General features: G+C 33.5%; 37 protein-coding genes, 1 tRNA gene and 1 pseudogene (2 of these 39 only partly in view). 13 read left to right on the plus strand and 26 right to left on the minus strand.

What is annotated here, in order from left to right:
* From AABD74_RS18475 to AABD74_RS18485, 3 genes are all read left to right on the plus strand, one after another.
* Positions 1–59 carry the end of an ABC transporter ATP-binding protein gene (locus AABD74_RS18475; RefSeq protein ID WP_406843867.1) on the plus strand. It extends 721 nt beyond the left edge of the window, so 59 of the gene's 780 nt are visible here — the last part of the coding sequence; the start codon falls outside the window, past its left edge; its stop codon occupies positions 57–59.
* A 23-nt stretch (positions 60–82) separates the two neighbouring features.
* Positions 83–823 (plus strand): MlaD family protein, encoded by a 741-nt coding sequence (locus AABD74_RS18480; protein WP_406843868.1) that lies wholly within the window; start codon positions 83–85, stop codon positions 821–823.
* Positions 824–913: 90 nt separating this feature from the next.
* Positions 914–2,113 carry an FAD-binding oxidoreductase gene (locus tag AABD74_RS18485; RefSeq protein ID WP_232680412.1) on the plus strand — a complete coding sequence of 400 codons (1,200 nt, stop codon included), beginning with the start codon at positions 914–916 and terminating at the stop codon, positions 2,111–2,113.
* A gap of 83 nt (positions 2,114–2,196) precedes the next feature.
* Here the strand turns inward: AABD74_RS18485 and AABD74_RS18490 are convergent, their stop codons facing one another.
* The 3 genes from AABD74_RS18490 to AABD74_RS18500 all read right to left on the minus strand — a co-directional run bounded on the left by AABD74_RS18490 (position 2,197) and on the right by AABD74_RS18500 (position 4,923).
* Entirely contained in the window at positions 2,197–2,520 is a 324-nt protein-coding gene (locus tag AABD74_RS18490) for a cupin domain-containing protein (protein WP_232680410.1), read from the minus strand.
* On the minus strand, positions 2,521–3,474 hold the full coding sequence (locus tag AABD74_RS18495) for a GNAT family N-acetyltransferase (protein WP_406843869.1): 954 nt from the start codon (positions 3,472–3,474) through the stop codon (positions 2,521–2,523). It abuts the gene before it with no gap.
* A 432-nt stretch (positions 3,475–3,906) separates the two neighbouring features.
* The gene (locus AABD74_RS18500) at positions 3,907–4,923 is read right to left on the minus strand and encodes an AraC family transcriptional regulator (RefSeq protein ID WP_232680407.1); all 1,017 of its coding nucleotides are present in this window, start codon (positions 4,921–4,923) and stop codon (positions 3,907–3,909) included.
* A gap of 184 nt (positions 4,924–5,107) precedes the next feature.
* Here AABD74_RS18500 and AABD74_RS18505 point away from each other — a divergent pair, with 184 nt between their 5' ends.
* The 3 genes from AABD74_RS18505 (at position 5,108) to AABD74_RS18515 (ending at position 8,165) form a co-directional block, all read left to right on the plus strand.
* A complete protein-coding gene (locus tag AABD74_RS18505) occupies positions 5,108–5,590 on the plus strand; it encodes a DNA-deoxyinosine glycosylase (RefSeq protein ID WP_406843870.1) in 483 nt (160 codons plus the stop codon).
* Positions 5,591–5,894: 304 nt separating this feature from the next.
* Entirely contained in the window at positions 5,895–6,329 is a 435-nt protein-coding gene (locus AABD74_RS18510; protein WP_232680402.1) for a DUF6526 family protein, read from the plus strand.
* Positions 6,330–7,250: 921 nt separating this feature from the next.
* Positions 7,251–8,165 carry a hypothetical protein gene (locus AABD74_RS18515; protein ID WP_406843871.1) on the plus strand — a complete coding sequence of 305 codons (915 nt, stop codon included), beginning with the start codon at positions 7,251–7,253 and terminating at the stop codon, positions 8,163–8,165.
* A gap of 363 nt (positions 8,166–8,528) precedes the next feature.
* Here the strand turns inward: AABD74_RS18515 and AABD74_RS18520 are convergent, their stop codons facing one another.
* The 6 genes from AABD74_RS18520 to AABD74_RS18545 all read right to left on the minus strand — a co-directional run bounded on the left by AABD74_RS18520 (position 8,529) and on the right by AABD74_RS18545 (position 18,727).
* Entirely contained in the window at positions 8,529–10,553 is a 2,025-nt protein-coding gene (locus tag AABD74_RS18520; RefSeq protein ID WP_406843872.1) for a glycoside hydrolase family 97 protein, read from the minus strand.
* A 25-nt stretch (positions 10,554–10,578) separates the two neighbouring features.
* Entirely contained in the window at positions 10,579–11,823 is a 1,245-nt protein-coding gene (locus tag AABD74_RS18525; protein ID WP_406843873.1) for a glycoside hydrolase family 71/99-like protein, read from the minus strand.
* A 633-nt stretch (positions 11,824–12,456) separates the two neighbouring features.
* Entirely contained in the window at positions 12,457–13,971 is a 1,515-nt protein-coding gene (locus AABD74_RS18530) for a RagB/SusD family nutrient uptake outer membrane protein (protein ID WP_406843874.1), read from the minus strand.
* A 24-nt stretch (positions 13,972–13,995) separates the two neighbouring features.
* Positions 13,996–16,995 carry a SusC/RagA family TonB-linked outer membrane protein gene (locus AABD74_RS18535; RefSeq protein ID WP_406843875.1) on the minus strand — a complete coding sequence of 1,000 codons (3,000 nt, stop codon included), beginning with the start codon at positions 16,993–16,995 and terminating at the stop codon, positions 13,996–13,998.
* A 120-nt stretch (positions 16,996–17,115) separates the two neighbouring features.
* Complete coding sequence (locus AABD74_RS18540) at positions 17,116–18,198, minus strand: hypothetical protein (RefSeq protein WP_406843876.1); 1,083 nt, start codon at positions 18,196–18,198, stop codon at positions 17,116–17,118.
* A gap of 7 nt (positions 18,199–18,205) precedes the next feature.
* Positions 18,206–18,727 (minus strand): DUF5004 domain-containing protein, encoded by a 522-nt coding sequence (locus AABD74_RS18545; RefSeq protein ID WP_406843877.1) that lies wholly within the window; start codon positions 18,725–18,727, stop codon positions 18,206–18,208.
* 475 nt (positions 18,728–19,202) lie between these two features.
* Between AABD74_RS18545 and AABD74_RS18550 the strand changes: the two genes are divergently transcribed.
* Positions 19,203–20,801, plus strand: coding sequence for a DUF6377 domain-containing protein (locus AABD74_RS18550; RefSeq protein WP_406843878.1), 1,599 nt, complete (start codon positions 19,203–19,205; stop codon positions 20,799–20,801).
* Between the two features lie 175 nt (positions 20,802–20,976).
* Here AABD74_RS18550 and AABD74_RS18555 read toward each other — a convergent pair whose 3' ends face one another.
* The 9 genes from AABD74_RS18555 to AABD74_RS18595 all read right to left on the minus strand — a co-directional run bounded on the left by AABD74_RS18555 (position 20,977) and on the right by AABD74_RS18595 (position 29,568).
* Positions 20,977–22,200, minus strand: coding sequence for a sterol desaturase family protein (locus AABD74_RS18555; protein WP_406843879.1), 1,224 nt, complete (start codon positions 22,198–22,200; stop codon positions 20,977–20,979).
* A gap of 143 nt (positions 22,201–22,343) precedes the next feature.
* Positions 22,344–23,630: a Glu/Leu/Phe/Val family dehydrogenase gene (locus AABD74_RS18560; RefSeq protein WP_406843880.1), complete on the minus strand. Its 1,287-nt coding sequence runs from the start codon at positions 23,628–23,630 to the stop codon at positions 22,344–22,346.
* A gap of 439 nt (positions 23,631–24,069) precedes the next feature.
* Positions 24,070–24,921 (minus strand): EamA family transporter, encoded by an 852-nt coding sequence (locus AABD74_RS18565; protein WP_406843881.1) that lies wholly within the window; start codon positions 24,919–24,921, stop codon positions 24,070–24,072.
* A 402-nt stretch (positions 24,922–25,323) separates the two neighbouring features.
* On the minus strand, positions 25,324–26,787 hold the full coding sequence (locus AABD74_RS18570; RefSeq protein WP_406843882.1) for an AAA family ATPase: 1,464 nt from the start codon (positions 26,785–26,787) through the stop codon (positions 25,324–25,326).
* A gap of 163 nt (positions 26,788–26,950) precedes the next feature.
* The gene (locus AABD74_RS18575) at positions 26,951–28,069 is read right to left on the minus strand and encodes a VWA domain-containing protein (protein ID WP_232680373.1); all 1,119 of its coding nucleotides are present in this window, start codon (positions 28,067–28,069) and stop codon (positions 26,951–26,953) included.
* 106 nt (positions 28,070–28,175) lie between these two features.
* Positions 28,176–28,556 carry a YchJ family protein gene (locus tag AABD74_RS18580; RefSeq protein ID WP_232680371.1) on the minus strand — a complete coding sequence of 127 codons (381 nt, stop codon included), beginning with the start codon at positions 28,554–28,556 and terminating at the stop codon, positions 28,176–28,178.
* Positions 28,543–28,779, minus strand: coding sequence for a hypothetical protein (locus AABD74_RS18585; protein WP_232680368.1), 237 nt, complete (start codon positions 28,777–28,779; stop codon positions 28,543–28,545). Before AABD74_RS18585 ends, AABD74_RS18580 begins: the two co-directional genes overlap by 14 nt.
* A 106-nt stretch (positions 28,780–28,885) precedes the next feature.
* Positions 28,886–29,026, minus strand: coding sequence for a hypothetical protein (locus tag AABD74_RS18590; RefSeq protein ID WP_232680366.1), 141 nt, complete (start codon positions 29,024–29,026; stop codon positions 28,886–28,888).
* Entirely contained in the window at positions 29,026–29,568 is a 543-nt protein-coding gene (locus tag AABD74_RS18595) for a hypothetical protein (protein ID WP_232680364.1), read from the minus strand. The genes AABD74_RS18590 and AABD74_RS18595 overlap by 1 nt, the downstream gene beginning before the upstream one ends.
* Before the next feature lie 85 nt (positions 29,569–29,653).
* Between AABD74_RS18595 and AABD74_RS18600 the strand changes: the two genes are divergently transcribed.
* The 5 genes and pseudogenes from AABD74_RS18600 (at position 29,654) to AABD74_RS18620 (ending at position 32,367) form a co-directional block, all read left to right on the plus strand.
* A complete protein-coding gene (locus AABD74_RS18600; protein WP_232680362.1) occupies positions 29,654–29,899 on the plus strand; it encodes a hypothetical protein in 246 nt (81 codons plus the stop codon).
* Positions 29,900–30,233: 334 nt separating this feature from the next.
* Positions 30,234–30,674 carry a KTSC domain-containing protein gene (locus tag AABD74_RS18605; RefSeq protein ID WP_232680361.1) on the plus strand — a complete coding sequence of 147 codons (441 nt, stop codon included), beginning with the start codon at positions 30,234–30,236 and terminating at the stop codon, positions 30,672–30,674.
* A gap of 259 nt (positions 30,675–30,933) precedes the next feature.
* Positions 30,934–31,695: a DUF4369 domain-containing protein gene (locus AABD74_RS18610; protein ID WP_232680359.1), complete on the plus strand. Its 762-nt coding sequence runs from the start codon at positions 30,934–30,936 to the stop codon at positions 31,693–31,695.
* Between the two features lie 18 nt (positions 31,696–31,713).
* Positions 31,714–32,100 (plus strand): annotated as a pseudogene (locus AABD74_RS18615) (peroxiredoxin family protein); the annotation flags it as partial.
* 186 nt (positions 32,101–32,286) lie between these two features.
* A tRNA-Tyr gene (locus tag AABD74_RS18620) sits at positions 32,287–32,367 on the plus strand.
* Between the two features lie 376 nt (positions 32,368–32,743).
* On the opposite strand, the gene AABD74_RS18625 is transcribed toward AABD74_RS18620, so the two are convergent.
* From AABD74_RS18625 to AABD74_RS18660, 8 genes are all read right to left on the minus strand, one after another.
* The gene (locus tag AABD74_RS18625; RefSeq protein ID WP_406843883.1) at positions 32,744–37,411 is read right to left on the minus strand and encodes a hypothetical protein; all 4,668 of its coding nucleotides are present in this window, start codon (positions 37,409–37,411) and stop codon (positions 32,744–32,746) included.
* 125 nt (positions 37,412–37,536) lie between these two features.
* The gene (locus tag AABD74_RS18630) at positions 37,537–39,996 is read right to left on the minus strand and encodes a hypothetical protein (protein WP_406843884.1); all 2,460 of its coding nucleotides are present in this window, start codon (positions 39,994–39,996) and stop codon (positions 37,537–37,539) included.
* A gap of 9 nt (positions 39,997–40,005) precedes the next feature.
* Entirely contained in the window at positions 40,006–41,349 is a 1,344-nt protein-coding gene (locus tag AABD74_RS18635; RefSeq protein ID WP_406843885.1) for a PKD domain-containing protein, read from the minus strand.
* A gap of 34 nt (positions 41,350–41,383) precedes the next feature.
* The gene (locus AABD74_RS18640; protein WP_406843886.1) at positions 41,384–42,226 is read right to left on the minus strand and encodes a hypothetical protein; all 843 of its coding nucleotides are present in this window, start codon (positions 42,224–42,226) and stop codon (positions 41,384–41,386) included.
* 101 nt (positions 42,227–42,327) lie between these two features.
* Positions 42,328–43,044, minus strand: coding sequence for a hypothetical protein (locus AABD74_RS18645; RefSeq protein ID WP_406843887.1), 717 nt, complete (start codon positions 43,042–43,044; stop codon positions 42,328–42,330).
* Positions 43,041–49,166, minus strand: coding sequence for a hypothetical protein (locus tag AABD74_RS18650; protein ID WP_406843888.1), 6,126 nt, complete (start codon positions 49,164–49,166; stop codon positions 43,041–43,043). The genes AABD74_RS18645 and AABD74_RS18650 overlap by 4 nt, the downstream gene beginning before the upstream one ends.
* A gap of 2 nt (positions 49,167–49,168) precedes the next feature.
* Entirely contained in the window at positions 49,169–54,271 is a 5,103-nt protein-coding gene (locus tag AABD74_RS18655) for a T9SS type A sorting domain-containing protein (protein ID WP_406843889.1), read from the minus strand.
* Between the two features lie 6 nt (positions 54,272–54,277).
* On the minus strand, positions 54,278–56,341 hold the full coding sequence (locus tag AABD74_RS18660) for a fibronectin type III (protein WP_406843890.1): 2,064 nt from the start codon (positions 56,339–56,341) through the stop codon (positions 54,278–54,280).
* A 509-nt stretch (positions 56,342–56,850) separates the two neighbouring features.
* Between AABD74_RS18660 and AABD74_RS18665 the strand changes: the two genes are divergently transcribed.
* Positions 56,851–57,671: the 5' portion of a hypothetical protein gene (locus AABD74_RS18665; RefSeq protein ID WP_406843891.1), read on the plus strand. The gene runs 109 nt beyond the window's last position; the window shows 821 of its 930 coding nt (coding positions 1–821); the start codon lies at positions 56,851–56,853; its stop codon lies off the right edge, out of view.

A 57,671-nucleotide genomic window follows, 5' to 3' on the forward strand; every position in this document is an offset into this window, starting at 1 on the left:
GAACTTACGAAGAATTAGAAAAAGATGAAGACGAATGGGTACGCTCATTTTTTGATTAAAGTAAAATGAAATATTAGAAATCATGGAAAAGCAATCTGAATATACTTGGAAACTAGGAATGTTTGTAACAGTTGGGCTGCTGCTTTTTATAATGGCCATTTATTTTATTGGAAAACAAAAAAATCTGTTTGGCTCAACATTCTATATCTCGTCAAGATTTAAAACAGTAAGTGGTTTAGAAGTTGGAAACAACGTCCGCTTTTCGGGTATCAACATCGGTACAGTCGAAGAAATCAGATTAATAAATGATTCTTCGGTAGTAGTATCGATGGTTATTAAAGATAAAGTACGTGAATTTATAAAAACAGATGCCCGCGCCAGCATTGGTTCTGATGGGTTAATGGGAGATAAAGTGCTTATGATTTCTCCAGGAATGAAATCTCAAAAATCTATTGAAAACAATGGTGCAATTGCTTCTGTCGACGGAATAGAAATAAACGATATAATGAAAAGCGTAAAGAAAAGTGTTGATAATATTGGTATTATTTCTAATGAGCTGGCCATTTTCAGCCATAGCATGAATAACGGAAATGGAGCTTTGGCAAGATTAGTCCGTGATGATAAAATGGCAAACAGCGTTTCGAATACGCTTTCAAATCTAGAAGCCGGGACAAAAGGTTTCAGCGAAAATATGGAAGCGGCAAAAAGTAATTTCTTGTTTAGAGGCTACTTCAAGAAAAAAGAAAAAGAAAAAGAAAAAGAAAAAAAAGAAGAACTGCAGGAAAAAGCCAAAGAAGAAAAAACAGAAAAGACGAAAGCATAAGAACAGATTCTGCTGCCAAAGTGCATTCGCAGCATGAATACAAAGATAAAACAGAACCTAACATCGTGCAGAACGAAATACAGCTAAAAAATGAAATTACGCTCTACAGAAACTTTCTGGCCTCTTAAAAATGCCATGAATACCAGTTATCCTTCAATTGACTCTGATATTAAAACTGAAATTTTGATTATTGGCGGAGGAATAACAGGGGCTTTAATAGCTTATAAATTAATTACGCAGGGAAAAAAAATAGTATTGACTGATCGTCGTGATGTATGCAATGGAAGTACAGCAGCAAGTACAGCACTGCTTCAATATGAAATTGATGTTTCACTGCACGAACTGATCAATCTTCGAGGCGAAAAATGTGCTGTAGACAGTTACAAAAATGGAAAAAAAGCCATTTTTGAACTTCGAAATATAATTGATACAATAGATAGTGACTGTGGGTTTGAATTTAAAAAAAGCATTTATTTTACATCCTACAAAAAAGATATTCCGTTTTTAAAGAATGAATTCGAAGCTCGAAAACAAAATGGTTTTGATGTTACCTGGCTGAATAAACATGATCTGGAAAAAATGGGTTTAAATGCTATTGCAGCAATCGAATCTAAAACAGCTGCTGTTATGGACCCGTTTAAACTGGCAAACGATTTATTGTATTACTGCTGTCAAAACGGCATGCAGGTTTTTGACCGAACCAATATTACTTCTGTCCAGACTCAAAAAAGAAAATGCATTGCACATACCGAAAATAAATTTACCATAACCGCAGATCACGTTATATATTGCAGCGGCTATGAAAGTACAGAAACTATTGAAGAAAAAATTGTTGATTTAAAAAGTACTTATGCCCTTGCATCTGAAGTTGTTCCTGAATTACCTGCTATCTTAAAAAATGCTGTTATTTGGGATACTTCTTCTCCGTATTATTATTACCGCGCAACATCAGATAATCGAATTATTATGGGCGGAGGCGACGAAGAATTTAGAGATGCAAAAAAACGCGACAAACTAATTCCGAAAAAAGAAACCTCTTTGATGAGGCAGTTTAAAAGACGATTTCCTGATGTAAAATTTAAACTGGATTATTCCTGGGCCGGAACTTTTGGCGAAACTAAAGACGGACTTCCCTATTTCGGAAAGCCAAATCCTAAAAAGAATGAACATTATGTTTTAGCTTTCGGCGGAAACGGAATCACTTTCAGCGTCATCGGAATGAACTCCATTGTAGATTCTATAAAAAATAAAAAAAATCAGGATTTGGAGTATTATCGATTTGGGAGATGAGAAAAAGTTTTGAGCTGCTAAGGTTCTAAGTTACTAAGTTTTTTTCTTAGTATCTTAGTTACTCAGAACCTTAGCAGCTTTATCTACAAATAATCCTCTCTTATTGGTGTAAAAACATCTACTACTTCCCCAGCTTCAAGAATTTCAATAGAATGCTCAATATTTGCTGGAATTGAATAGGTATCTCCTTCATTTAATAAAAACTCTTTTCCATCAAATTTCAGTTTATAACTACCAGAAATAACGTAACCGCTTTGTTCATTTGGATGCTGATGAAACGGTACTGAATCAGTTGATTTGTACAGCATTTTGGTCACCATTGAATCTTTACCTATTGATAAAACCACAAAATCAACGCCTAAGAATTGTCTTGAAACAGCATTCTCTTTTTTTACAATATTTTTCATTTATTTTATTTTTAATTCCATTTGGATGTTGCAGCGTTTGTATGGGGTTTCTAAGCCAAAGACTTTCTCAAAACCAAGTTTATAATACAAGTTTATAGCAGGTTTTAAGATTGTGTTGCTTTCCAGATATATCTTTTTTGCTCCTAATTCTTTTGCTTTTGCAGCAATTGCCTGGCCTAATAACCAGCCGATATTTTTACCTTGTGCTTTTGGCGAAACGGCCATTTTTGCCATTTCAAAGTCATAGTCTGGGTTATCCATTTTGATAAGCGCACAAACACCAACGGGTTCATTTTCATACAAAGCCACAAGGATTTTTCCGCCTTTATTCAAAATATATTCTTCAGGATTATCGAGCGCTTTATAGTCAGCTTCTTCCATTTCAAAATAAGTCGAAATCCATTCTACATTCAATGCTTTAAAGGCTTCCTGATATTCAGGTTTGTATTCTACAATTTTTACGTCTTTGCTTTCGCGGATTTTTTTCTGGTCGCTTACTCTTTTAAACATAGATTTTTGCTCCAATAAAAATTCCCATTCTTCAAGTGCAGCCCAAAGATTATGCTTAGATTCAGCAATTAAACCATCTATAGCAACGTCAATATCTTTTAATTGCTGTTTAATATTTTTCGCCAGCAAGAGTCCTCTTTCCGTTAAAACAACATTGTTTTTACGCTTATCATCTGTTTTCAAACTTTCCTGAACTATTCCGGCAGCAATCATCTCCTGAATAATCTTGCTTACAGAAGGCTGAGAATGTCCAATTTCATTTGCTATTTCCGTAATAGTCAATTCCCTTTCTTCTGCAAGGGTATAAAATACAGGAAACCATTTTGGTACAAAATCTGCACCATACAATTCATAAATTTTAGAAGCATCATCTGTTATAACAGCAGTCATTAAACGCAAGCGGCTTCCTAAAGCTGCTTTGCCTACTTTGTCAAAAAATTCCATATTATAATTAATTATATAACTAGTTATGCAAATATATAAAAAAAATCTTTTTTTGCAAAAAGTTTTTTTTAAGATACTAAGATGCTAAGTTTTTTAGTATGTGGGAAACTTAATAGTATTTATATATTGGAATTTTAATAGCTGGTGACTTATTTTCTTTTGGTTTAATACTTGAAAACTTAGTAATTAAAAACCTTAGTATCTTAGAAACTTAGAGCCTCAGCACCTTTAAAAAAAAACTAAGATTCTAAGTTTGGAGCCTCTAATTTGAATTTAGAACCTCAGCGACTCAGAACCTTAGCGTTTTTGTATATATCTTGCTTAATAGCTAACGGCATTATTTTTTTTTAGAGGTTCAGAGTGACAAAGCTGCAAAGTGACAAAGTTTTAAAACCTTTGTTACTTTGTCACTCTGAACCTTTGTCCCTTTAACTACACAGCCAACGGACTCAAATTGAATTTATACTCTTTTGGACTGCAGTTGAATTTTTGTTTAAAGATTTTAGAGAAATAGCTTCTGCTTGTAAAACCAATACAATACACAATTTCAGAAATATTTAAATCTGAAGTTCTAATCAGGATTTCGGCTTTTAGAACCCGCATATGCGTGATATAATCGTTTACCGTTCTGTTATGAACCATTTTAAAGCCTTCCTGGAGTTTATTTGGTGACAAGCCGGATTTTTTACTTAATGATTTAATAGTAAAAGCCTCTTCTGGATTTGCTTTTATGGTTTCTGAAAGTTCTTTTATTTCTTTCATTTCTCTTGATGTTAAACAATTTACTTCTTTAGAAAAAGCATTTAAATCATCTGTATGCTGTTGGATTTCCATTGCCAGAACAATTTTCAAAATACCTTCTTTTAATAAATTCCTAACAATTCCGGTTTGGGTTACGGCATTTAATTGTTCTATTTTTTCACCTATTTTTAAGTTATAAGAACCGGCATAAAAGAATTCTTCGTTAAGATTTTCCTGAAAAAATGTTTCTCTCACCATTTGGCTTAAAGAACCTGCACGACAAGGTTCTGCCTGGGTTCCTACAATTATTAAAGTAATTTTTGTCTTTTTATCTTTTTCAAAATACAAAACATTATCCTGGTTTAATTTTGAAGCAGCAATTGCAGTTTGAAATGTTTTTAATTTTCGCTCCTCACCATGAATTCCAAAACTATGCGAAAGATTTCCTTTAGAACAATAGGCAAAATATAATGGCGATGTAATTCCGTTAATAATATTTAGTTTTAAATCGACTAAAAAAGTCATATCAAACTGAACGTACGAAATATTATCATTAAATGAAGCACCGCTAATAGTTCCTTTTGCAAAATTATTATTTACTTCAAGTGCATATTCATCGACATCAAAAGTTACTTTTCCGTCGAAATTTTTATTCAATTCTTCAAATATGTTTTGAATTTTCTCTGTATATATAGTAACTATTTTCATTTTGTTTTCGATTTAAATTCTGTAATTTTAAATGAAATTCTTAAACCCGCATTATTACGTTTAAAAAGCAGGTTCAAAGTTCGCTCAATCACAAACCAAAAATGTTATATAATTTTCTGCAATTGTTTTATAATTACTTCTCAATATAATTTTAACTCAAATAAAATATTTCTTAATCCAATAAATGAAAAGCTGCTCTTTCTCCCCTATAAGCTCAAAAGATTCTAACATACTGGTTTTAGGCACAATGCCCGGAACAAAATCTTTAGAATTAAATCAATATTACGGACACAATCAAAATAATTTCTGGAAGTTCTTATTTACTATTTTTAAGGAAGAATTCTCAAACGATTACGAAACCAAAAAAGCACTTTTGCTTAAAAACAAAATTGCCCTTTGGGATGTTTTACAATATTGCGATAGAGTTGGAAGTTTAGACAGCGCCATTAAAAATGAAATCGCAAATGATTTTGAGACGTTTTTAAAACAGCACCCAAAAATAAATACCATTTTATTTAACGGACAAAAGGCTGCAGCGTTTTTTAAAAAGTATGTTCATTTAAAGAAGGATTATAATCTTATTATACTTCCGTCAACAAGTCCGGCAAACGCTGGTATATCTTTTCAATCAAAATTAGACCAATGGAAGATTATCAGTACGTTTTAAAATTAATTGATTAATTGTTGGCTAAAAAAACTAAATAGTTGGAATAATATAACTTTTGAACTTTAAAATATAACACGAAATTTCGTAACCTGCTATAATTTTACAACCAAGAAATCAAGGCCAGAGTTTAGAAGGATTGACGAAGAAGAGGCTTTTTAAAATTATAGATATTACTAAGACAAACTTTTTACAAGTTTTGATTATAAAGAGAACATTGGTTATGTTAGTTTATTTTTGAGAAAAAAGCTATTCTAAATTATTTAGGGTAGCTTTCTTTTTTACTTTTAACATAAAGATTTCAATTATGAAAATCCAAACCTATTATAATCATATTCGATATTACACTCCGCACCATTTTGTGTATTATCCGGTTTTAACACTGTTTCTTGCATTTAGCATTTACTTTGCTTTTACAACAAATGATTGTTTAATATGGTCTTTTATAAGTGTTGTTTTTTTATTTCTTTTTTTTCTGGCTTATATGCTGCGTCAGCATTATGCACTTATTTTACAAAACCGTATTGTACGCCTTGAACTCCGCTATCGTTACTTTACACTTACCGGAAAAAAACTTGAAGAATTTGAACACAAATTAACAGATGATCAGATATTTGCCTTACGGTTTGCTCCAGATGATGAAATCCTGCCTTTATTAGAAGATGCACTAAAAAACAACCTCAGCGGCGATGCTATAAAAAAAGCAGTCGTACACTGGCGTGCAGATTATAATAGAGTTTAAGGGAGATTTTAGATTTCAGAGTTTAGATTTTAGATTCTCTTGATTAAGCTATTTTTCATTTCGGTTTTGAAAACCTTGCAGGAACGTCAATGAATTAAATTATTTTAAAAGCCTTATAACATTTATAACTTTTTACCTTTCACATAATTAAAAGGAATACAAAACAAAAACAGACCTGACCAAACTATTGCCACTATAATAAAAATATAGACAAAATATTCAGGTGTAGATAATTATGTTGTAGAAATAGCAGTCGAGCGTCAGAAATTTTTCGTTCAGAGCTTTTTTCAAAGTAGTTTTCGATTCCTTCTAAACGCCTTTCCTGATTCTTGGCATACATAAAAACATCTGCAGTTAAAGTCTTTGGCTTGATAAGAGTTTCAATATTATATTTTTTGAATAAAGTATCCAGTTTTTGAAACTGTTTTGTCAGCGGATCTTGCTTGAATTTTATACAACAAATTATATCGTTTTATACCCGATGCATATTGCTGTTTTTCAATTGGCTCACCATTAACAGTAAACCACTTATAAAAAAGTGCGAAATAAAAACATCGTCATAAAACTTAAACCTTTAAAAATCAGAGCAAATATCAATTTTCTTAATTCCTTCAAAAGTAAAATAGCCATATAAAAATAAGCTAAATGAATTACTTCTAAAATTATAAAAAGATAACGAGGTGTTTTTTAAAGTTTTGTTCATGTTTTTGGGGTTATATTCAAATCATAGAAAAATGATTACAAATCCTGAAATGTTTATTGATAACAAAAAAATAAAATTTTGAGCAAATCAAGAGCCAAAATACCTAGAACCACGTTTTTCAAACAATCCTTAAATAATAATTTAAAAATTAAAAATAGATTATTATTTTTGCTAACTTTACTTGTTAATTAAAACACAACAACCTAAAAATCAATCAAATGAAAAAAATGTTTTACTCTTTAATAATTTTAATGGCCTGGCTTTATGGCAATGCACAAAGTGCTGCACCAAATCAAGAGGAAAACACCTCATTATCAACAGAAAATAATTCAAAAAAAGATCAGAGTAATATTCCTGAAGATCTTCCGTGGCATGGAAGAAGATTTAAAGCTACTGCCGGTGTATTCTTTCCATCAAACAATACTGAGGTTGAAGTTAACGGATCAGCTGGAAGAATTGGAACCGATATTGATTTTGAAAAAGATTTAGGCTTTGAAACTAATACGGTTTCCTTTTTTGGTGCTTTTGAATGGCGTGCCTCACGAAGATCCCGTTTTAATCTTGAATATTTTTATTTAAAAAGATCATCAGAAAAAACACTGCAAAAAGAAATCGAATTTAAAGACCATACTTATCCGGTCGATGCCCAGGTTTCGGCATTTATGAATAACGAAATGGTCCGATTTGCTTATGGATATGCTATAGTTTCTAAACCAAAATATGAACTGGGCTTATTAATTGGTGCACACGTACTTCTTGCTGATGTAGGTTTAAGACTGGAAGGAGTTACGGCTCAGGCAGAATATCATGACACAGTAGGCTTTACTGCTCCTTTACCTGATGTTGGGATTTGGGGTGAGTTTGTCCTTGGGAAAAAAGTGGGACTGTATGCAAATGTAAATTATTTTGCCCTTCAAATTGACGATATCGACGGTCGAATTATTAGTTATAATTTATCGGTTTTATATAATGTTTATAAAAATTTAAGTTTAACGGCAGGTTATACAGGTTTAAATTTCAGACTTGATGTAACCAGACCAAAAATCGATGGTTTCTTTAAATGGGGTTATAATGGGCCTACTTTAGCTGCAACTTACAGCTTTGGAAATCACGTGAAGTTTTACAAACACTAAATTTAATTATGAATTATAAATTGTGAATTATTTTCAATCTTGGCGGGTATTTTTTTTAACGCAAAGCACGCAAAGGTTTTACGCAAAGGACGCTAAGTTTTTTTGATATAGATTGCATCTACAATGCACAAAGTTCGCAAAGCTTTATAGACACAAAGCTTTGCGAACTTTGCAGTTTTATAAAAAACTAATTTATCAAAAAAACTTTGCGCACTTTGCGTTAAAAAAATTATGCATTAAAAAAAAACGCAATACATTTAAATGAACTTATACAACTTATATGGTTTAAGAAAAAAAAACCGACACCTTTTTCAAGATATCGGGTTCATCCACTCAAACTTAACTCAAAATACTCTAAACTTCTTATTTCCCGATTGGAGTAAATTTTATAGCTGTTCCTCCGCCAGCAGCCAATTTGATATTTAAAACAGTTTCGTTATTTACCTTTTGTTTTGAAATTGCAACCGGATAAGGATTTGTTTTATAGTTTGCTCCTGCTCCATCTGCATAAATTTCGGCTTCGTATTCTTTACCTTTATCTAAGAAAGATAATGTTACTTTAAGATCTCTGGCGTCTTTATTTGTAATCGAACCTAAATACCAGTTTTTTTCGTCCCAGTCTTTACGAACGATTGTAGTGTATTCTCCAATTTTAGAATCTAAAACTTTAGTATCTGACCACGTACACGGAACATCTTTTATAAACTGAAATTCTGGTTTGTCAACATAATTCTCTGGTAAATCTGAAGCCATTTGCAGCGGACTGAAAATGATAACATACAATGCCAGCTGATTTGCCAAAGTTGTTTGAACTCTTGCACCAGAAGGTGTTTTATAATCAAAATTGAAATTCCCCGGTGTGTAATCAAACGGACCTGAAAGCATTCTTGTAAATGGTAATGTTGTTAAATGCTGAGGTGTATTTCCGCCGTCTACAGACCACGCATTGTATTCCTGACCTCTTCCGCCTTCCTGTGACATAAAATTTGGATACGTACGCTGAATTCCGGTTCCTTTTATCGGTTCGTGATTGTCGATCATGATGTGATATTTGGCAGCAGTTTCGATTACTTTTCTGTAATGACGAGATGCATACTGGCTGTCGTGCCATTCTTTTTTATCCAAATATTTGTTTACATAACCAGTTTTAACTGAGTTTACACCCATTTTTTGATACAATTTAAAGGCATCTTCAAGCTGGCCTTCATAATGTTTAGAAGCGCCAGCCGTTTCATGATGTCCTATTAATCGAACATTTTTTATGGCAGCATATTTTGTAATTTCTTCCAGATTAAAATCCGGATACGCTTTTACAAAACTAAACGCTTTACCATCGGCAGTCCAGTCGCCGTCCCAGCCCTCGTTCCAGCCTTCTACCAGAACGCCGTCAAAATTGTTTTTCGCAGCAAAATCAATATATTCTTTTGTATTTTTTGTTGTAGCACCATGTTTTGGACCTTGTCCCCAAGTGAATTTCTCTAAGTGCATTCCCCACCAAATTCCGATGTATTTAGAAGGCGTAATCCATGAAAGATCTTCAATTTTTGAAGGTTCGTTCAAATTCAGCATAATGGTTGAAGTTGCCACATCTCCCGGAGTTTTACCTACAACAACTGTTCTCCAAGGTGTTTTAAAAGGCGTTTCAGCATATACTTTTACACCATCAGCCCAAGGCACTAAATCACTTTTATATTGTTTATCACTTGTTTTTAAAAGTGTCATCGAAGCAAAATCAGTTAAGTTGGCTTCGTGAATCGCAACATATAAATTCTCTTTTGTTTCAAAAGTTGCCGGAGTATTTATAGTATCTGTTTTGCTGATTGGCGTTTTGCGGTATTCACTTTCATAATAACTGTTTTCACGGTGCACCGGAATCCACCAAACATCATTATTTGATTTAAAAGTAAACTGCGTGATTTCGTTTGAAATTTTCACTTTTCCTAAATTAGGTTGTTTTGGAAATTCATATCTAAATCCTACACCGTCATCAAAAACTCTGAAAATAATATCAACTAAACGCTCTTCTCCTTTTGATTCTTTTAAGTGAACAATCAATTCGTTGTGGTGATCGCGAACTTTTTTGAATTCTCCCCAAGGCTGTTCCCAAGTTGCATCGGCAGATTTTTCTTCGGTAGAAACCACTTCAAAACCTTCAGTCATTTTTTGAATTCCCTGAAATTCAAATCCCATTAACGAAGGTTCTATAACCGATTTCCCGTTTGAAGTAAAACTGTATTGAGGCTGACCTGAAACAGTTAATTCAAAAACTAATTCGGTTACTTTTCCCGGCGAATTAATTTTGTATGTTTTTTTAGTACCAGCACTGCAGGCGTAAATTAATATTGACGCTAAAGCAATTATACAGTATCTATATCTTATGTTTTTCATTATTTAATTGTATTAATTACAACTCTTATTTTATTTCGTTTATTAACTGTTTTGCTTTTGCGGGCTGCATAGAAACAAAATAATTAAAAGCCTGATCCAGTTTATTCTGAGCATCGGCATTGCCTTTCTTTTCTACTCGCAGGTTGTACATTTTGCTTATATCCGGAAATACCGAATCGGTATTTTTTACTCCTGCAAATGCTTTTACTTTTTCAATGTACGAGTAACCAAATTCAACTGTTGGTTCAAACATAGTTCCTTCTCCAAAGTCATTCCAGGTAATTAACTGCAGGTAATTTAAATTGGCATTTTTAGCCAGAGAAAGTGTTTCGTCTAGCGTTGCGCCATTGTTGTGTTCAATTGTCCACCCAATTGCTGCTCCGCCTCCACCTTCGGCATAAAAATCTTTAAAACCTGGGTAAGCGCTTCCAATTGCTACAGAAAGTTTTGGTTTTGTATTGGTATAAAAATTTGTTAGATATGTACTGTTTTTATAAACCCACGCATATTCTCCAGATGCATTTGCTCCGGCTTCTACAGATTGATCCCAAAGTGTTAAAAAAGTTGGTTTTGTCGTAATGCTATTGAAAACATTTGTCCATTCGGCAGGCGTTTGCAATACAATTGGCCCAAAATTTAATAACAATGGTTTTCCATTTACTTTGATATAATTTGCATCATCAAAATAATTTTTCTCCATATAAGCTAAATCTGTTTTTGCTGCACTGGTTACAGAAATTGCTTTTCCGGCATTGACAACATTTGTCGTAACTCTGTCTTCATAAACAATGGCATATTCCAAGCCCACTTTATCCAGCATGGCAATAAGCTGTTCTGTGTTTTCTTTTACCATTCTGTAATCGTTGACATCGTAAGTTCCGTACCAGTCGATCAAAACACCATCAATTCCTGAATATTTCATCAATAATAAATGATTTTCAATCACATTTTTATCTCCCGAATGATATGGACCAATAAGAGGATAATAGTAAGAAGCAATTTCCCTGCGGTTGTTTGCGCCTATAGTATTCGGATTTTTGTTTGCCATTGTCCAGTGATATCCCCATTTTTTATCGGCACTGCTTTCATTGGTTTCAAACCAGGGCATATAGTGTACATAAATTTTGGTGCTGTTTGTTTTTTCAACTGCAACGGGTTTAAGCACTTCTGGTTTTACTGGTTCTTCGGGACTTTTGTCATCGCTGCTGCATCCGAAAACGACTGCAATGTTCATTATCCCAAAAAACAATAATGTGATATATCTTTTCATATTGATTTAATTTTTATTTTTTGCCACAGATTTAAAGGATTAAAAAGGATTTTTATTCCCATTATCTGTGATTAAATTATTTCACGCAGATTTTAATAGATTTAAGCAGATTGTGCAGATTTATTATTATTCATTAAAATAAGATCTGCTTTAATCTGCAAAATCTGCGTGAAACATTTTTTTTATCTTTTTAATCATTTAATCTGCGACAATTTTCTTTCTTATAAACATTTGCCCACACTATTGTGAATAAATTATTTCACGCAGATTTTAATAGATTTAGGCAGATTGTGCAGATTTTTTATTATTCATTAAAATCAGATCTGCTTTAATCTGCAAAATCTGTGTGAAACATTTTTTTTATCTTTTTAATCATTTAATCTGCGACAATTTTCTTTCTTATAAACATTTGCCCACACTATTGTGAATAAATTATTTCACGCAGATTTTAATAGATTTAGGCAGATTGTGCAGATTTTTTATACATTAAAATCAGATCTGCTTTAATCTGCAAAATCTGCGTGAAACATTTTTTTTAATCCTTTTAATCCTTTTAATCTGTGGCAAAAATTATTTTTATAAACATGTCAGCCTTCCACGACTAACCAACATGGAAGACTGACATTTTTGAACCTAATTCAAAGGATACCCAGGATTTTGTTTCAGGTTTTTATTTGTTGTTAAAACGGTACTTGGAATAGGGAAAATTGCTTTGTAAGCTTCTGTTGTTCCTTTTTCCCACCATGGCAGGAAGAAAGTTCCAAAACGAATGTTGTCTGTTCTTCTTCTTCCTTCAAAAGTAAATTCCTTAAGCAATTCTTTATCTATAAAGTTAAGATCAATTGTTGCCGGCATTTCTTCTCCTGCACGTGCTGTAACTTGTTGTACAAATGGTTTTGCTAAATCTGCAGATCCTAAACGAACGTAACATTCTGCCTGCATCATTAAAATTTCGGCATAACGAATTACAACTAAATCGTGATCACGTTCCCAGGTTTCTCCGGCTTTCATTTCGTATTTTCCTAAACGAACTCCTTCATTTTCTTTTGCATCAGCAACACTTGTAACTTCTTCTGTATAGGTTAATGGTTCTCCATTATCCATTGTAATTACAGTTCCGGTTGCTAAGTTGATCTGATCTCCGGCAACCATACATTTTTTTCTTTTGTCTGTATCGGCAAATTCAGAATAAACTCCCGGCTGCGCGCACATTCCGTTTGCACTCCAAGGATAATCTCCAACTGGAGAAATTGTCAATTTATGAAGGTAATGGCAAGACATTGAACTCATGTAATTTCCAACTGTTCCTGCTTTTGAATCGTAAGGAATTGCGAAAATAATTTCTGGTGATTTCTCATTTTGAGTTGCAAAATTGGCAAAGAAATCAGGAGCTAATGTGTAACCTGAAATTTTTTGGCACATATCGATACAATCCTGCCAGCGTTCTGTTCCTATAAAAGCTTTTGAGTTAAGATATAATCTTGCTAAAAGAGCATACGCAACATTTTTTGTCATTTTTGAATACACTACATTTCCATTTAAATGCGGAATTGCGTCTGTTAATTCTTTTTCAACAAAATCATAAACTTGTTTTCTTGTAGAATTTGTTGGAAGTGCTGTAACTGCAAAATCTACTACGATTGGCACATTTCCAAATAAGTCTAAAAGATTGTAATAGTAATAAGCTCTTAACGCTTTTAATTCAGCATAAATTGGCGCTTTTGCATTGTCTGTCAATGACGATTTATCGATTTGATAAATGATTGAGTTGATTTTTGCAATTCCGGTATAGTTGTAACGCCAAGCCGAAAGAATCATACGGTTGTCTGCTTTCCAGGTATGTTTTTGCGCATCCTGATATTGCCCGCCATCGTACCAGTTTGTTCCTCTGGTAGGAATTACAGCTTCATCAGAAACCGTTTCGTTCAAAAAGAATACGTATTCGCAGGTTGGATAATTGTTTGAAATTCCATCTGCAAAACCTCTTAACGAAGAATACGCCCCTCCCACTAATGCATCAATTTCTTTTGGAGTATTTCCAAAATTTCCATCTTCTACTCTATCATATAATTGTTCATCCAGATCGGTACATGATGATATCGTAAAAAGCATGCTTACTAATATTGCTGCTGTTATTTTGATTTTCATTTTTTATATTTTTGAGTTAATCGCTTAGTTATTCAGCGTGAAATTTAATCCAACAGAGATTGTAGTTGGTCTTGGATAATTGTTGTATTTATCGATACCAGGCGCTGCTAATCCTGTTTGGTCAGCACCATCTTGTGCATTTAAACCAATCTCCGGATCTACTCCTTTGTAACCTGTAATTACAAACAGATTTTCTCCCATGATGTACATTCTCAATTTTGAATTTTTGAAGCCTAATGGCATTGTATATCCTAGAGAAAGTGTCTGTAATCTAAAGAATGACGCATCTTCGATCCAGTAATCTGAATATTTAGGAGAAGAAGTAATGCCGCTTCCTAAGAAATCATCCGGCACATTGTAAGATGGTAATCTTGTTGGATCGTTCAACATCATGTTTGTAGCATTCAATGCTTTTTGTCCAAACATTCCGTAACCTGTAATACCAAGATCAAAATTTCCGTAAGTAAAATTCATTCCAATACCCATAGTTAAATCTGGCTGAATATTTCCTAAATCTGTTTTATCAGCATCAACTAAAGCACTTTCTGCCACAACATTTCCTCCTGCATTGTAGTACTGAATTTTTCCATTTTCATCAAGACCAGCATTTCTGAATCCCCAGAAAGTTCCCACTGGATATCCTTCTGCAATAACTTGAGAATATTGACCAGACATACCTGCTAAACCGTGTAATGAACCACTGTAAATAACATCTGTTTTATACGTTGGGTTTGATAATTTTTCGATTTTTTGAACGTTGTGTCCAAGTGTTAAATTAGCATTCCACGTAAATTTATCCCCTCTTACGATATCAGCATTCAAAGTAAGTTCAACTCCTTTGTTAGACATTTCACCCACGTTTGCAAGCATTGTTCCTACTAAATATGGAGGCTGAGGAACTTCATAAGTATACAATAAATCGTCTGTGTTTTTTTGATACCATTCAAATGAACCTGTGATTCTGTCAAAAAGACCAAAATCGATACCTACGTTGATTTGTCTTGTAGATTCCCATTTCAAATCAGGATTTGGGTTTTGTTTTGGAGAATAAGCTAAACTCCAGGTTCCTGTAACCGGATCGTAGTAACTGTCGTTTCCAACTCCTAAAATAGAAAGTGATTTGTATTCACCAATTCCGTCCTGATTACCTGTAACTCCATAACCAACTCTTAATTTTAAAGATCCTAACCAGTCTTTTGTACCGCTCATAAAATCTTCGTTAGAAATTTTCCATGCTGCAGATGCAGATGGGAAAGTTCCCCATTTATTGTTTTCTCCAAAACGGCTTGAACCATCACGTCTTACAGTTGCAGTAAGCAGATATTTTCCGTCATAATTGTAGTTTGCACGAGCGTAGAAAGAAACTAAATTTGATTTTCCTTTATAAGAATAAACATCTCCTAAACGATAGTTGTAACCTGCTCCTAAATTATTATAACCAAAAGCATCACTCACGAATCCGCTTCTTTGTGCCCCAAAACCTTGGTAAATATTTTCAAGATAAGAATAACCTGCCAATGCACTAACGCTGTGTTTTCCAAATACTTTAGAATAATTTACATAAAGTTCACCTTGTGCATTTGTATATTCTGCGTATGTTCTTTGCGCGTAACCAGCTTCAGTTCTACCTTCCATAATAGCGTAAGTTGGTTTGTAAGTTCCACCCGCTACTGCATTATGTTCTAACGAAATATTAGCTACTGCCTGAAAATCGTTTAAGAATTTAACTTCTGTTTTAAAATATCCTAAAAGTCTGTGTCTTTCATTATCAACCGTTCTGTTAGTTAAAATCTCAACCGGGTTTTCGTAGATATTTCCTCCTACAGATGTAAAGTTTCCGTTTGCATCATAAACCGGAATTGTTGGGTTTAAGTTGTAAGCACGCTCAAAAATTCTGTAATCAATAGGGTGCCATTTGTCGATATTAGCAAATAAACCCATATCAAATTTTACATCTTTATTGTCTCCAAGATATTGGTACGCACTAATATTTCCGCTGATTCTTTCTAAACCAGATTTTTTAATAACACCTTCGTTGTTTAAATATCCGATAGAAGTTCTAAACCCGCTGTCAGCTTTTCCAGAATTGATACTTAAAGTATGAGATTGAGAAACTGCTGTCTGCTCAATTGCTTTTTGCCAATTAGTATTTCCACCATAATCAACAGCGTCCATGTTTCCTGTTTGACGAACATATCCTCTCCATTGATTTGCAGATAAAAGATCTAAATTATCATTAACATAACCAATACTTGATGAACCATTATATACCACAGAAACACCTTTTGTTCCAGATTTTGTTGTAATAATGATAACCCCGTTTGCTCCTCTTGATCCATAAATAGCAGTTGCAGAAGCATCTTTAAGAACGTCAATAGATTTAATATCAGCAGGCTGAATCACATTGATATCAACACCTGCAATTCCGTCAACTACAATAAGCGGACTATTACTTGCAGTTAATGAAGTTCCTCCACGTAAACGAAGTGTTGCACCCGCAGCAGGATCTCCCGAAGGACGAATGATATTTAAACCGGCAACTTTTCCCTGCAAAACCTGTTCTGTCGAAGAAATTGTTCCTTTTACTAAATTATCTGCCGTTACCGTTGAAATAGCTCCGGTTAAATCAGATTTCTTTTGTGTTCCGTATCCAACAGAAACCACCTGAACTTCTGCTAATTGATAACCGTCGTTTTGTAAACGAATTTCTAATTTTGAAGAAGCAGCTGTTATCTGCACTTTTTGAGTAGTTGAACCGATGAATGAAACTTCGATTGAACCTCCTACGGCTACCTCTAAACTAAATTTTCCGTCAAAATCTGTCGTTGTTGCATTTCTTGTTCCAGACTCTATTACCGATGCTCCCGGTAAAACAGTGCCTGTATTGTCATAAACGGTACCCGTTACCAGCTTTTTTCCCTGAGCAAACATTCCTGCCGAAAGAAAAAGCATGAAAATCATGAATACCAGCGATTTAGTAGTCCACATTTGATGCAGGACTATTCTTTTATTTTTACTATTCATATGTAGTTATTTATTGTTTTTCTATCAGTCATATGTAATTCGCATATCCATTATTTGTTCAACGACTAATTTTAGGATTATGCTCATTTCATTAGAATGATGTTTTAATTTGATAGTGAATTATTTGTCTAAGGTTTTAAGCGGAATCGTCGTGTCTGAAATTGTTTTGTCTTTGTTGTCTTTAACTAAAACATGAATTTCACTTAAAACAGGAGAATCCTTAAGTTCTGTAACCAAATTGACAAATCCTTTTATCTCTGCAGTTCCTCCGCTAAACTCACCAGAAATTGTTTTTGCACCAGCCGTAATCGTGTAAAGTAATTTGTTTACTCCCGGCTCGTTGTTTTTTCTGTAAATTCCTAAGAAATCTTTCTGGCTGATTTGTAAAGGAAAAAATCCAAATATTGGTGCCGGCGGCGGCTCATAAGCTCCTGCATATAAAACCTGATCTGGAATAGTTCCTGCCCAGTCGTCTTTTACCATAAGGAAAACTAAATTTTCCATCACGTAACCATCTGGTGCATTGTAGTATGTTTTTGGAACAAGATCCATTTTGTAGAATCCGTTTCCTAAATCTTTTAGTTTGGTTTTTGCAGCAATGTCCGGTAACCATGATTGGTATTCTTGTTTAATATCCCAGTTGTTCAATCCGCTGTGAATATGAACGCTTGCTGCGCCCGCAAATCCCGGAGCTAAATTGGCATTAAATAAAATACTTACACCTTTATCAATTGTTGGTTTTGTTGGATAAGCTCTGATCAGCTCATTCGCAGTATAAAAAGAAGAGAAATCAGTGTATGGCATATTCGCCACGTCGCTTTGTTTAGATCCCGTTTTGTCTTTTAAACGAAACCAGAATCCTGCACTTGCTGCAATTTCAGCCGGGGTTTTAGAAAAATATACTGTTGGAGTTAAAGTAAAACTCCACACTTTATTTCCTTCATAGTGCAGTTTTGCAAAATCAGATGAATTCTCCCAATTTCCCGCATCTGGTTCAGATGGTGACCAAATCCAGATGTATAAATCCTGATTTTCTGCAAACGTAGTTCCGGCAAGGTCAAAGTACCATGTAACCTGCTCGTCATATTTGTAAACAACCGGAAATGATGACATAGGTCCCACAGCTCCCGCGTTTTCTTGTGCCTTTGTAAATGTTGGAGCCATCAAAAGGGCAAGTAAAATTGTATATAGAATTTTTTTCATATTACTTTTAATTAATAGCATTTAATTTAAATACATAAGTCACAAACGGAGTTCCTCCTGAAGAATGCACTAACTGAAATTCCATTTCGTCATTGTTTCCAGGAACTGATGTTACTCTAAGTTCATCTGTTTTTTGAGTTTTAGCAGCGTCGCTGTACAAGTAGATTTTTACTGCGCCTGCATTGGTCTGCTGGAAATCTGAGCTTAATTCCCAATAGCCTTTTGGAGCAAATAAAGGAGGAACATTGCCCGTCACTTCATAACTTGTAGGTTTGTTTTTTTCGTCTACGCTAAAATTGATTTTAAAATCTTCGTAGTTAAAAAAAGTACTCAAGTTTTCCTCGCTTGGTTCGATCTTATTTGCCTTAGCAAATTCGTCAACCATTTTTAGATTTGTTAATCCCCAATTTCCGTTTACTTTTTCATAAATCGTAATCGGATCAACGTAGCTTCCGTCTTCTGTATTGTCGCAGCTAATTGCAAAAAAACACATAAACAGAGCTAACCAGTAATAACTTTTACTTCTCATAAATTTTGGTTTTTGTTAGTTTTTGATCCCTTTAAAAAGGACAGTACGAAGCTAGATGTTAAATAAATTTTAAAAAAAACATCTGTGAAAAATCAAGATATAATTCAATCTCTTTTTCTATTAAACAATTGAATTACAACACATTAAAAACAAACCTGAAACATAAAAATCAAGGTCTTGTTTAGATATAAACCACCTGTAGAATAATGGTAAATATGACAATATGAAAATTTTATACGAATATTTTTCAACTATACACACATATAACTGCTTTTTATTGTATAATTGCAAATCACTAGAGTACTTTTAACATTTTAATACCTTTTAAAGACTCACACTAAGGTATTTCGAAAAAAAAATCTGAAGAAGCAGCTCTCCAATTTCCAAAACTGTTAGTCATCAGTATTTAATTAATTTTGCTTTAAACGAATTCACTCAACCATAAATTATCTTACCCTAAAACCACAACCAAACCATGCAAAAAATATTTGTACTGTATTTTTTCATTGCGGGTTTTTCTCTAACTGCGAAAGAGACAAATCCAATTCTTGAAGAATTAGATAATGTACTGCTGAAAAAAGAAATTTACTTAAAACAGAAATATCGTAAAATTGAAGCTTTAAAAAAGAATGTTTCAAAATTTACTGTCAGCCAAAATAACGAGCAATTATACAATACCTATATGTCATTGTTTGAAGAATATAAATCATTCAAATATGACTCAGCTTATTATTATTTAGAAGAAGCTAAAATTAAAGCCATAGTTTTAAAAGATCCTAAATATTTGGCTAAAAGCCGAATTAAAGAAGGTTTTGTACTGCTTTCTTCGGGACTTTTTAAAGAAGCTATTGATACGCTGAATGTTATTGACGATCAAAAACTCGATCAAAAAAACAAATTCGAATATTACAATATAAAAGCGCGTGCCTATTATGATTTAGCCGATTATAACCGTGATCAGCGTTTTAATATTCATTATGTACAGCAGGGAAATCATTTTCTTAAAAAGGCTTTAGAATTAATTGGAACGAATTCTAATGAATATTGGGCCGCCGAAAGTTTAAAACGTTTAAAACAACAAGACTGGCGCGGTGCCGAATTTGCTTTCAGCTACTGGATTAATAACTATGATTTACCGCCTGATTATTACGGAATTGCAACTTCTAGTCTCGGTTATATTTATTCGGAAAGAGGCTATACTAAAAAAGCAATTTATTATCTCGCACTCGCTGCTATTGCCGATGTCAAGAACGCGACTAAGGAAACTGTGGCACTTCGAAACCTTGCCAACGAACTCTTTAAAATGGGTTATCTGGACAAAGCCAACGAGTATATTAATATTGCCATGGATGACGCCACTTTTTACAACGCCAGACATCGCAAAATTGAAATCTCGTCGATATTACCTATTATTGAAAAAGCGCAGTTAAACAATGTAAAAGACAAAAATGATAAACTGGAAAAGATTATTATTCTTTTGACGATCCTGACGCTGATTATTATTTTGTTCTCTATTATTATTTTCAAACAATTAAAAGAGAAAAATAAGGCAAGAAAAATAATGGCTTCGTCGTATGCTCAGCTTCAGGAAATGAACATAAGTCTGAGCGAGGCAAATGCTATTAAAGAGGAATATATTACGTATTTTATAAAGGCAACTTCGGCTTTCATTAATAAGATTGATCATATCCAGAAAAGTACGCTTCATAAAATCATTACCAAGAAAACAGATGAAGTTATTGCCAGCTTAAAACGCTATAATGTAAAGGAAGAAAGAGAAAATCTTTTCCATCAGTTTGATGAAATCTTCTTAAAATTATTCCCAACTTTCGTGACTGATTTTAATCATTTATTTCCGAATGATCATAAATGTATTGTGAAGAAAGGCGAGCTTTTAAACACGGAACTCCGCATTTTTGCTTTGTATCGATTAGGAATTCAGGACAGCAGTCAAATGGCTGAATTTCTGGAACTTTCTGTAGCTACCATTTATACGTATAAAACCAGAATTAAAAGCAAATCAGACTTTAAAGATACTTTTGAAGAGAAGATAATGGCGATTAAGACTATCTAAGTTTCTAAGTTTTTTTCACGCAGATTTAAAAAGATTTAAGCAGATGCGCGCAGATTATTAAAAAAAATCAGTTTAAATCTGCTTAAATCTTTTTAAATCTGCGTGAAATTCTCAACCTAAAATCATTTAATCCGTAGCAAAAAAAAGCGACTCTTCAAAAGTCGCTTTTTTTTATTTATTCTGCAGATTCTAGCTGCAAAATCATATTTTGATAATATTTACTAAGCGAGAATAATTGCTCTGCAAAAATCATAATGACCAGCGGAACGAAGAAAAATATGGTTAGATCTCTTTCGTATAAAAAATACGTCGTTATCATAAAAATACGAGTATATTCTAGATAATAAATCCATTTTCGCTGTTCTAAAATAGCGCCGCAGTTTATTAAAGTGATAATTATAATTGACAATACAAAAATCTTATCGTACGTCTCTAAATGATCAAAATAATACGTAAAAACGGTTAGCAGTAAAGTGCAGATCCCTAATTGAATATAAAGGTAATTTCTAAATCGGAGTCTTTGGTGCGGATTACTTTTATCCTGCAGAAAACGCTTTTCTAAGGTCGGACGAATATCCTGATCCATGTGCGCCGGACTGCCAAAAACAGCTTTCCATCTTGCTTTAAATCCTTTTGAGCGACGCCACAGTTCGTATATTTCAAAATAATAATGAAAATGCTGCCAAAGGAAACTATAGCTTTTTAGCGGATGTGTTAATCCGTATTTTGGTTTTTCTTCTTCTTCCTGGAAAGTTCCAAAAAGGCGATCCCAAAACGTAAACATATCGCCGTAATTTTTATCAAGGTATTTTTCGTCAGATGCGTGATGAACACCATGAACAGAAGGTGTTACAAAAATATATTCGAGCCATTTTATTTTTCCTACGAGCTGTGTGTGCGTAAAAAAAGAATATGCTCCGTGAACAATAAGCATGGTAATTACCATTGTGGGATGAAACCCAACAAAAGGAAGGATACACCAAAATCCTGTTCTGATAATGGCCTGAAAAGTGGTAATTCTGGCGGCGGCCGTAAAATTAAATTCTTCACTATGATGATGTACAATGTGTGCTGCCCAGAAAAAATTGACTTCATGTCCTAATCTGTGATACCAATACCAGACAAAATCTGTGGCAAGAATTAAGGCAATCCAGACTAAAAAATTACTCGGAACATCAAAAATTCTATAATCGTCATAAATCAAATAATACAATTGGTAAAAGCTTGCGGCAACAAACAAATTAATCAATCGCTCTGCAATTCCAATACTAATATTAGAAACAGAGCTTTCATAATTAAAAATTTCAGGTCTCTTTTTTCGTTGTGCCAGCTTATATTCCAGAAATAAAAACAGAAAGAAAGCGGGCATTGCAAATGCAAGAAAATTAATGTTTTTCATTTTTAAAAATTACTTTTTATCGATTTTAAGAAACTAAACAACAATTAATTAAACTAAAAAAGATATTTTCATCAAGCAATATCTGATACAAATATATTGATATTAATCGATGAAAATAGTCTTAAATTTCTCTTAGAAAAAATCTAGTTTTGCTTGTATTTATCGGCTTCCAGAGCTACTTCTTTAACAGATTGCGTGTCTGCCACTTTTTTCAAAGCGATAATATAAGCTGCAATTCGCGGCGTTACACTATGTTTGGCAGCAACTCTAAATACAGTTTCAAAACCTTTTTCTAATATATCTTCTAAACGTTTATTAATTTGATGTATTCTCCAGGACTCTAACAATGAATTTTGAAGCCACTCAAAATAAGAAACCGTTACACCTCCGGCATTTGCTAAAATATCCGGAACTACTAAAACATTATTCTCGTGTAAAATTTTATCAGCATCTGAAGATACCGGGCCATTTGCAGCTTCAATAATTATTTTGGCACGAATATCTTTGGCATTCTTTTGTGTAATAACATCTTCTTTTGCAGCCGGAATCAAAACATCAACATCTAAAAGCAATAAATCTTCGTGTTTGATCGCAACTGAATTTGGATAACCTTTAATAGTTTTGTTATTAAGGTTGTAATATAAAATCAACTCCGGAATATTGATTCCATCCGGATTGAAAAACGCTTCAGAAACATCACTTACAGCAACTATCTTAACTCCTTTTTCATATAAAAACAAAGCCGAATGCAAACCAACATTTCCAAATCCCTGAATGGCCGCAGTTGATCTTGCCGGTCTGATTTTTAGTTTTTCAAGCGCAAGCAAAGTAATAATGCTCACTCCTCTTCCGGTTGCTTCTACTCTTCCTAATGAACCTCCAGAATGCAGGTGTTTTCCGGTTACAACGGCATGAATTGTTTTGCCGTGAACTAATGAAAATTCATCCATTAACCAGCCCATTTCGTCCGGGCCTGTTCCCATATCCGGTGCAGGAACATCTTTTTCAGGGCCAAAAATATCGGCTAAAGCCTTTGTATAAGCTCGTGTTATTCTTTCTAATTCTGTTTTAGAAAGTGTTCTTGGGTCGCAGATAATACCGCCTTTTGCTCCTCCAAACGGAATTCCGGTTACAGCAGATTTCCAGGTCATCCAGGCGGCAAGTGCTTTTACTTCATCAAGATTAACAGCATTGTCGTAGCGGATTCCACCTTTTGACGGACCTAAAGCTGTATTGTGAATAACTCGGTATCCTTCAAAATTTTGTTCGGTTCCATTATCTAATGTTATAGAAAAATTGACTACAATTTGTTTTTCCGGACGCTGCAGCTTTTGTCTTAATGATTCATCTAAATTAAGAATATCGGCTGCTATATTAAACCTGTCAATCATAGATTGAAAGGGGTTCTGTTTTATAATTTCTGCACTCATAGTGTTTATTTTTAATTTTTTGGTTTATCGATTTGGGCTTCATAAAATGTTTCTTCTGAATAAAATCAGCAGCTGCACATGCAACAAGGAATTTTCATCTGGCAGCAATGCATCATACTATTTATGTTTCTATTCGATCTCATTTTATTTTTATTTAATAGTTCCTAAAAAAAGCCTTTCATGTGCATGAAAGGCTAAAAAAAAAATAACTAACAAGTACTTTCTCTATTAACGCCATTTCATCGCATAGGTCGACATGCAGCACATCGTCAAACTGCACATAAACGGGATGATATTTAGACTATAGTTTTTCATTGTCATTGCAAATCTATAAAATATATTTATAAACTCTATAGAATTAGTCGTGTTTATTTCAGAAAAACATAAATTTAACATTAAATCCCTTGTAAATTAATGATTTAAGAAATTAAAAAAAGTACTAAAATTGTGATTTTACGATAAAAACAATGGCAATTAAGGCTAAAATAAGCCCCAAAATATTGATTTTAGATAATTTTTCTTTGAAGAAAAGCATTCCAACAAGACTTCCCAAAACAATCACCCCCATGTTCATTCCAGCAAAAACAGTAGATGGATTTTCGGCGAAAGCCTTATGTGCTTTTAAATAAAACAATATATTTCCGAAGTTAAAGATTCCGACTAAACCTCCAAAAAGAATATTTTTATAATTCAGTTTTACCTTTTTTACCGCAACATCATAAACGACAACGAGTAAAGAAACAGCCAACGAAATATCAAAAACGATAAACAATGAAGTTGTATAAGGCAACGCTGTAAAAAGTGCAATTTGTTTAAAAAGTATATCGATAATCCCGAAACCTATAAATACTGCTGCCGGATAAATCCATTTGTTTTGATCGTTTCCTGATTGTTTTTTTAAGATAAATAAAAGCGCTATAAATCCTATTATCAAGCCAATAACTTTATACGAATTGAATTCTTCTTTAAAAATCAGCCAGGCTGCAATTATCGGAATAAAGAGCGATAAACGCTGTGCAGCATCTGTTTTTGCAATTCCCATATGTTTTATGGAAGTGAATAAAAACAGAAAAACAATAGGCAGTAAAATACCAACTGCTGCATAAATATTCCAAGGCGCATCAGTATGAACTACATTTAAATCCGGGCTGAAAGTAAAATAGCAAAGGGATATTGCCGTTACATAATTGAAAGCTATAATTTGAATTGGATTTGCATTGTATTTACGGGTTATTTTGAAGATAACACCAACCGTTACACTGCATAAAATACTTAAAACAAGAAACAACATGGGATTAAATTTTAAGTACAAAAATAGGTTTTAAAATATCTGATTTAATATAAATCTTAGTCAAAGTTTTAAACTTTGACTAAGATCATTAAACATAAGAAACCCGACAGGTTTTATCCCGAGGCTTCGGGCAATGTCATTAAGTTAAGAGGAAATCTATAAAATTACTTAACAGTTTAATTAAGAAAGTAATTAGAAAAATCAGTTTTTATCAGCGTTTTCGCTTTAGTGAATCAGTAAAATCAGCGTCTAATTGTGACGCGGATAAAACAGATTTACTTCGTAAAAACGCGGATAAACACGGATTTGATTTGCAGTAATTTTATTTTCTAAAAGCTTAACTTAATGACATTGGGCTTTCGGGACTGTCGGGTTTAAAAGTTATAATTATCAATTGATAATTTACAATTTACTAATATAGCTTCCGTACATATCTTTAAACTGATGTCCTTGTGCAAAACGATCTTTGCTTAATTTTTTGTATTCAACTAAAGCCCATAAAATAAACTCTTTTACAAAATATTCATCTTTTTGATCTAATTGCGGCTGGTATTTTTTCAATAAAATATCTAAAGGAGTAACTTCATCTAATGTTGCCTGATATTCAGCATCTGAAGCATCATCTAATAATTCAAAACCACTTTCTGCAAAAAACCATTCGATCAAATCAGAATAAGGTGTTTTTTCTCCCGGTTTTTCTAATTTTTCAATCTTCGGAAAAAATGCCGGAAATAAAGTCCTGATTGCTGAACCAATTAAATACTGCGCAACAACAGCTGCTCCCTCCTGCTCTCCTTCATAAACCAGTTCTACTTTTCCTGTAATTGCCGGGATGATTCCCATAAAATCAGACAAACGAAGATTTGTTTTATCAACCCCTGCTTTTAAAGCACGACGTTCTGCAGTACTTATTAAATTTTCAAAAGCTGTAATACTCATTCTGGCACTTACACCACTTTTATTATCGATATATTCGCTTTCGCGGGCTTCAAAACTAATTTGCTCTAAAATATCTCTGGCCAAATTTGGAACATAAACGATATCGCTTTGGTCTTCATCCAGTTTTGCTTCCTGTTGTGTAATTGTTCTTGCAATTTCAACCGTTTCAGGATAATGCGTTAAAATCTGAGAACCAATCCTATCTTTAAGAGGCGTTACAATACTTCCTCTGTTGGTATAATCTTCCGGATTTGCGGTAAAAATAAACTGCATATCAAGAGGCATTCTCAATTTAAATCCGCGAATTTGAATATCGCCTTCCTGCAGGATATTAAACAATGCAACCTGAATTCTGGCTTGTAAATCTGGTAATTCGTTAATGACAAAAATACTTCTGTTTGCTCTCGGAATCATTCCGAAATGAATTACACGATCATCTGCATAAGATAATTTTAAATTTGCTGCTTTAATTGGGTCGACATCGCCAATTAAATCGGCTACAGTAACATCTGGTGTTGCTAATTTCTCGAAGAAACGTTCGTTTCTGTGTAACCAGGAAATTGGGGTTTCATCTCCTTTTTCTTCAATTAAATCTTTTGCAAAACGTGAAATTGGATTCAAAGGATCGTCATTGATTTCTGAACCCGTTACAAATGGAATATATTCATCTAACAATTCAATCATTTTACGCGCTAAACGCGTTTTTGCCTGTCCGCGAAGTCCTAACAAATTGATATTGTGACGAGAAAGAATTGCACGCTCTAATTCTGGAATTACAGTATTTTCGAATCCGTGAACGCCTTCGAAAACCGGTTTCCCCGATTTTATTTTTTCACGAAGATTATTTCGCAATTCGTCCTTTATACTTATGCTTTTATATCCTGCAGCTTTTAACTGCCCTAATGTTTTTATATTGTTAATTTCCATTTTATGAAATATCTTATTTTGTTTATTGTTTTTTTTTAACGGCAAATATTGTGTTGCTACTTTGGGTTAGACGCACTGCTGTGCGTCTCTACGATATACTTTGTCTATAAATTAATTTGCAAAAACCTTTGTCCCTTTGAACCTTTGCAACTTTGAACCTAAATCAACGAACCCTCTTCTTCCTATTCGTTTCATAATCTTCAAAAATCATTTCACCAAGACCTTTTAATCCGGTATAAAATGCTTTTCCCTGATTTGCTTCTGTAAAATGATTCACAAATCGCTGTAAATACGGATCGTTTGCAATCATAAAAGTCGTAATCGGAATGTGTAATTTTCTGGCTTGCTGCGCCTGCGTATAACATTTGTCTACAATATATTCGTCGAGGCCGTTACTGTTCATATAATAAGAACCATCGCGCTCACGCACACAGCTTGGCTTTCCGTCGGTAATCATGAAAATCTGCTTGTTGGTATTTCGTTTTCGACGTAAAATATCCATCGCCAACTGCAATCCGGCAACCGTATTAGTGTGATACGGACCAACTTGTAAATATGGTAAATCTTTAATTGGAATTGTCCAGGCATCGTTTCCAAAAACCAAAATATCTAGTGTATCTTTTGGATAACGGGTTGTAATTAATTCGGCCAAAGCCATTGCCACTTTTTTGGCGGGAGTGATTCGGTCTTCGCCATACAAAATCATACTGTGGCTAATGTCTATCATCAAAACGGTGCTCATTTGTGCTTTGTACTGCGTTTCTTCGACAATTAAATCATTTTCTGTCAGCATGAAACTTTCAACACCATTATTGATTTGGGCATTTCGGAGACTTTCGGTCAGTGAAATACGTTCTAAACTATCGCCAAAATTAAATTCGCGAAATTCTCCTGTATGTTCATCGCCATTCCCTGCATATTTTGTTTTGTGATTTCCGTTTCCGGAGCGCTTTAGATTTCCAAAAATCTGGTCTAACGCCTGCTGGCGAATTGCGCGCTCTGTTTTTGCAGTTATTCCAAAACCATTTGTACCGTCTTCTTTGACTTCGTCTTTTATGTAACCTTTCTTTTTTAAATCTTCGATAAAATCATCGATTGTGTAGTTCTCATCAGTTAGTTTATATTCTACATCTAACTCCCGAAGCCAGCTGATTGCTTCGTCAAAATCGCCCGAAGTATGGGTGATTAGCTCTTTGAAAATACCAAAAAGTTTTTCAAACGGAGACTGAAATGGGGCTTCGTACGACTTAAAATAAAAACCTTTTTTAAATTCGTTTTTCATAATTCTAAAATTAAGCCTTTTTAGAATTATGAAAATAGAAACGTTTATTAATTTTTAGTTAAAATATCAAAACAAAATAACCCAAAATCAATACAAATTGTGTAGTTTATTCAAACTTTCCGTCGACATAAAACCACGCATTATTTTCTAATTTAAAAGTTGAAAATTCGTAATGTATCTGGGGTTTATTGTTTGAATCTAAAAAATAAGCTTTAAACTCCACTGTATTTTCTGTAAAACTCAGGATTTCTAATTTCTGCCATTTATTGGCCGCTGCCCATTTTAGAATTTCGGCTTTCGAATAATATTTTCTTTCAGAAATATAAGTCGTTTCTAAAAGATAATCGCCATTATGAGTGGCATAAGCCGAATATCTGGAACGCATTAAAGCCAAAGCCGTGGGTGCTTTTTGATTGTTTTCGAGATACAATCCACAGCAATTTTCAAACGATAATCCTGTATCACAAAAGCATTTATTCGCCGCCATCTACCTCTTCTTCTCCATTAATTTTTACATGAAGCTGGTTTAGCAAAACCTGATATCTGCTTATTTCCCTTACTTCTTCATCTTCTTCAGCAAAATCAATCATTTCATCTAACACCTCACTTACATCTAATAATTTATTATTTGCTTCTCTGGAATCTCCTGCAGCAATCAAATCAATAATTTCCTGTACACTTGCTTTTAAAGTTTCGAATTTTGTATTCATATATGTTTGTTTTTTATTTCAGGTTTCACGTTTCAGGTTTCAGGTTTCAGGTTTCACGTTCCGTTGTAACTTGAAACTTGAAACTAAAAAAACTTGAAACTATTTTCTACTCTTTATTTTCGTTGAATTTTTTCACAATTTCTTTGAGTTTTTCTTTGCGTGAAACTTCGGCTTGTTTTTTCTTCGCCTGAGCTTTGTGCAATTTGTCATTGTGAGTTTTAATATTTCGTTCGTTGTTGCGTCCCATTATATTTCTCTTTTTATTTCTTCTAAACTCCTTTCAGTAAAAATCAATTCGTTGATAATCTGCTTTCTTAAATCGGCTATATCATCATAATCAAAATATTTCGCCCACGAAGTTAATTGCTGCAGGTTTCTAACTTGTTTTAAGCGTTTTGTTGTTTCAAAACTTGTTCTCAATATCGCTTTTCCGTCGTAATTCGGGTTCTTTTTATGCTGATAATTTGCCAGATTCTTTTCAAAATCTGCTTCTATATAATAAAGTTTCTCTTCTGTATTATCAGGATAAAACTCATCCCAGGCTGCAAAACCAATTTTTGTTTTCGATTCGGTTTCAGGTTCACGGGCAATTAAACGCCATTTACTGTTTGCCAGTCTTCCCCAATGATTGGAGACGCGGTACATTCCGGCTTCGGTATAATAATAGGTACTTCCTGCCTTGCTTTCAAACTGTTTTTTTAAACCTTCTATTTCATTTGGAAGCACTTCATTAAAAACACAAAAGGTATTCTTGAAAGAATTTGGATGTGGCTTAAAATTTTTCTGCATATGCAAATATACTCAGATTGTCGCGAACTCCCTAAAACAAACCTAAATTGATTAACTTTGCCTTTTTAATTTTAAACAAAAAACTATGTCTAAAGATTCACAAGGAAAAATGCCTCAAAAAGGAGTTTTTACCGGCATTATCGAAAAAGATGAAAACAACAATTATTTCTGTGGTGAATATCTTTTAGATTATAAAATCGTACATTCAAACTTTAACGTTGGCGACTGGATTACAATTAAATCTGTAATTGAAAATCCAAGTGATATCAGCTACGATAAATATCCAAAGAAATCTAAAAACTTCGATAAGGCTAATCATAAGCCGGAATAATATTTTTGTTTCAGGTTTCAGGCTGAAATGATTTTTTTAACACAAAGTACGCTAAGATTTTTTTTTAAAGACTGCGCTTATAAAGTTCGCAAAGCTTTATCAATACAAAGCTTTGCGAACTTAGCGTTTTTATAAAAATCATACATATAAAAAATCCTTGCACACTTTGCGGTTAAATTAATTTCATAATTAACGATTTCATAAAACAACTTTCCTTAATATTTTTTGGATGAAAACTGAAAAGTTAAAAAAAAGTGTACCTTTGCAAAAAATTTGTCGTTTTGAAGTAAAAACACTCATTTCGAACTAATAGACAAGAAGTTACCTTTTATTTATGAAAAAAATAGTTGAATACCGTAAATTACTAAACGTAGAGAAAACTGCAGAGTTAAAAGATTTAAAAACAATTTATCGTAATGCGATGAAAGAAGCGCATCCTGATAAATTTCAAGGTGACGACGCTGGTTTAAAAGCTGCGGAAGAAAAAAGTAAATCTATTATTGAAGCTTATCACTTTTTAGTAAGCATTCACCCTGATACTATCAAACTTAATTTACCTGAATACACAGAAACAATAACAGCTTGTACTATTACAGATTATAAATTTGTAGAAGGTCGTTTGATTATTGATTTTTCTAACGGAAGTGTTTACGAATACATCAGCGTTCCTAAAGCAACTTATGTAAAAATGGTAAATGCTGATTCTCCTGGAAGATTTGCAAAAAGACACATTTTGAACTCTTTTACATGGAGAAAGAAAACAAATCAAGAATAAATTTATTCGAAAATAATTCAAAAAGCACTCTTCTTACAGAGTGCTTTTTTTATGGCTTACAATTAAAAAAATTCTATATTAGCATTCAAAACAATAAATAAATAACAGTTTTAAATCAAATCAACGCTTCAAAACCCTTGATTACAGGACATTTAGACACAAAAAAACTATAACAAAATTTTAGGTTACAAAATTCTATATGTTTTATAATTTTAGATACTTTTGTTGCACAAATCAATTAACTAATTAATTTTTTATAATGAAAAAAATACTTTTTTTACTTACAGCTTCTGCAGCTATCATTTCATGCAGTAAAGTTAAAGACGGAGAATACCTAATTACAGGTACTGCAAAAGGAATTGAAAACGGAAAAACGATTATTCTGCAAGGTCAGGATCCTGCTACAAGAATGACAATTGCGTTAGATACTGTAAAAGTTGAAAATGGAAAATTTGAAATTAAAGGAAAAGTTAAAGAACCGGCTTTTCATACATTAATTCTTCAAGGTGCTAACGGACCAATCCCATTTATCTTAGAAACTGGAGAAATCAATATCGAAATTGACAAAGACAGTATCCATAAATCTAAAATTTCCGGAACTTACAATAATGATGAGTATGTAAAATTCAATGATGACCTTACAAAAACTCAAAAAAGTTTAATTGATTTCCAGAAAAAGAATACTACAAAGATGCAAGACGCCCAAAAAGCTCATGATACTGCAACTGTCAATGGCTTAATGAAACAATACATGGAAATTCAGACAGAAGTTCAGGCTAATACTAAAAAGAAATATTTAGCTTACGCTGAAGGTCATCCAAAATCTTATATCTCTGCATTGATTATTCAAAGTATGATTAATGATCCAAGCAATGATATCAAAAAAACTGAGACTTTATACAACGCTTTAGACGAATCTGTAAAAAATACTACTCCTGGTAAAGAAATCAAAACCAGACTAGGTCAAGCAAAAATGCCTGCGGTTGGTGCATCTGCCCCTCCAGTTGGCAGCGCTAAATGAAGAGCAGATTTTTCAGCACCAAATCCACAAGGAAAAGTAGTTTCGCTTAAAGAAAGTTTAGGCAAAGTAACTATCGTTGATTTTTGGGCTTCATGGTGCGGACCATGTAGAAAAGAAAATCCAAATGTTGTAGCTATTTACAAAGAATTACATTCAAAAGGATTAAATATTGTTGGAGTTTCTTTAGATAAGGATGCTGAACACTGGAAAGAAGCCATCGCAGCAGATGGTTTAACCTGGACACATGTTTCAAACCTTAAATTTTGGGACGAACCAATTGCGAAACAATATAATGTAGAATCTATTCCTGCAACTTTTATTCTTGATGCATCAGGAAAAGTGGTTGCTCAAGACTTAAGAGGTGCGGAATTGAAAGCAAAAATCGTAGAACTTTTGGCTAAATAACATCAATATTTAGAAAAAATAAAAAAATCTCCTTAGTGGAGATTTTTTTATTTTATTCAATACCAACCAATTAAAAATTAATTAAAAAATAACTTTAAATTAAGTTCAATTTTTGTTTGCAAACATGAAAAACGTTACTATATTTGCAACCGCTTAGAACAACAAAGCGCAATAGTGCTGAGATCTGGGGAGATACTCAAGCGGCCAACGAGGGCAGACTGTAAATCTGCTGTGTGAACTTCGCAGGTTCGAATCCTGCTCTCCCCACAAAAGGGTAAAAGAAGTGAAAACAAAAATTTCTCAATCTTTTCAAAAAACGTGGTAAAACCTGCAAATCCTAGGATTCGCAGGTTTTTTTCTTTTATACTGCTTTTCAAATTTTTTAAAACCGCTCAAAATCTCTGTGGCAAAATCATGGCACAGGGGGCTTTTGAAAAATAAAAAACAGTATAATCAAGGTCTGCCAAAGTTAGGATCGAATATATTAAAAACAAAAAAATAGAAAGTGTTGGTGGAATAACCAGCCCTCCTTCATAATCTGAAACATTACCAGACTGTTTATGCTTAAAGCAAATCTCATCAATTCTATTTTTTTGTTTATTTGCTCTCTGTTTTTCTGGGAAGATCACTCCCTTTAAAGTAATTATCTAAAATTATTATTGTTTTTATACTTATAAGTAAACTCGTTTGTTTGTTTATATCCTGGTAAATTGTATTTCATTACTATTTCATAATTACCATATCGCATAAACAGGAAATTAGAATTTATAAAACGTTTTGCAATTAACTCAACACTAGTATCCCCATTGATATAAGCATTAATGATCTGATTGTCTAAGTCAATCCAATCTTGTTTGTAAAGCAAAGGCATATTATATTTAAATGGAAAATTACCTTTGGTCCATGATTGGTTTACATCATTCTCAATACTCGTCATATAATAAGAATTAAGTGGAATTGCCTTTGCAGGAATCACCCCTAATTCACTTGTATCTCTGTTATTTATGAAATAATTACCATTTAAAGGATAATCTTTATACAAATAAGGAAAAATATCCGTTGTATAATACTCATCATTTAGTTTAGATTCTGCTGTTATCATAGCCTTACCATCGCTATAAGTTACTCCGTTAAGTTCAGCCATATCAAATGCTTCCTGACTTGAAATAGTATTGGTTAAATAAATAACATCTGAATACAATACCCCAAAATTATTACTCTGCGTATTTATCGCATTCATTTTAGAAGTGAATGTTTTGTATTTACTAGTATTAAACGAATAAGATAAACGCTCAATACTTCCTTCTGCTTTTGACAATGCATCAGCTTGATTTTCTTTTATTTGTATATCATTACCATCGTCGCTGATTGTATTTGTTCTTATTGATGATGTTGTATTTCTCTGCGGCCCTTGTTTCAAACTGCTCATTATTGAAAAATTATATTTCTTGTCCTGATCAATATTAGGCAAATCATAATAGACTTCATTTGAACTGGTATTATAACTAAAAGCTGCAGCTTTTGAATTAGAAGTTCCTTCCTGATCTACCTTGATACTAGTTTCCCAACTTGCATCTTCAAACAAATAATCCTGACCGCGTTTAAGCTGAATATACCCTTTTGGATATTCTTCTTCAAGGAAATATTTCTGATCTACAACCGGATACGAATATTTAATATTGGTAAGCGGAATATGATTGGGAGCCCCTCCTGTTGTAAACAATCTTTCCTCATATTCGGTTGCCACTTTACCATCTACTTTTATAGGCTGAAAGACACCATTAATCATCTTTTGAAAACTAACTTCAACCTGAACTTTGAGTTCTTTGTTTGGAGGCAGGATATCTGTTGAAACAAAATTTACTTTGTCTTTCATAGAACCCCACTCCAGGACTCCTGGAATTTCGGTTGTTCCGTCAAAAACCTTGAATTTTTCTAATATTACTTTATAAGTAACATCACCTGTATCTTCAGGAATTACAAAAGCTTCATTTACCTTCGTTGAAAATGCGGCTTGCGGCACAGTAAAAACATCTACATCAGCTGAACTTTGTTTTGGCGTTACATCTGTTATTAGTTTAATTCCTCCTAGCGGTGATGCATTTTCAAATTGGCATTCCTCTCCAAGTTCAAATTTAAAACGAAATTTTCCTTTTATTAATCCCCCCAGAACATTCATATTACCGGCTACATAACCGCGCATCCAAACCGGATTTGGCAATTTTGCCTGTAATAAAACTGCTGCTCCTCCTGAAATGATCGGAACCTTCAGTTTTAAGAATGCCAGTTTTATTCTAACTCCCAATTCTCCCTGCAGGTAAGCATAAGACTGCCCGTTAGCATACCAGCCATTTATACCAACCCTGTCTCCTGTATTAGTACATCTGGCTTCCTGATAATCTTTAAGCATAATATCGAATCCCATTCCTGCCTGAAAACGAGCATAAAAAAGCAGAAAACTTAAATCTCCGGTATCAAAATCCAAACTGGCTCCAAAGGCCAGACCTCCTCCATTTGCCAATGCATTTTCATCACGCATATAATCTAATTCTTTGGCATCGACGCCCAAAATCTGCGCAACAACAGGCGGCGGCGGCGGACTTCCCGGAAGCAGTGTTCCTGCCATGAAATAACTTGTTGTTTTTAAATACATACCGGCTACACCTATTTTTACTCCACATCTGTCGTCCGGTGTTCCCATATACATATACCAATCTTTTGGGTCTTTATGAAAAACTCCCCAAACAGCTCTTCCACCCTCTCCTATTCCTGAAAGAAAATTTCCCGGCGTATTTATATATACGTCTGTTGTAGCATGCATAGAATGATTCTGGAAATCAAATTCTACTGCCGCTGCCATTTTTATACCTACCTGAGCTGATAAATCTCCCGGAATCGCTTCTTTTGCTTCTGGAATATATTTACTCGCAAAAGAACCTTTAAGATCGTTTTGTGTTATTCCCATAAAACTTTTCTTCGCAGCAGCATTTGAAGACACTTTTCCCATTAAATCTGTAACATTTTTAAGTCCTGGTATTGAGGCCATAACATTTGCCTTTCCAAAAATGGCTAATCTGTTTATACCTCCTTTTGAGTTAAAAGCAATTTCAAATCCTGCTTCACCATCACAAACCGTTTCTGAACCAATATGAAAATAAATTAGGGCTTTTACTCCTAAGCCTACTTTTTCATCGGGAGTATAACTCAATCCTGACGGAGAGAAATCACCAATGGCTATATCCGGATTTCGATGCATTTTATAATACGCCCCGCCCCCAAAACCATTAATCATAAAAGGCGAGGGAGCAGGCGGCCATTTTACTGCCGCATCAAAATACCAATATCTAAAAGTAGTACGTCCAAAAATAGCTTTTGCTTTTACGTTAACCACACCGGCAATGTCAACTTCAAGATCTGCATTGAATCCGTTTCCATATACAGGGTCTTTTTCCATTAAGATAAGACCTCCTTTAATGGTTAATCCGCTAAATTTACAGTCAATATTAATGGCAGACAGATCTAAACCGTCATACCTGCTTCGCTGCCTGTAACCATCATCATACATTTTACCTTTAATCCCAATACGGGCTGTGGCTCCGGCACCAATGCTTTCCATTAAATTAATTCCTAAATCAAAATCGATCCGGGAATCATTTCCGTTAATGGCAACATTTATATTACCAATCGAAACAGGGAAATTACCAAAGGCAACCGTACCTTTATAGCCCATATTTCGAACAGAAATAATAGGTGAAACGGTTTGCAATTGTAGGTTTTCAAACGAAATTCCTTTAAAATCAACTGTTTTTTTTCCTTCTATTTCTTTATCATCAGACGCACCTTTATTAGTTCCAAAAGAAATTGTCCCGTTTAAATTTGCCTTGGGTAAAAATCTTCCATTTACTAGTTTTAATTCAACAGAGCTATTAGGCAACAACAAAGCTCTTGCTTTCCAAAGATCAAAAGCGATAGAATCTTTTGTAACCACAACTAATTGCTGCTCTTCCATGGATATAAAACCATTATAAGCTAAACCTGCTCTGTTGGTTTGTGGTTTAGCTGGAGTTGCTGCCGTACTTGCTGTTGCTGCTGTAGCTGCAGTTTCTTTTTTCTCTGGTGACGCTTTACTTATGGGCAGAAGAATCTGACCGCTTAAATTTGCTTTTACAAAAGTATTGGCTGCAATAGTTACATCAATATGATCTAAGGAATATGCCCATGATTTTTCCTGACTGGTTATTCCCCGATCGAGCGGGAAAACATTATCTGCATAAAAAGTTCCCGAAACCCCATATTTATCTATAACCAGATTTTGTGCGCCTACATAAAGCCGTTCTTTACTTGATGCAGTATCTGTAGTTTGAAATTCTTTTGGAAGACCTACATCAAAAGTTTGAATAAATACTCCTTTCCACGCTTGCGGACTTGGTATTAAAAGTGCATTTTTTGCATAATACTCCGGAAAGACAACGGTGGGATCATTTTTTAAATCACTTAAGTCTAAAACTGCATTACTGACTAAAAACTGAAAATTACCATCAAAATCTTTTCCGTTTCGCTTGTCTTTCAATACAAAAGGCTGCATGCTTACATTGACCAAAATATCATTCCAGCTGCTTGCTGTAAGGCTGAACTCACCTCTAACTCTATTGGGTATCTGAACTGTTTTTCCGTTGTAATATTTTTTAGGGACTGTTGTTTTCGCCTCGTCGACAGTTTTAGACAGCGGATCAATTGGCAATATCAAATTTCTTGAAAACTCAACTGCTCCTGAAATTTTCATCTCTTTAAAACCATCACAGTCAATTGTTACATAGGTTAAATCATTTACATTTCCGGCTGCCATATCAAAACCGCCATATAATGATACCTGCCATTTATTATCACTAAAAGGAATATCAACATTGCCCAATAAGACTAATTTGGCTTCTCCCATAATACCTCCCTGATGCGATAATTTTACATTATCGGCACCAAAAAACAGTTGCATTGGTTGTCCATTTTTATCTTTTTGCGGAATATCAACTCTACAGAAAACAGTCAAAGTAGTGTACTCCGGTGAAAAAACAGCTTTTGTAATTCCGATAGAATATTGAACATTATTTACTGTGTTACGAATTCCGATTGGTAATTCTACCAAATCCTGATTCGCAAATTTATCTACCCAACGTTCAGAGGCTTCGATTTTTTGGATAGCACTTGAAGCAGCTCCTAATTCTTTAGGTGGTGTAATAATATCCTGCCCATAAGAAAAAACAACCGAAAACGTGATAAATAATACCAATAAATGTATTTTGTAAAACTTTTTCATAAGCAAATAATCCTGGTTTTTTGTAAAACAAAGCATAATAACTTTTTTAATATTTTAGCCAAACTTCTTTTTGAAATGATTTCTGTAACCTTATTTTATTTTAAAGAATCGCACTTTTTTGATCCTTAATTATTCTTTAAATATTTAAATTCAACTTCATCATCTTTAACATTTTTAATGGCTAAATCATGATAAAACAGAATTAGTTTGATTTTTAATTCTTCTATTACTTGTGTATCTGTTTTTTTTTCTTTCATCATTTTAAAGAAATGATTCAGCTCCTCTTTATTGAAATTTGAAAGATTTTCGTTTTGATGCATTTCATCTGCAGAAGTATTTGCAAGTATCGAAATCTCATTAAGCATCCATCGATGAATTAATAAAGGCTGTAACTTTTTATTTTTTCGTTCAACCAATTTTAAATAAGAATTATAACTTATTTTATCCGTTACATCTTGTTCATTTACTCCATGCATCTTATGTTTATTTACTCTTCCAAGAGCCATAACATAATCATTTTCAACACCTTCATCTTTACGAATCATTTCTTCTTTTAAACTTTTTACAGTTTCAAGGATGTATTTATTATATTGATCTAAGATTTCATTATTTAAATCGTAAGCTTTTAAATAATTTAAAGTCTTTTCTTTAAAACTTTCATTATCCGGAGTCAAAGTAGTGAGCGTTAATAAATGCTGCAATTCATCCGAATCTTCTTTTGGGATTGGTCGTAATGCAGCTTGAAGGTCCTGCAATTGTTTTATAATTTCATTCCTCGTTCCTTCATGGGACTTTTCTTTATATTTTATTTTCAGAATAGGCTCTAAAACAATTTTCGTTTCTTTTTTAGGCTCTTTTCTGGATGGCAATTTTATTTTATCAAGCGAGTAAGAGTAATTTAACGTAGCCGTTAAATCATTAAATTTCTTAGCATTAGAACTACTTCTAAACATTGAAATAATACTCATGTTAAAATTATGCTGTTCGAGCAGCACATAACTATTGTTAAACTTAACTCCAAACACTGAACTTGAATTCGTATTTCCTTGAGAATTATTATAAAGAAGTCCAAAATTAGTATTCAGCTTGTCTTTGAATAATTTTTTAGAGGCCCCGACTGAAGCCCCAACTGAAGAATTATTATTTTGTGCTACTTCGTTGCTGGTGTAATTAAGGGAGCTGCTCAGGGCAATTTTCATGTTTATAAAATTTACCGAATGTGCCAAATTATAATTCTGAACGGTACTTGCCTGACCTTTTCGTATCACGCCGCCTTGTTCGTTGGCCTGACCGGCAATACTATAGTTGAAATTCAAATTTTGATTCCTCTTTTTTCCAAAGGCATACGACATATTTACATTGGCATTTTGTGATAATTGCCTGTAATCTAAAGTATCTGATTGTACAACATTTGGATTGTTTATAAGCTCAAACTGATTTAATTTTTTATTTGTATAGGTGGAAAAATTTGAATAACTACCTGTTATATTCATTTGATCCGTTACTCTATAATTCATATTAACTGCCCCTACGACTCGTTTAGTGTCCTGCTTTTTTGCTTTTGCCAAATCATCTCTTTGATACCCTAAACTGGTTGATACCGTAATTTTGTCCTGATAAAAAGGACGTGAAAATCGCAATGCAATATTTTCTAAATCGTTATTAAAATATAATGCCCCTAATGTGTTGTAATTAGGATCAATACGTTCATACGTTAATCCTATTATACTTTTTTGGATGTTGTAATCAAAGTTGACATTTACTGCATTCATAAAACTTGTACTTTCTTTGCTGGAAAATAACTTATCCCTAAAATTGCCTCCCGAAATATTTTTGCTTCGAATATCATCCGTTAAAACAGATAAAGCATACTCAGCATTAAAATTTAAATTTTTTATCAACGATGTGCTAAAAATCAAACTGTTTACAAAATTTTCTTTTGGCGTTACTCCTTTATCATTAGTTATGTTTATTGAATTAACATTGTCTTTGGCATAAAAACCAATCCAGCCAATTTTATATTGCTGCTGTTCAAAACCTATTTTTGCTCCGTAACCAAAACGCTCGTATACCGGAATTCCTCCTGATGCATTTTCCTCTGATACCGCTTTTAACAACTGTCCTCCCATTAAAGTTATTTTAAACGGGCTTCTTGGAGTCAGTTCCAATCCAACTCCCTTAAACGGAAAACCACTTAATGTATAAGGTGAAAAAGTCATGCTTGCATTGCCTATATATGCTTTTACCCACTTATATTTGGGCATAATACTTAATCTGTTAAAATCAAATGGGGCGGTATAGCCCAAATTATTTCCTTGATTGGTAATACTATAAAATAACGGAACACTAAAATTAAAAGCACTAATATTCAAATTCCCTGAAAGCAAATAAGTAAAAGGCTCACGTGAATTTTGCATATTATTAGAAGTATAATACATCATATTTGCATTCACATTACCTGTAACTTTAAAATTTGGTTTATAAAAATTCTCTAAGTCTACATCCTGAGCGTATCCTTTCCTGCAAATACAACAGACAAAAACAATACATAACCAAAATAAGATTTTCTTATTCTCTCTTTTCATTATAGCTGGCTATTGTTTTTGAACTTTGATATCACATAAAATATAAGAACTTGTTCCGTTCTTTACCATATCTTTAATTTTGATGGCTCCTTTCCTTCCGTCTTGTGTTTTAAACAAAATGATTTTTGGATAAGTAAAACCAAATTCCTGTGCTCCTGCTGCGCTATAACTTATATTTAAAGATTTTACAGGAGTATCATTTACCATAGCATCAAACTGTGCTTCGGTAAAATTTAAACCGCAGTTACACAAATTTTGAGAATTTATAAAAATGGTGCTTTGTGCATTTTTTAATGCTAAAAAGCCATAATTGTTTGCCTGATCCGGCGATATAAATTTATTATAGGTAAAGCTGCTATTTAACCCCTGAAAAACAATATCTATTAAGCTGCTGTTCTGATCGTTAATTTCATTTGCTTTATAAACCTGTCTTGTTACTGTTGAGAACATTGCACCAATATTATTATTGTTATGTGCCGAATTTATTCCCAATTTAATGTTGGTTAAAATACGCAGATTCGTATCTGACAGCACTGTAATAGTCGATTTATAAATCTGACTTGTTTTATCATTAAAAGCTTCTAAAGTAACTTCATGACTGCCTGCACTTGTAAAAACAACTGTCGGATTCTCCTCTGTTGAAACAGCCGGATTTCCGCCTTCAAAATTCCATTTATAATTTGTTGCACTAATCGATTTGTTAGTAAAATTAATCGTTACAGGAGCCTCGTAATCATCGTCTTCAAACTTTGGTTCATACGAAAACAGGCTGACTAAATAAGGTGCAACGGTTATAGTCTGAGTTTGTTTTTCTGATTCAAAACCATTAGAAACAGTCAGCGTTACAGCGTGATCACCGGGGGTTGTAAATACAACATTTGGAGGTGTTTTGCCTGTAAATGTTGCAGGAGTCCCATCCTGAAAATCCCATTTAAAAGTTAATCCTTCTCCAATAGTAGTATTCTTTAAAACTACCTCAACCGGAGAAAAATTGCTTTTTATGATTTCATGAGCAAACTCAATATTAATTCCTTCTTTTATTACTACGGTTTTACTAATTTCTTTACGTTCTCCGTCTACATTTGCAGCTATTAGTTTAATAGTATAAGTACCTTGTTTATTATACAATATTTCACCCGGATTTTTTTGAGATGAAGCAGCCGGATTACCTCCTTCAAACGTCCATTCGTATTTATCTGCACCGGTAATTTTATTATCTATTTTAATAATAACAGGTATCGATTCGTCTTTGTTGGCATACGAAGTCGTAAAATCACCCTCTATGGCTATAGCGGTTTCCTGATAACAGGATGTAATAACAATAAATAAGAGTAAGAGTAAAGTTTTTCTCATTCTGAATCTTTTTTATATATTCTGACTAGCTTAATTATTTTCCTTTCCCTGAATATTGACTTCCTAAGCTGTAGCCGTTTCCAACAAGAACACGTGCAATATTCATAGCCGTTATATCCTTACTCATTTTATATCCTATTGGATTACCTCTATTATCAAAAGCTGCTTTAAATACTTTGTTATCATAAGTAATCAATTCCTGGTTTAGAAATTTATCATATCCTGAAATCATACCTGCTTTTGCGAACCATGTTGCGATTAATTTGCCATCTAAGTCAGCTATTTCATATTTCAATTCTCCATTATTTGATGGTGAGGTCATTTTGATATAACCAATCGCTTTATCATTTGGATCCAGATTTTTTGCTTTTATACTATAAATAACACCATTATCATCTATTCCTAATTCATAGGTATCAGCCAGAATATTTGCGTTTTCGACATCATTTTGAACTCCCAGACGTTTGGCTGAAATTCCGGTTGATTCTCCATTAATGAAATTCTCAATCGATTCTGGGTTTAAACCATCCGTGCTTATATAATTTCGATCCAGTAATTCATAGATAATACTTCTGTCATAATTAAAGGCACTGAATTTTCTACTCTTGAAATCTAATTCGTTTGTTTTTCCTGTCGCTTCGTTTTTAAATTCTATCCACGGAAGTGTCATCGAATCAGCATTGGGAACATTCTTTAACTCCGCTATAACAGCATAACTTTTATCTAAATTGTAAATTTTAAAAATTGGTTTTTTGCCTTCTATAAAACCAATTATTTTTTCATCTAGCTTAATCTCTCCTTTATCAATCTTGATTTTTTGGGCATAACCACAGAGGCTTATTAGCATAATTATTACGGTTAAAATATTTTTTATCATATGTGATTTTTTATTCTGTTTATCTATTACCTCCTCAAAAGTTAATATTTTTTTATGCCTACTAGTGAAACGTTCACGCCAACTACAGGAAAACTTGTATTTTAATATTGAGTTTCTAGAATTTCAATTAATTCTTTGAATAAATTATACTTAGCATTCCATTCACTGTCATTTTTCATTTCATCCTCTTTTGTTCTATAAATATTTAATAACCATTCCTTATAAGAATCATATCTCTGATTCTTGCAAATTCGCATAATAATGAGCTTTTTAAACTGTACTAATCCTACACCTAAATAATCTGTCAAATCCATCTGATCTACTTTGTCGATAATCTCATCATTGATGTATTGTATGTTGCTGTATTTTTTCCAAAATGGAATAAAATACTGCTTAATCACATTACTATAATGCTTACATAGTTTATCTAATATCTCCTTGTTGGTAGACAAATCATAATTATCAAATTGTTTAAACGAATCCCATACTCCTTTAAAATCCGTATTTGTAAATTCGTCAAAATAAATAGTCGGAAATAACTGTTTTACATATAGTTTATGTTTTGAAAGCAATTCAATCAACAAATTTTCTACAATAGTTACTTCAGTCCAGCAATGAAATCCTCCATGAACTACTTTCTCATCAGGATAAGTAATATGCCCTAATCCTACATACAATACATGTTTATATCCATCTACGATGTTATGGAAATATAAAGCATCTTCATTCATCTCTATTTTAAATCTTGATAATTCCGGAAAATTATCTGATACATAATTAGCTATATAATCATTTACAAAATCTACTTTTCTACTCATTTTTCAGATACTTTTGAACTTTTATACACTCCCCCTCCATTAGAATATATTTTAATAAATCTGTTTTTAAGGATATTTCTGATAATTTTATCCCCAACTTCAATTTTAATATTTTCTCCATTAATATCTGCTGGTGGAATCTTTATAGATTTCAAATAATAACTACTTATACCTATAGCCTTTTTTTGATTATTGGTAAAACCTGTTTTTTCACTTAATTTTGTATCTGCAATTACAACATCCCAATTACTTTCTCCTTCTTCATTTTTTACTTTTTTAATAAATACAAAATCAGCTATAAAATACTTTCCTTCTTCGTTACAAGATGTTTCTCCATTTATACAAAATTGTACCTGACTAAGTATTTGTCTTTCTGCCAAATCGGGTATTAATTTTAACAAATCCTTATATACTGCACTATTATCAGATTTTAAAGCTGTTTCTATTGACTTTTCAAAATCTTTTCCTAATTTAAAATAGTTTTTACGTTTGGCATCATCTTTTGAATAGTTTATCCATGCTACAATGGTATCGTGTAATTCAGAATTTAAAGGTATCTCTTCAATTGTTTCAGGGGTTAGCAGCTCATACTGCTCCGGAGTATAAATTACACTTTGTTTATGTCCAACAAAACCCTTAGCATACTCGATATGTTTATTTATAAAATCAGTAAAACCGGGTACTTTTTCTAAATCAGTTGTGAATTCTTTTAAAGTACTCTTAGTATTACTTGCATCCGAAAATTTCAATACTTCTGCCTTAACCTGTTTATTAAGTTTATCGAATTGTATTAATGTATTCCAGTCTTTACGGGCAAACTCTTTTTTATTATCATATAAGGTTTTCCAATTGCTAATAGTAGCATTACTATATTGTGCAATATGTGTTGATAATGTATAGGTAGTTTCTAATATGTCATCTAAGAAAATTTTATTATCAGACGTAATAATTAACTTATTTAACACCGTACTTACATTACTGCTTAATAAGTTGTTATATAGTTTATCTACACCCCCTTTTTTTCCTGTTTCGGCCAATAAACTACGAAATTTAATACAGTTAGGTGTACCAAACTTAGTATATACAGTACAGTTATTTTCTTCCGTTTCTTTCAGTTTGGTGGCAACCGCCGGTGATGCATATACTACTTGTGCTACATCTTTGGTCAATTCGTTTGTCGCAACAATTACTTCTACTGTACCGGTTAGCCCTGTATAATACATTACATTGTAAGGTATTAATTGTGATGCATTTCCTATTGGTACCTCCGGTATTAGTTTGGTTGCCAAATCTGGTTTTGGAAACTGTATAACTTTAGTTTCTGATAATGCTGTTAGTTCCGGATATATTTCAGGATTTAATTTAAGAGCTGCATTACCATCATAAGCGAAAGATTTATTATAATTCGCAGCGCTGGAGGTAGCGACAGCATTCCCTTCATTATTTATGTTTTTCACTATTGTCATCGCACCTCTTTCTGCCGTAATAGCAGTACCGGTAGTTGTTGCGGTTGGTTTAATAAAACCGCCTGTATTATCAAAGAGATTAACTACCTTGCCTAAATTTGCAGAAGAATTCTCAGCATCAATAATCATTTTTTCCAACTGTACTGCCTTACTAAGGCTGCTTATATTTTTGATGGTAGAATAAATATTAATTCCTCCATCCAAAAGGAGCAATGTATTGTAAAATGTATTCCATTTTTGCATCACAATTTTTTCCTCAGGACTCAATGTTCTATTTCCAGATTGACTCAGTAATGCTAAATTTGTTGCTGAAGATGTAATTACCAGTGCTGATGACAATACTTGTAGTCCTGTTAATGAAACAATTGATTCGCCTGCTAAAAGTTCTAACGAGGCACCATATGTAAAAAAAGCCCCCACAATTGCCACCGCAGAAGTGGCTATTTGAACATTTTGCCCGCTAACCACCCTGCTTCCTATTTCATCTAAGAACAAAGCATAAACAGCTTTTGTTTTTATTGTTTTACCCACTTGCAACCCTATAGTCTCTTCCATATCCTTGGCAAGAATTAGAGTAACATCATCCCAGGGATTTACATAATAATTATCATTTATTTCTATAGAAGTATCAGTTCCTGTTCTTAGAAAATCTCCTATTTGTTTTACGTTTAGTTTGTTTTCGCCATTAAGACTCAATTCAGATTCATCTACTGTAACTTTAAAACTACCTACTTTAAATTCGTTAGAACCTGTAATCCAGTTTTCATAATAAATCATTATAGGATTAATATTTGTAGGTATGCTTACTTGTTTATCAAAAAATGTTTTGGTTTCTACAATTGGTTTATCTATGACAATTGACCCGTTACTTGCCACAAACTCTGATAAAACTTTTAAAATCTCTGCTGTCAATACCAAATCTGGATTCTGCCTAATTAGAAAGTTCAGTTTTGTCGTATTTGCATTATCTTTTGAATTCAGGAATGTATTAACAAACCAAACCTGTTCTTCACTTGAAGCAGATTTTAATAGTTTTAAGATCAAATAATCTTTGCCCTTATTCATTCGGGTTGGTATAAAACCACCACCATAAGTACTATATGGATGAGCTACAATTGAATTATGAAACATTAATTCATATAGTTTATGCCTTGTATTTTTGCTTAATTTACCAATTACACAATCATCCACTTTATCTAATAATTCAGTAATTTGAGCCGCACCTATAAATGTGGTAACATCCATTCTTTCTTCAAAAGCAGAAATAAATTCCTGAGTGCAGGTTGATTGTTGGATAGATGCAATTAATTTTTCTAAACAGTCGTTACTTATAGTTGTTTTTTGATCTTGCAAATCGATACACTTACAGTTTTGTTTATCTGTATCCGTACATTTTCCAGTCAAAATATCGTAAGGTATTGCTGTCAACTTTGCTAAAACATCTTTAAACTTTTGTTTTTGTAAATCAGTTAAATCTTTTCTGGCATCTACCAATTGTTGATATTCTTGATTACTTGTACTACCTGAGTTTTGACAACCCAAATATCCCCAATAAATACTTCTTTCTTCTTTTTCTCTTTTAAAGTATTTGGTTGTATTATATTCATCAATATACTTACTCAATCCTTCAGCGTCATGCTCATCAATTAGTTCTTTTAATCTTTGGTCATAAATAGTTCTTAAAAATTTACTATAAGGACATGATTTATCATTATCATAAAAAAGATAAATTCTACTTGTATTTAATGTAGGTTTTAAATTCTGATTACCAATTGAGGTTCCATCGTCACCAATATATTTCCCATCATCCCACTTGTAAGTAACTTTTTTTCCATTTTTGGTCGATACAAAACCACCTAGTGAACCTTTAGAACCTAAATTAATATTTGCTACTGTAGTTTCGTCTCCATTACTTACAATATAAAAATCTGGCGAAATACCAAAACCTCCAGCAATCTCCCCACTAGCCTGACTCTGAAATGCATATAACTTAAATGCAGGATCATTAATCTGTTTCCAATCCTGATGGTTTAAAACGGTTCCTTCACTATAATCCATCAACAAATCAGTACTTGATTCCTTAGTTTTGTACAACTCAAAAGGATGTTCTAATTTAAAGATTCCGTGACCTAATTCGTGCGCCGGAGTTTTGTTTAATCCTGAATTAAATACATAGCCAAACTGCCCGTTCAAGCGCATATATCCTTGTTGCCCAGTACTTGATGCTTTATCGGTTATAAACAATACGTAGCTATTTACATCACCTTTGTACAAGGCATTTATGTTTTGCTGAACTGTACTGTAAGTTGATGTAAGTGTATTCTTTTCGGTCTGAATTTTATCAACACTATTTGGAACTACACTATCGAAATCTTTTAGTATTTGCTCTTTCTTAAAGTTTATTTTAACTCCCACTTTATTGTAAATCTTCTGAGTACTGGCAATAAGAGTATCAAGTTTCTTTTCTGAAACATCATCTGTAGGTACTAATGTAACATTAACCTCTTTTGGCGAAATATGCACGAGCATAAATGCTCCTATAACTTTCCATCTATTCTCTTGTTTTATAGTCGCTACTATTTCCTCTTCGGCATAACTCAGGCTTCCTTTTACCGTTAGCACAAAGACTTTATCTTTTCTTGTAAAGTCTATTTTGGCACCGTTCTGGGTTTTAAAAACAATACTGTCTAATTTTATATTGGCATCTGTAGTGGTTACTGTAGCCAACAATGTATCTGTATCGCTATTTAAAACCGCTTTATAGGGCAGCGCCACATCTCCTGCTTTTTTGTATAACTTTTGTAAAGCTGCAGATGCGTTGTTTGGCATTACATCAAAAGCATATTTACTGTCATTGCCTGAAAAAGCAATTGAGATTCCTTTGGCTGTAAATGCTGTTGCCTGACCGCTTTTATCTACACCATCGGTATTTTCAGGTGTTGGTTTTCCTCCTTCAGCAACTGTAACACCTTCATTACTTCCGTTTCCTTTGTTGTCTACGTTGTAAACTTTAGGTGGGATAACTGTTTTCCCATCAGCTGCCATGCCCCCGCTATCCGTAATAATGGTGTCTTTCCCACCTGGTATGGTAACCTGCTCACCCCCCGTTCCATTTACTACTATATCGCCATTGGCATTAATAACAATATCTTTTATTATAAACGGAACCGTTTCTTCTACCTGACCTCCTTGTCCCTCTCCGGTGAAATCTTCCACATCGGTAACATTTTTCCAATCCGGATTATAACTCGTCTCCACAACACCGCTAATCAATTGATAATCTGTATTGATTACGATATTATTAAATTCAACAGCAATTTTAGTATCTGCCAGATAAGGCACAATAATATAACCTCGCCCTGAATAAGGACTATTCTCCCCTTTAAGCTCTAAAATAGTTACCGGAAAATCTCCGGCTTTAAACGTTTCACTTTGTATTAGATTAGTAAGCGGTTTTTGATTTTGAATATTAATTTGAGGAACGATACCGCAATTATAAGCAGGAACACCATTAGTTTCTGTAGGTATTGTAAATGTGCTGATTCCGGAGTAGATAAATGACTGAACACCTTCGGTTGCAGGATCACAACTTGAGCCAACTCTAAATTGATAGGTAAAACCCGGCTCTAAATTGGTGATTAAACTTTGTGTGTTTAAACTATTGGTCGAAAACCATTGCGCATTACGAACATCTTGTTTTTTGTATTGTAGCTGATAACGTGTATGTTCAGGTGTTCCTTCCCAAGTGATTTTTACACTTTTAGAATTCTGAACTTCGCTTAATAAAAAAGTTGGGGCTGTGCACGAAGAAGTATACTTAAAAGAATATATCTCACTATATCCATCATTTTTAAAGACAGCATTTTCTGAGAGTCCCGTAGTTGAAATTGCTCGTACACGCCATGCATAACTCATTCCTGGTGTCAGGATTGGCATGTTTAAATTATACAGTAAAGCAGTACCAAAAAGTGTTTCCTCATATAAAACAGGGGACATCTGAAATGCAAACTGTGGGTCTAGTGCAGGGTCTATAAGCTGTTTTAATTCGAATTTATACGAAACATTCGTTGCATTTATCTGACGTGGCGTCCAGGTAAATAAAATATTAGGAAATTCTGTCGAAGCAATTTGTTCGTTTCGTTGTGGTGTATTTAATAGCGGCGGATCGTTTAATATCAGGTACAAACTGGCACAACTTTTTTGCGAGATCTTCTGGTTAGTCGCAAAATCATACATTTCAAAGCAAAAGCTATACATCCCTTCGGGTAATCCATTAGCATATTGAGATGCAGTAATACCTTGCAGATTTTCTAATCTAAACAATGCCGCAATATCAGTATTGGTAAGGGTTTGCAGCTCACCTCCATTAATAAATACCGGTGGCTGCCCTTGTATATAATCGCTGCTTTGTATATTAAGTCCGTTACCTTGTATATACAATTTTAGACGTACCTGCCTTTGAGATATCGAAATATCGGTAGGATTGACCAGCAGCTGCATTTTAGTATCCATGCTGGTGGCATAGTCTGATATTTTGACACTATACGGACTATTAAAAACAGGTGTTAACTGAACCGGATATAATTGCGCATATCCGGCTGCACTAAAAAACAGAAATAGAACAAATAAATATATGTTATTGTAAAGACTCTTCATTTTTAATAGATGATAATTTTTTTGACCAATGTTTGCTGCCCTGTTTCTAATACTAAAACATACATTCCGGATTCTAATGCGGTATCAAAATCTATTTCATACTTCTTCTTTCCGGATTCTTTTTTCTGAATCATAGTATTTTGCCCGGTTGTAGAGAATAGCCTTAAGTTTATGTCACTATTGTTTTCTAATGTTACAAGTGCTTTAAAATTACCATTACTCGGATTTGGGGTTACGATAAAATCTACAATGAATTGAGATGTTGTACCAGTATTAGGTAATGTACTTCGCTGTTCTATTGTAATGTTTTTAGTGTATGTAGCATAACATTCTCCTTGCGTTTGCTGCAAACCAATTGAATAAACCCCTATGGCATCAAACTTCAATGTTATGTATTTTTCTTTTTGCTCTACAATTTTTACTCCTTTAGGAATTACCCAATTTGTATTTTCGCCAAAAGGATTACTGGTATTAATCAAAATTACTTCTTCGTCTAAATAAGCTTGTGAACTCAATAAAAACTCTGAACTAATTACGGCCTGGCTTGTTTTTATTACAACTTCATCTTCGCCGATACAACCTAAACCTGAAGTTACTTTTACATGATAAGTTCCCGCTTTTGATACATTTATTTTTGCGTCATTTGAAGTAAATCCGTTTGTAGAAGTCCAGCTGTATTGTGCCTTTTGATCTGCAACTGCAGCATCTAAATCCAGATTCTGATCGTTACATAATGTTCTGTCAGTACCAATATTGACAATAACAGGTCCCGGATCTTTTAGAACAAATTTCTTTTTATACGTACAACAATCCGGACAGATTATAGCGACTTCGTAATTTCCTGCAGTAAGATTATTTAGATCTTTGGTAGTGGCACCGGTGTTCCATAAATAGCTGTAAGGTAAATTTCCTCCTGTAACATTAAGTTGAATTGATCCGTCATTTCCTTTATAACAAATAGGGTTTTTGATGGTTTCAGTAGTAAATATTCCTTTTGGATCACCAACAAAAATACTTCCCTGAACAATACAGCCTTTTGCATCAGTTGCTATTACAAAGTAATTGTTTGTTGAAATATTTTCTATTTTCGGTGTTGTTCCCCCATTTGTCCACTCATACGTATAGGGCGGAGTTCCACCGGAAACATGCGCTTCTGCCCAACCGTCATTTCCTGTAGTACAACCAACATCAAATTTGGTAAAACTCAGTTTTAATTTTTCCGGTTCAGGCATATAGTGCGTAACATCTTTTTCCCCAACCAAAACATTATTGACATACGTTCCGAGTTTTATTCCGTTGGCATCTTCAATATTCAATCCGTAAGTTCCTTCAGATAAATTTTCAGCGGTTTCATCCTGATCATTCCAAAGTATCCACGAACCGTCTTTTTGTTGTTTTTTCCAGGTATAAAAATATGGCAATCCTTTATTTTTATCTGCCTGCAGCTGAATTCCTCCCTTGACATGAGCAACTAAAATACCATCCTGCGATTCATCTCTTTGATTATCTGATGGATTAGCATCGGTCTCATTTCCAAATTCATTACTCACATTACAGGAAATAGTACGAACTACCTCAAAAGTAACTTCAAGAGGGTCCGGGTCGTCTAAAGTTGTAACAGAATTTACGACGGTACAACTTGTTTTATTTGCTGCAGGATTATAATTAGCATCACGAACCGTTAAGCTGTACATTTCCTCCGGAAGCCCGTTTAGAGAGATTGTATAAACACCATTGCTAAAATTGGTTGTGGTTGTAGTTTGTACAATTCCTTTACTATTTTTCCATTCAAACCAATAAGTGTTGTCTGAGAAAATAGTACCACCGGTAACTTCCACTACAATTTTTCCATTAGTGGCTTTGTAAAACCCCGGATTAAGAACTTCTTTATAATTAATGGTAAGTGGTGTTACTGGTTGCAAAATCGTAACACTTTCTTGTGCAGTACATCCTTTAGCATCTGTAATAAATACCCAATATTCGCCCGATTTTAAAACCGTATTTTTATCAATTTCTACTTCATTAGACCATTTATAATCATACGGAGGTGTTCCGCCCACAACATTTGCTGTAGCCCAACCGTCATTCCCTTCATTACAAAAAACATCACCATGAGTAATGGTCACGGATAATTTTGCAGGTTCCTGCATCAATTGGGCTGCGTCAATTTCTTGTGTAAGCTGATTATTGACGTAAGTCCCTAACATGATTCCGTTTCTGTCTTTTACATTTAAAGCATAATTCCCATGAGAAAGATCTGAAGCCGTTTCTCCCGTAATGTTAGGTAAAGCTGTCCAGGAGCCATCCGGCTGTTGTTTTTTCCAATAAAAATAATAAGGCAATCCGTTGTTTACAGATGATGCCAGCGGAGTTCCACCGGAAACATGAGCCGTTAAAATACCATCTTGTGATTCATCACGCTGTCCGTCTTTAGGGGTCGTATCTGTATCATTTCCGAACTCATTACTTGTATTACAAGAAATAGTACGAACGATTTCAAAAATAACTTTTAAAGGATCAGGTTCATTGAGTGTTACTTTTGACTCTAATACCGAACAATTAATGATTTGATTTGTTGCTTCGTTATAATTTTTATCCTTAATGGTTAAAAAATAATCATCCGCCGGAACACCATTTAGAGTAATGGTATAAATTCCATCTTTTACTTCAGCAGTTGCTGCTTGTAGTATTCCTTTTGAGTTTTTCCACTCATAATTATATGATTTATCAGCATTTGATGTTCCTCCTGTTATCTTCGCTGTAATTCTTCCGTTAGTGGCTCCTGAAAAAGTTGGTGTAAAAATTTCTTCGTAGTCAATTTTTACTATTTCTGCCGGCTCACTAATTATGATACTTCCTTTTATGAAACATCCTTTACCGTCTGTAACCTCAACAGTATATTCGCCGGCTGTTAACTGAGATATTTTATTCTCATCAATAAATCCACCACCTGTATTATACCACTTATATTTATAAGACCCTGCTCCTCCGGTGACAGTCGCTGTAGCCCAGCCATTATTGCCCTGATGGCAGGAAACATTTCCAGAAGTAAATGACAATTCAAGTTTAGTTGGTTCTGCGATTTCTTTTGTTGTTGGAATTGCTGTTACTAAATCTGTAATATTATAAGTTCCCTGCACTATTCCATTGGCATCTATAACGTTTAGCGAATAGTTTCCTTTTGAAAGGTTCTCTGCGGTATCTGTTTTATAATCCGTCAATTCCTCCCACAAATTGGTTACAGCATTATATTTTGACCAGATATATTTATATGGTAAACCATTATTTGCAGCTCCGGTAAATTTAATTCCTCCGCTGACTGCTGCTTTTATAATCCCGTCTGAGAATTTATTCCTATCTGACTCCAAATTCTCAGAGTTACAAGAAATAGACTGTGTTTCTGTTAAAACAATTTTTATTTGATCAGGCTGACTTAATACCTGTGTTGATTCTATAATAGAACAGCCTGCTTTATTTGTGACATTATTATAATTTTTATCTTTTACCGTTAGTTTGTATTCTCCCTCAGGTATATCCTCTAATGTAATATTAAATGTTTTATCAGCAGAATTATACTGGGCTGCTGCTGGTAAAACAACTCCATTACTATTTTTCCATTCGTATTCATACGATTTATCATCATTGATGGTTCCACCAGTTATTGAGGCTGTTAATTTTCCGTTAGCTGCTCCATAAAAAGTGGGATCTTTTTTGAATGTGTAATGGAGTGTTAATGGTGATGTTGGCTGCGATAAGGTTTCTTCCAGTACTTTATCATCGCCAAGTTGAATATTTCCATTTACTAATGTCTGCGTTTTAGCAATACACCCGTTCATATCTTTAACTTTTACTCTGTAAGTTCCAGGTGCCAAACCAGTAATTGTGTATGGTTTATCATTAGGGAAAGGAATCCAGCTGACTCCATTATCTAATGAATAAGAATCATTACCTAATGTACTACGGGTTCCTCCGGTTGGAGTAATGGTTATAGTACCGTCCTGAGATCCATAACATTGTACATTTGTACTACTTAATGTAAAATCTACTGGCGGAGGTGGTGTTATTATAAAGGATTTCAAATCATATCGATCTGCATCAGTAGATGTACTAAGCCCATCTTTAAAACCTACTAACTGTAACATATAACTTCCCTTTCGTAAGCCCGAAATAACAAAAGACTTATCCTCTTCAATAGCTAATGTACCATTGTAGTCAGTAGGAGTATTTGTGGTAACATCCAATAATGTATAATTTAATTGTTCTCCAGGATATAACGTTCTATTAAACATTAGCTTTATTGATCCATCATTAGTATCACTGCATGTTGGATCAATAGGAGATGCTGAATCAACTCTTGGCGCAGATAAACGTACACTGTAGGTAACCTCATTTGAAACTGCAGCTCCATTATAGGCTATTTGTCTAAATGAGATCTTTTTACCGTGACTTGATGCATCTAATACTTGTAATATATCCACTGCATTTACCGTTATGCTCGCGGTATTAAATTGTGGTAAACTTATCCAGCTTGAGGGATCAAGCGGATTAGTTGAATATTGCCAATTGTATTCAGAGCTTAAAAATCCTGTATTAGATTTTATTGTAATCTTATCAGTTGTAGGCAAAATATCACCTCCATTATTAGGTGTTGGCACCTGTATGTGAAGATCAGGAAGAATCTTAAGTGTTGCTCTTAAGTTATAAATTCTAGTAAAATAATTAGGCAGGTAATATTCTGTAATCCCGTATGAAACATTTTTATACTCTGTACTGCTATTATCATTTTTACAACGACTAGTAAAGCCTCCATGCCATTTCATCCCTGAAGAATAATATCTAATTCTTGTAAGCTTTTTTGAACTTGGAAAAGTTGCTGTCCAGTTTCTGGGAAGATCTTGTCCATCACCAACAGGCTGATTAAAAAAGTGGTCTTCTCCTGCATTACTATAATTTAGCCAAGACTCCAGACGGCTGCCACAATTTGCAGAAATGCTTACCTTTTGATTTATGCCTGTTATACCTAAACTAACTTTGTAATTTCCAACACCCTGGGAATATCCTAAAATAGAAAACAATAAAATTATCAATAAGTAAATTTTCTTCATAAGCGCTTAATATACAACGGTTAAAACTTCTTCTTTTGCTGGACTGTTACTTTGCAGACTTGGAATTAAGTGATATTCATATTCCATGTTCATTTTTAAATTTTTATCTTCTAAAGTAAAAACATCGCTATTTAATTCTTTCCATAATGTTGGCGGCATTCCTTTTATATTTTTATAAATGCTTAATCCTAAAACTTTGTCTTTCTTCGTATAATCCCAAGTCAGGGTTATTTTTTTATTTTCTCTATCAGGCAATCCTTGCAAAAACGAAATTATTTTTACTGGTGTAAAGTCTAAAACCTGTACTGTAATCGTTGAATGATCTAATGAGGACCAAAGATTACTTTTATCCTTTGCTAAAATAGCATACTGATATGTTTTCTTATTCTCTATCCTATCGTCTGTAAACTCCTGAATCGTATCGTTTATCTGCTTGATTTCCTCCCACTTTTCTTGTCCTTTTTCCCTCCTTCTTAAACTATATCCTACTACATCTTCACTATAACTTCGTATCCATTTCAGATGTACCTTGCCATCCTTATTATCGTAATCTTTGAAAATGGGTGCTGCTGGCGGAATTTTATCCGGCTTATCCAATACTAAAACATCAGATGGGTCAGAAATATTAAATCGCATATCTTCTGCAGCAATTCTGTAGTAGACTTTGCTATTGGTCATTTTTAAACTCACACTATCTTTATAGTCATTACCAACATAGGACTGATGATAAATATCTACAAACTCTTCGCCTGTATTGTTAGATTTTAAAATTCGGTATCCTCGCAAATCTTTTTCCTGATTTGGTTTCCATTTTAGTTTCACGACCCCAAGACTGTCAATTACACCTTCAAGACCTATTGGTTTTGCCGGTGGTATAGAATCTACAGGCTGAACCAGCATGCTCTGAGATGTTAATCGCTGATTATTTTTACCAACAACAGATATTGTAAAATAATTAGAGGGATATAAATTTTCTTTGTAATTGAGTTTTCTTTCTGATGGCGGAATAATTTTAGAAACAACTTTATAGGGACCCTGATCATTATCTGCTAAATTAATTTCATACCCCTGAATAAAACCTTCTGACTCTTTAGGATACTCCCATTCCAAATTAACTTCGTCTAAATTAATGATATTATAATCCACCAGCCTAGCTCCAGTAACTATAGCAGCTGCTCCTGTTGCAGTAATAGGTTTTGTTATTTCTCCTTTTTCTCCAAATGAGGTTATACCGTATAATCTGTAGTGATATATTTTGTCATTGACACTAAGTGTATCAATATAATACATAGTTTTAGACGGATGCTCCTCATTATCATTTAAGTTTACTAAAGGTGTAGCTGCTATTGGACTAAAATTAATTCCATCAGAAGATTTTTCTACCATATAAGAAGTATAAATTCTTTTGAAGGTTTCGTAATCCCAGGAAAGTAAAACTTTTTTATCGTCAGGAATCGCAATAAAATCAGTTGGAGCCGGAAGTACACTATAATCTTTTAAACCTATCATATAAGATGATTCTTTTACTTTTGGACTTTCAAAAACACTTACCTGATAAGCATAAACTTCATTTTTCTTTATATTTGTGTCTACAAATCCCCAACCCGCTTTCACCGCACCGATAAAACTCATATCTGCTGCATATAAAGCAAAAGTGTATCGCTGGTCCAGTTCATCTGCCATATTTACTATTTTTGACAAATCCCCTTCCTTAGCGGCAGTTACCTCAAAACTTTCTCCATAAATAGATTGCGCAATAATAGCTGCATTATTATCTTTTTGTATCAAATCAATCCAGGCATCTAAGGGTTCCGCAACTAGTGGCTTTGGAGTAAGAAGAATTTTTTCAGGTTTAGATAAAACATTCCCGTCTCGTAATATTGTGGTCCTGGTAACTATAAACCCTTTTTTATTTGCTTTTTGCCATTCACTGGGAGAATTAACTGCCCAACGAATCAAAATTTTATCTTTTTGAGCTCTGGCATTGACCATTACACTAGCACGTTTCGCTTGAGAATATGATAGCGATATAAATAATAAGAATAAAAAAAGAAGCTTACTTTTTGACATTAATCTGTAATTATTTCCATGTTAAAAGAAACAAAAATAGTATTTTATATTAACTGACAAACAATATTTTACAAAATAAAAAACCATAATAATAAGACAAAATTCAAAAAATAGTATACCAAAAAAACATACAATAATCGTAATTAATTAAAACAAAAAAGTTTACGTTTATTTTTTTATTTTACGCAATTATATACATTCAACTTTATCAAATCATCAATAAAAAGGGCTCGAAAATTGTCACATCGACCTTGAAGGAGAAACGGTTATTCCATCAATAATAGCTAATATATAATTTAATATATCAATTAAGATTAGCAACATTGGATTGGATATGCTAACTTAGCCTGAAGATTTAGTTAGAAATAAAAAATCTTAAAACGAAACATTACCCAAAATTTATCTCTCATTTTCGTTCATATATCCTACTTATCAAATTGTAAAAAATCGTATAGTATATTTATTATGCAATTGTCTTAAAAATATCAAAAGATAATAAAACCTATCAAATGAAAAAAGCAGTGACTTTTATAATTATAATCTTGAATTTTTACACTAGTCTTTATTCCCAACAATTAATATTGGAAGATGCTGTGTATTTCAAAAACCCAAATCCAAATGATGGCATTTGGTTAGAGAAACCCAATAAAACAGATACAACAAAATTCAAATATTCAAAGAACAATCTTACCTATAAAGTGGGCAGGGAATTCATTTATGACTATTATTTTATTGACAAGTCTGGGGCGAAAAAAAAATTTTTGCTTACAAATGACCAAACATCAATTCAAAATTTGCTTAATCTAACAAGTTATGAAAAAATTACAGATACTACTATTGACAAAATTAGACTTACAGTAACAGATGCAAAAGAAACATATCCAGCCTGTACAGCTGATTCTACTTGTACACAAACTGTAATCAGCTATTCTTACCTAACAACAAATCAAAAAGTTTGTAATTCCGCTTGCAGTTCTGTAAAAAGCAAGAAAAGCAATGAGTCTTATTGTTCGTGTGGTTCCGTAGCTACAGGTATTTATGATAATAAAAAAAATGTATGGATGCATCCGCCAAGGCAATATACTTTTAAGATTTTGCAGCTTAATCCGTTTCCTTTTTATCAATTAGATAAATCAATTAAGAATTGGGCTTGGCATTTAGAAATTGGAGGTGCCTATTTAGATCCTCGATGGGTTAAAACAAAAGATAATATTAAAGTTCGATATGAATATGAAAGGCAGAATGATGAAACTATTAAAACAACATTTGGCAATATAAAATGTAACGTAACCAATGCTATAGGCTTATCTCAATCTGAAAACTTTAGTAT

This window comes from Flavobacterium soyae, assembly GCF_045348165.1.
Classification (GTDB): Bacteria; Bacteroidota; Bacteroidia; order Flavobacteriales; family Flavobacteriaceae; genus Flavobacterium; species Flavobacterium soyae.

Coding starts and splice junctions, on each gene's coding strand:
- AABD74_RS18495 (WP_406843869.1), bottom strand. CDS start 3,474: ATGGAATTTTTTGACAAAGTAGGCAAAGCAGCTTTAGGAAGCCGCTTG.
- AABD74_RS18550 (WP_406843878.1), top strand. CDS start 19,203: ATGCAAAAAATATTTGTACTGTATTTTTTCATTGCGGGTTTTTCTCTA.
- AABD74_RS18600 (WP_232680362.1), top strand. CDS start 29,654: ATGTCTAAAGATTCACAAGGAAAAATGCCTCAAAAAGGAGTTTTTACC.
- AABD74_RS18510 (WP_232680402.1), top strand. CDS start 5,895: ATGAAAATCCAAACCTATTATAATCATATTCGATATTACACTCCGCAC.
- AABD74_RS18650 (WP_406843888.1), bottom strand. CDS start 49,166: ATGAAGAGTCTTTACAATAACATATATTTATTTGTTCTATTTCTGTTT.
- AABD74_RS18580 (WP_232680371.1), bottom strand. CDS start 28,556: ATGGCGGCGAATAAATGCTTTTGTGATACAGGATTATCGTTTGAAAAT.
- AABD74_RS18515 (WP_406843871.1), top strand. CDS start 7,251: ATGAAAAAAATGTTTTACTCTTTAATAATTTTAATGGCCTGGCTTTAT.
- AABD74_RS18490 (WP_232680410.1), bottom strand. CDS start 2,520: ATGAAAAATATTGTAAAAAAAGAGAATGCTGTTTCAAGACAATTCTTA.
- AABD74_RS18595 (WP_232680364.1), bottom strand. CDS start 29,568: ATGCAGAAAAATTTTAAGCCACATCCAAATTCTTTCAAGAATACCTTT.
- AABD74_RS18540 (WP_406843876.1), bottom strand. CDS start 18,198: ATGAAAAAAATTCTATATACAATTTTACTTGCCCTTTTGATGGCTCCA.
- AABD74_RS18645 (WP_406843887.1), bottom strand. CDS start 43,044: ATGAGTAGAAAAGTAGATTTTGTAAATGATTATATAGCTAATTATGTA.
- AABD74_RS18505 (WP_406843870.1), top strand. CDS start 5,108: ATGAAAAGCTGCTCTTTCTCCCCTATAAGCTCAAAAGATTCTAACATA.
- AABD74_RS18560 (WP_406843880.1), bottom strand. CDS start 23,630: ATGAGTGCAGAAATTATAAAACAGAACCCCTTTCAATCTATGATTGAC.
- AABD74_RS18640 (WP_406843886.1), bottom strand. CDS start 42,226: ATGATAAAAAATATTTTAACCGTAATAATTATGCTAATAAGCCTCTGT.
- AABD74_RS18545 (WP_406843877.1), bottom strand. CDS start 18,727: ATGAGAAGTAAAAGTTATTACTGGTTAGCTCTGTTTATGTGTTTTTTT.
- AABD74_RS18590 (WP_232680366.1), bottom strand. CDS start 29,026: ATGGGACGCAACAACGAACGAAATATTAAAACTCACAATGACAAATTG.
- AABD74_RS18535 (WP_406843875.1), bottom strand. CDS start 16,995: ATGAATAGTAAAAATAAAAGAATAGTCCTGCATCAAATGTGGACTACT.
- AABD74_RS18575 (WP_232680373.1), bottom strand. CDS start 28,069: ATGAAAAACGAATTTAAAAAAGGTTTTTATTTTAAGTCGTACGAAGCC.
- AABD74_RS18625 (WP_406843883.1), bottom strand. CDS start 37,411: ATGAAAAAGTTTTACAAAATACATTTATTGGTATTATTTATCACGTTT.
- AABD74_RS18570 (WP_406843882.1), bottom strand. CDS start 26,787: ATGGAAATTAACAATATAAAAACATTAGGGCAGTTAAAAGCTGCAGGA.
- AABD74_RS18585 (WP_232680368.1), bottom strand. CDS start 28,779: ATGAATACAAAATTCGAAACTTTAAAAGCAAGTGTACAGGAAATTATT.
- AABD74_RS18520 (WP_406843872.1), bottom strand. CDS start 10,553: ATGAAAAACATAAGATATAGATACTGTATAATTGCTTTAGCGTCAATA.
- AABD74_RS18480 (WP_406843868.1), top strand. CDS start 83: ATGGAAAAGCAATCTGAATATACTTGGAAACTAGGAATGTTTGTAACA.
- AABD74_RS18610 (WP_232680359.1), top strand. CDS start 30,934: ATGAAAAAAATACTTTTTTTACTTACAGCTTCTGCAGCTATCATTTCA.
- AABD74_RS18655 (WP_406843889.1), bottom strand. CDS start 54,271: ATGAAGAAAATTTACTTATTGATAATTTTATTGTTTTCTATTTTAGGA.
- AABD74_RS18565 (WP_406843881.1), bottom strand. CDS start 24,921: ATGTTGTTTCTTGTTTTAAGTATTTTATGCAGTGTAACGGTTGGTGTT.
- AABD74_RS18500 (WP_232680407.1), bottom strand. CDS start 4,923: ATGAAAATAGTTACTATATATACAGAGAAAATTCAAAACATATTTGAA.
- AABD74_RS18530 (WP_406843874.1), bottom strand. CDS start 13,971: ATGAAAATCAAAATAACAGCAGCAATATTAGTAAGCATGCTTTTTACG.
- AABD74_RS18635 (WP_406843885.1), bottom strand. CDS start 41,349: ATGAGAAAAACTTTACTCTTACTCTTATTTATTGTTATTACATCCTGT.
- AABD74_RS18605 (WP_232680361.1), top strand. CDS start 30,234: ATGAAAAAAATAGTTGAATACCGTAAATTACTAAACGTAGAGAAAACT.
- AABD74_RS18525 (WP_406843873.1), bottom strand. CDS start 11,823: ATGAAAAGATATATCACATTATTGTTTTTTGGGATAATGAACATTGCA.
- AABD74_RS18630 (WP_406843884.1), bottom strand. CDS start 39,996: ATGAAAAGAGAGAATAAGAAAATCTTATTTTGGTTATGTATTGTTTTT.
- AABD74_RS18485 (WP_232680412.1), top strand. CDS start 914: ATGAAATTACGCTCTACAGAAACTTTCTGGCCTCTTAAAAATGCCATG.
- AABD74_RS18660 (WP_406843890.1), bottom strand. CDS start 56,341: ATGTCAAAAAGTAAGCTTCTTTTTTTATTCTTATTATTTATATCGCTA.
- AABD74_RS18555 (WP_406843879.1), bottom strand. CDS start 22,200: ATGAAAAACATTAATTTTCTTGCATTTGCAATGCCCGCTTTCTTTCTG.